The 57,671-nt window shown below is 43.3% G+C and carries 58 protein-coding genes and 3 pseudogenes (2 of these 61 only partly in view); 47 read left to right on the forward strand and 14 right to left on the reverse strand.

Features of this window, described 5'->3' with window-relative positions:
* From L1028_RS01050 to L1028_RS01120, 15 genes are all read left to right on the forward strand, one after another.
* On the forward strand, positions 1 to 224 hold the end of the coding sequence (locus L1028_RS01050) for a hypothetical protein (protein WP_234530113.1). Its footprint begins 250 nt before the window's first position; 224 of the gene's 474 nt are visible here — the last part of the coding sequence; its start codon lies off the left edge, out of view; its stop codon occupies positions 222 to 224.
* Between the two features lie 212 nt (positions 225 to 436).
* On the forward strand, positions 437 to 616 hold the full coding sequence (locus L1028_RS01055) for a hypothetical protein (RefSeq protein ID WP_234530115.1): 180 nt from the start codon (positions 437 to 439) through the stop codon (positions 614 to 616).
* Positions 617 to 620: 4 nt separating this feature from the next.
* Positions 621 to 998, forward strand: a complete 378-nt coding sequence (locus L1028_RS01060; RefSeq protein WP_234530117.1) for an ASCH domain-containing protein — start codon at positions 621 to 623, stop codon at positions 996 to 998.
* The gene (locus tag L1028_RS01065) at positions 995 to 1,423 is read left to right on the forward strand and encodes a hypothetical protein (protein ID WP_234530119.1); all 429 of its coding nucleotides are present in this window, start codon (positions 995 to 997) and stop codon (positions 1,421 to 1,423) included. The genes L1028_RS01060 and L1028_RS01065 overlap by 4 nt, the downstream gene beginning before the upstream one ends.
* A 342-nt stretch (positions 1,424 to 1,765) precedes the next feature.
* On the forward strand, positions 1,766 to 2,587 hold the full coding sequence (locus L1028_RS01070; protein WP_234530121.1) for a DNA adenine methylase: 822 nt from the start codon (positions 1,766 to 1,768) through the stop codon (positions 2,585 to 2,587).
* A gap of 129 nt (positions 2,588 to 2,716) precedes the next feature.
* The gene (locus L1028_RS01075) at positions 2,717 to 3,031 is read left to right on the forward strand and encodes a hypothetical protein (RefSeq protein ID WP_234530123.1); all 315 of its coding nucleotides are present in this window, start codon (positions 2,717 to 2,719) and stop codon (positions 3,029 to 3,031) included.
* Between the two features lie 62 nt (positions 3,032 to 3,093).
* On the forward strand, positions 3,094 to 3,294 hold the full coding sequence (locus L1028_RS01080; protein ID WP_234530125.1) for a hypothetical protein: 201 nt from the start codon (positions 3,094 to 3,096) through the stop codon (positions 3,292 to 3,294).
* On the forward strand, positions 3,291 to 3,563 hold the full coding sequence (locus L1028_RS01085; protein WP_234530127.1) for a hypothetical protein: 273 nt from the start codon (positions 3,291 to 3,293) through the stop codon (positions 3,561 to 3,563). Before L1028_RS01080 ends, L1028_RS01085 begins: the two co-directional genes overlap by 4 nt.
* A gap of 3 nt (positions 3,564 to 3,566) precedes the next feature.
* The gene (locus L1028_RS01090) at positions 3,567 to 3,863 is read left to right on the forward strand and encodes a hypothetical protein (protein ID WP_234530129.1); all 297 of its coding nucleotides are present in this window, start codon (positions 3,567 to 3,569) and stop codon (positions 3,861 to 3,863) included.
* Between the two features lie 21 nt (positions 3,864 to 3,884).
* A complete protein-coding gene (locus L1028_RS01095; RefSeq protein ID WP_234530132.1) occupies positions 3,885 to 4,244 on the forward strand; it encodes a BC1872 family protein in 360 nt (119 codons plus the stop codon).
* A gap of 14 nt (positions 4,245 to 4,258) precedes the next feature.
* A complete protein-coding gene (locus L1028_RS01100) occupies positions 4,259 to 4,426 on the forward strand; it encodes a hypothetical protein (protein ID WP_234530134.1) in 168 nt (55 codons plus the stop codon).
* 35 nt (positions 4,427 to 4,461) lie between these two features.
* A complete protein-coding gene (locus tag L1028_RS01105) occupies positions 4,462 to 4,698 on the forward strand; it encodes a hypothetical protein (protein WP_234530136.1) in 237 nt (78 codons plus the stop codon).
* A 141-nt stretch (positions 4,699 to 4,839) separates the two neighbouring features.
* Positions 4,840 to 5,361 (forward strand): hypothetical protein, encoded by a 522-nt coding sequence (locus tag L1028_RS01110; protein ID WP_234530138.1) that lies wholly within the window; start codon positions 4,840 to 4,842, stop codon positions 5,359 to 5,361.
* Positions 5,362 to 5,417: 56 nt separating this feature from the next.
* On the forward strand, positions 5,418 to 5,885 hold the full coding sequence (locus L1028_RS01115; RefSeq protein ID WP_234530140.1) for an ArpU family phage packaging/lysis transcriptional regulator: 468 nt from the start codon (positions 5,418 to 5,420) through the stop codon (positions 5,883 to 5,885).
* 290 nt (positions 5,886 to 6,175) lie between these two features.
* Positions 6,176 to 7,702 carry a recombinase family protein gene (locus L1028_RS01120; RefSeq protein WP_234530142.1) on the forward strand — a complete coding sequence of 509 codons (1,527 nt, stop codon included), beginning with the start codon at positions 6,176 to 6,178 and terminating at the stop codon, positions 7,700 to 7,702.
* 13 nt (positions 7,703 to 7,715) lie between these two features.
* Here the strand turns inward: L1028_RS01120 and L1028_RS01125 are convergent.
* From L1028_RS01125 to L1028_RS01140, 4 genes and pseudogenes are all read right to left on the reverse strand, one after another.
* A pseudogene (locus L1028_RS01125) lies at positions 7,716 to 8,387 on the reverse strand (DUF444 family protein); the annotation flags it as partial.
* 86 nt (positions 8,388 to 8,473) lie between these two features.
* On the reverse strand, positions 8,474 to 10,162 hold the full coding sequence (locus tag L1028_RS01130) for a hypothetical protein (protein WP_234530144.1): 1,689 nt from the start codon (positions 10,160 to 10,162) through the stop codon (positions 8,474 to 8,476).
* On the reverse strand, positions 10,159 to 16,896 hold the full coding sequence (locus tag L1028_RS01135; protein WP_234530146.1) for a DUF7507 domain-containing protein: 6,738 nt from the start codon (positions 16,894 to 16,896) through the stop codon (positions 10,159 to 10,161). The genes L1028_RS01130 and L1028_RS01135 overlap by 4 nt, the downstream gene beginning before the upstream one ends.
* A gap of 121 nt (positions 16,897 to 17,017) precedes the next feature.
* Positions 17,018 to 17,662 carry a methyltransferase domain-containing protein gene (locus L1028_RS01140; protein ID WP_234530148.1) on the reverse strand — a complete coding sequence of 215 codons (645 nt, stop codon included), beginning with the start codon at positions 17,660 to 17,662 and terminating at the stop codon, positions 17,018 to 17,020.
* Positions 17,663 to 17,867: 205 nt separating this feature from the next.
* Here L1028_RS01140 and L1028_RS01145 point away from each other — a divergent pair, with 205 nt between their 5' ends.
* The gene (locus tag L1028_RS01145) at positions 17,868 to 18,335 is read left to right on the forward strand and encodes a hypothetical protein (protein WP_234530151.1); all 468 of its coding nucleotides are present in this window, start codon (positions 17,868 to 17,870) and stop codon (positions 18,333 to 18,335) included.
* Between the two features lie 87 nt (positions 18,336 to 18,422).
* Here L1028_RS01145 and L1028_RS01150 read toward each other — a convergent pair whose 3' ends face one another.
* A complete protein-coding gene (locus L1028_RS01150; RefSeq protein WP_234530153.1) occupies positions 18,423 to 18,854 on the reverse strand; it encodes a hypothetical protein in 432 nt (143 codons plus the stop codon).
* A gap of 169 nt (positions 18,855 to 19,023) precedes the next feature.
* Here L1028_RS01150 and L1028_RS01155 point away from each other — a divergent pair, with 169 nt between their 5' ends.
* Positions 19,024 to 19,410: a DUF423 domain-containing protein gene (locus tag L1028_RS01155; RefSeq protein WP_234530154.1), complete on the forward strand. Its 387-nt coding sequence runs from the start codon at positions 19,024 to 19,026 to the stop codon at positions 19,408 to 19,410.
* Between the two features lie 79 nt (positions 19,411 to 19,489).
* Here the strand turns inward: L1028_RS01155 and L1028_RS01160 are convergent, their stop codons facing one another.
* Positions 19,490 to 20,017: a hypothetical protein gene (locus tag L1028_RS01160; RefSeq protein ID WP_234530156.1), complete on the reverse strand. Its 528-nt coding sequence runs from the start codon at positions 20,015 to 20,017 to the stop codon at positions 19,490 to 19,492.
* Between the two features lie 215 nt (positions 20,018 to 20,232).
* On the opposite strand from L1028_RS01160, the gene L1028_RS01165 reads away from it, so the two are divergent.
* From L1028_RS01165 to sufB, 7 genes are all read left to right on the forward strand, one after another.
* Positions 20,233 to 20,535 carry a YunC family protein gene (locus tag L1028_RS01165; protein ID WP_234530158.1) on the forward strand — a complete coding sequence of 101 codons (303 nt, stop codon included), beginning with the start codon at positions 20,233 to 20,235 and terminating at the stop codon, positions 20,533 to 20,535.
* A 245-nt stretch (positions 20,536 to 20,780) separates the two neighbouring features.
* A complete protein-coding gene (locus L1028_RS01170; protein ID WP_234530160.1) occupies positions 20,781 to 21,242 on the forward strand; it encodes a Dps family protein in 462 nt (153 codons plus the stop codon).
* Between the two features lie 285 nt (positions 21,243 to 21,527).
* Complete coding sequence (gene sufC, locus L1028_RS01175; RefSeq protein WP_042186351.1) at positions 21,528 to 22,310, forward strand: Fe-S cluster assembly ATPase SufC; 783 nt, start codon at positions 21,528 to 21,530, stop codon at positions 22,308 to 22,310.
* Between the two features lie 27 nt (positions 22,311 to 22,337).
* A complete protein-coding gene (sufD, locus tag L1028_RS01180; protein WP_042186353.1) occupies positions 22,338 to 23,639 on the forward strand; it encodes a Fe-S cluster assembly protein SufD in 1,302 nt (433 codons plus the stop codon).
* Entirely contained in the window at positions 23,636 to 24,862 is a 1,227-nt protein-coding gene (locus L1028_RS01185; RefSeq protein WP_234530162.1) for a cysteine desulfurase, read from the forward strand. Before sufD ends, L1028_RS01185 begins: the two co-directional genes overlap by 4 nt.
* On the forward strand, positions 24,849 to 25,280 hold the full coding sequence (gene sufU / locus L1028_RS01190) for a Fe-S cluster assembly sulfur transfer protein SufU (RefSeq protein ID WP_036684339.1): 432 nt from the start codon (positions 24,849 to 24,851) through the stop codon (positions 25,278 to 25,280). Before L1028_RS01185 ends, sufU begins: the two co-directional genes overlap by 14 nt.
* Before the next feature lie 27 nt (positions 25,281 to 25,307).
* Positions 25,308 to 26,705, forward strand: coding sequence for a Fe-S cluster assembly protein SufB (gene sufB / locus L1028_RS01195; RefSeq protein WP_042186357.1), 1,398 nt, complete (start codon positions 25,308 to 25,310; stop codon positions 26,703 to 26,705).
* A 305-nt stretch (positions 26,706 to 27,010) separates the two neighbouring features.
* Here sufB and L1028_RS01200 read toward each other — a convergent pair whose 3' ends face one another.
* Genes L1028_RS01200 through L1028_RS01210 form a run of 3 tightly spaced genes read right to left on the reverse strand, consistent with a single transcriptional unit; the run spans position 27,011 to position 28,754 of the window.
* Positions 27,011 to 27,220 (reverse strand): hypothetical protein, encoded by a 210-nt coding sequence (locus L1028_RS01200; protein WP_234530164.1) that lies wholly within the window; start codon positions 27,218 to 27,220, stop codon positions 27,011 to 27,013.
* Positions 27,221 to 28,201 (reverse strand): BtrH N-terminal domain-containing protein, encoded by a 981-nt coding sequence (locus L1028_RS01205; protein WP_234530166.1) that lies wholly within the window; start codon positions 28,199 to 28,201, stop codon positions 27,221 to 27,223.
* The gene (locus L1028_RS01210) at positions 28,185 to 28,754 is read right to left on the reverse strand and encodes a PadR family transcriptional regulator (protein WP_234530168.1); all 570 of its coding nucleotides are present in this window, start codon (positions 28,752 to 28,754) and stop codon (positions 28,185 to 28,187) included. Before L1028_RS01210 ends, L1028_RS01205 begins: the two co-directional genes overlap by 17 nt.
* Positions 28,755 to 29,134: 380 nt before the next feature.
* Here L1028_RS01210 and L1028_RS01215 point away from each other — a divergent pair, with 380 nt between their 5' ends.
* The 3 genes from L1028_RS01215 to L1028_RS01225 all read left to right on the forward strand — a co-directional run bounded on the left by L1028_RS01215 (position 29,135) and on the right by L1028_RS01225 (position 33,747).
* Positions 29,135 to 29,662, forward strand: coding sequence for an effector binding domain-containing protein (locus L1028_RS01215; RefSeq protein ID WP_234530170.1), 528 nt, complete (start codon positions 29,135 to 29,137; stop codon positions 29,660 to 29,662).
* A gap of 459 nt (positions 29,663 to 30,121) precedes the next feature.
* On the forward strand, positions 30,122 to 31,882 hold the full coding sequence (locus L1028_RS01220) for an ABC transporter ATP-binding protein (protein ID WP_234530171.1): 1,761 nt from the start codon (positions 30,122 to 30,124) through the stop codon (positions 31,880 to 31,882).
* A 5-nt stretch (positions 31,883 to 31,887) separates the two neighbouring features.
* Positions 31,888 to 33,747 carry an ABC transporter ATP-binding protein gene (locus L1028_RS01225; RefSeq protein ID WP_234530173.1) on the forward strand — a complete coding sequence of 620 codons (1,860 nt, stop codon included), beginning with the start codon at positions 31,888 to 31,890 and terminating at the stop codon, positions 33,745 to 33,747.
* Between the two features lie 69 nt (positions 33,748 to 33,816).
* Here L1028_RS01225 and L1028_RS31585 read toward each other — a convergent pair.
* The 3 genes and pseudogenes from L1028_RS31585 to L1028_RS01240 all read right to left on the reverse strand — a co-directional run bounded on the left by L1028_RS31585 (position 33,817) and on the right by L1028_RS01240 (position 36,076).
* Positions 33,817 to 34,065, reverse strand: a pseudogene (locus tag L1028_RS31585) (DUF7667 family protein).
* 179 nt (positions 34,066 to 34,244) lie between these two features.
* Positions 34,245 to 35,285, reverse strand: coding sequence for an HD-GYP domain-containing protein (locus tag L1028_RS01235; RefSeq protein ID WP_234530178.1), 1,041 nt, complete (start codon positions 35,283 to 35,285; stop codon positions 34,245 to 34,247).
* 77 nt (positions 35,286 to 35,362) lie between these two features.
* A complete protein-coding gene (locus L1028_RS01240) occupies positions 35,363 to 36,076 on the reverse strand; it encodes a molybdenum cofactor biosynthesis protein (protein WP_234530180.1) in 714 nt (237 codons plus the stop codon).
* Between the two features lie 136 nt (positions 36,077 to 36,212).
* Between L1028_RS01240 and L1028_RS01245 the strand changes: the two genes are divergently transcribed.
* The 16 genes and pseudogenes from L1028_RS01245 (at position 36,213) to L1028_RS01320 (ending at position 51,233) form a co-directional block, all read left to right on the forward strand.
* A complete protein-coding gene (locus L1028_RS01245; RefSeq protein ID WP_234530182.1) occupies positions 36,213 to 37,652 on the forward strand; it encodes a bifunctional metallophosphatase/5'-nucleotidase in 1,440 nt (479 codons plus the stop codon).
* A 72-nt stretch (positions 37,653 to 37,724) separates the two neighbouring features.
* The gene (locus L1028_RS01250; RefSeq protein ID WP_234530184.1) at positions 37,725 to 38,552 is read left to right on the forward strand and encodes an undecaprenyl-diphosphate phosphatase; all 828 of its coding nucleotides are present in this window, start codon (positions 37,725 to 37,727) and stop codon (positions 38,550 to 38,552) included.
* A gap of 145 nt (positions 38,553 to 38,697) precedes the next feature.
* Entirely contained in the window at positions 38,698 to 39,801 is a 1,104-nt protein-coding gene (locus tag L1028_RS01255; protein ID WP_234530185.1) for an HD-GYP domain-containing protein, read from the forward strand.
* A gap of 231 nt (positions 39,802 to 40,032) precedes the next feature.
* Positions 40,033 to 41,169: a radical SAM/CxCxxxxC motif protein YfkAB gene (yfkAB, locus tag L1028_RS01260; RefSeq protein WP_234530187.1), complete on the forward strand. Its 1,137-nt coding sequence runs from the start codon at positions 40,033 to 40,035 to the stop codon at positions 41,167 to 41,169.
* A gap of 51 nt (positions 41,170 to 41,220) precedes the next feature.
* Complete coding sequence (locus L1028_RS01265; RefSeq protein WP_234530298.1) at positions 41,221 to 42,549, forward strand: hemolysin family protein; 1,329 nt, start codon at positions 41,221 to 41,223, stop codon at positions 42,547 to 42,549.
* 164 nt (positions 42,550 to 42,713) lie between these two features.
* Positions 42,714 to 43,394, forward strand: coding sequence for a response regulator transcription factor (locus L1028_RS01270; RefSeq protein ID WP_234530190.1), 681 nt, complete (start codon positions 42,714 to 42,716; stop codon positions 43,392 to 43,394).
* Positions 43,391 to 45,145: a sensor histidine kinase gene (locus L1028_RS01275; protein WP_234530192.1), complete on the forward strand. Its 1,755-nt coding sequence runs from the start codon at positions 43,391 to 43,393 to the stop codon at positions 45,143 to 45,145. The genes L1028_RS01270 and L1028_RS01275 overlap by 4 nt, the downstream gene beginning before the upstream one ends.
* Before the next feature lie 42 nt (positions 45,146 to 45,187).
* Complete coding sequence (gene pssA / locus L1028_RS01280) at positions 45,188 to 45,712, forward strand: CDP-diacylglycerol--serine O-phosphatidyltransferase (protein ID WP_234530193.1); 525 nt, start codon at positions 45,188 to 45,190, stop codon at positions 45,710 to 45,712.
* Positions 45,713 to 45,719: 7 nt separating this feature from the next.
* A complete protein-coding gene (locus L1028_RS01285) occupies positions 45,720 to 46,214 on the forward strand; it encodes a DedA family protein (protein WP_234530195.1) in 495 nt (164 codons plus the stop codon).
* Between the two features lie 48 nt (positions 46,215 to 46,262).
* Positions 46,263 to 47,279, forward strand: a complete 1,017-nt coding sequence (locus tag L1028_RS01290) for an AI-2E family transporter (RefSeq protein ID WP_234530196.1) — start codon at positions 46,263 to 46,265, stop codon at positions 47,277 to 47,279.
* A 215-nt stretch (positions 47,280 to 47,494) separates the two neighbouring features.
* A complete protein-coding gene (locus L1028_RS01295) occupies positions 47,495 to 47,713 on the forward strand; it encodes a spore coat associated protein CotJA (RefSeq protein WP_036684070.1) in 219 nt (72 codons plus the stop codon).
* Positions 47,714 to 47,716: 3 nt separating this feature from the next.
* The gene (locus L1028_RS01300) at positions 47,717 to 47,983 is read left to right on the forward strand and encodes a spore coat protein CotJB (protein ID WP_060624601.1); all 267 of its coding nucleotides are present in this window, start codon (positions 47,717 to 47,719) and stop codon (positions 47,981 to 47,983) included.
* 50 nt (positions 47,984 to 48,033) lie between these two features.
* A complete protein-coding gene (locus L1028_RS01305; RefSeq protein ID WP_234530198.1) occupies positions 48,034 to 48,603 on the forward strand; it encodes a manganese catalase family protein in 570 nt (189 codons plus the stop codon).
* A 117-nt stretch (positions 48,604 to 48,720) separates the two neighbouring features.
* Positions 48,721 to 49,329, forward strand: coding sequence for a hypothetical protein (locus tag L1028_RS01310; RefSeq protein WP_234530200.1), 609 nt, complete (start codon positions 48,721 to 48,723; stop codon positions 49,327 to 49,329).
* Positions 49,330 to 49,436: 107 nt separating this feature from the next.
* Positions 49,437 to 49,691 (forward strand): annotated as a pseudogene (locus L1028_RS01315) (manganese catalase family protein); the annotation flags it as partial.
* Between the two features lie 102 nt (positions 49,692 to 49,793).
* Positions 49,794 to 51,233, forward strand: a complete 1,440-nt coding sequence (locus L1028_RS01320; RefSeq protein ID WP_234530203.1) for an amino acid permease — start codon at positions 49,794 to 49,796, stop codon at positions 51,231 to 51,233.
* Here the strand turns inward: L1028_RS01320 and L1028_RS01325 are convergent.
* Both L1028_RS01325 and L1028_RS01330 read right to left on the reverse strand, forming a co-directional pair.
* The gene (locus L1028_RS01325) at positions 51,230 to 51,862 is read right to left on the reverse strand and encodes a LysE family transporter (RefSeq protein WP_234530300.1); all 633 of its coding nucleotides are present in this window, start codon (positions 51,860 to 51,862) and stop codon (positions 51,230 to 51,232) included. The genes L1028_RS01320 and L1028_RS01325 overlap by 4 nt on opposite strands.
* A 204-nt stretch (positions 51,863 to 52,066) precedes the next feature.
* Positions 52,067 to 52,582 carry a DUF3231 family protein gene (locus L1028_RS01330; RefSeq protein ID WP_234530206.1) on the reverse strand — a complete coding sequence of 172 codons (516 nt, stop codon included), beginning with the start codon at positions 52,580 to 52,582 and terminating at the stop codon, positions 52,067 to 52,069.
* Between the two features lie 212 nt (positions 52,583 to 52,794).
* Here L1028_RS01330 and L1028_RS01335 point away from each other — a divergent pair, with 212 nt between their 5' ends.
* From L1028_RS01335 to L1028_RS01350, 4 genes are all read left to right on the forward strand, one after another.
* Positions 52,795 to 53,154, forward strand: a complete 360-nt coding sequence (locus L1028_RS01335; RefSeq protein WP_234530208.1) for an MmcQ/YjbR family DNA-binding protein — start codon at positions 52,795 to 52,797, stop codon at positions 53,152 to 53,154.
* A complete protein-coding gene (locus L1028_RS01340) occupies positions 53,155 to 54,534 on the forward strand; it encodes an MATE family efflux transporter (RefSeq protein WP_234530211.1) in 1,380 nt (459 codons plus the stop codon).
* Between the two features lie 229 nt (positions 54,535 to 54,763).
* Positions 54,764 to 56,566, forward strand: a complete 1,803-nt coding sequence (locus tag L1028_RS01345; protein ID WP_234530212.1) for an ABC transporter ATP-binding protein — start codon at positions 54,764 to 54,766, stop codon at positions 56,564 to 56,566.
* A gap of 96 nt (positions 56,567 to 56,662) precedes the next feature.
* On the forward strand, positions 56,663 to 57,671 hold the 5' portion of the coding sequence (locus L1028_RS01350; RefSeq protein ID WP_234530214.1) for an ABC transporter ATP-binding protein. Its footprint extends 683 nt past the window's final position; 1,009 of the gene's 1,692 nt are visible here — the first part of the coding sequence; its start codon is at positions 56,663 to 56,665; its stop codon lies off the right edge, out of view.

Below are 57,671 nucleotides of genomic sequence, written 5' to 3' on the forward strand. Positions count from 1 at the left end.
GACTTTTAGAGCTAATGGGTGACTTGAAAGTCGAGTTGTTTACTGCTCGAAAGAACTGGAAAAGCGGACCTAAATGTGAAAAATGCGACGAACGGAGAAAGATTAATTTTCTCTCCCCATCAGGAAAAAAACTTTCAGAAGACTGTGGCTGTAACAACAACATTTCCTTTTACAAACCGAATAACACATTTGCTCTGCGTTCGAAGTCAGAAACGGGAAGTTGATGGCTTGGTATAAACCCTACTCTGAAGCTGATGGCTTGGAATTGGAGTACCTTGGAGGTTCAAACGTACCAAGGTTCATTTATTCAGGGGAAAGTTTTGAATCCATCAAAGAAACATACTATGGCGTTTATTTCCGCACAGAAGAAGACTGTCAACGGTATTGCGACTGGTTGACCGAGCAGGAAGCTAACAAGCCAAAGGAGAGATAAACGATGGAAGAACTTTTGAAGAAGATAAAGGATTGCAACACAATGCCTGAACTGGACGCAATGAGGCTGGAACTGGTGAAAGCGGGAAAGGCGTTCCCTGAAAGCTTTCAGACAATGCAAGCAGCATTCATCAAGAAAAAGAACCAGCTTAACCGGATTCCGCTGTCCAAAAGGGAGTGGTAAGGGCATGAACGGTTTGATCATAAAAGAAAGATGGGCTGATCTAATCCTATCTGGAGAAAAGACTTGGGAGATCCGCAGTCGTGTTACACATCATCGCGGCACAATAGCCATCATCAAAAGTGGTAGTGGTCTGATCTATGGCACAGCGGAGTTGACAGACTGTATCAAGTTATCAAAGCCTAATTTCGAAGATACCCGCGATAAGCATTGTATCCCTGACGGTAAGGCATCTGAGGTAGTTAATGGCTACAAGGAACGGTTTGCATGGGTGTTGGAAAACGCTCGTAAGTTGCCAGAACCAATACCGTATTCTCACCCACAAGGCGCTATTATATGGGTCCGGCTGTCTGAAGACATTTTGGGAGGAATGAATCCATTATGAATATGACACCAGAACGGATAGAAGAGCATGCAGAGTTCGTAGAAAAATTCGGAAAGTTGCCGGGACATATGGCATTGGAGTTACTGGCTGCTCTAGAAGAGTCACAACAACAGAACGAGGAACTTCTAGTTATCGCGGAAAGAACGGTAATTCCATGCCATGTGTGCGGAGAACATGTTTGTGATTGTAACGAGACATACCTTTCTGATTATGCGACGGGAAAAATGGTCGTTGAATATTGGAGGGAGAAAGAACGAGTGAACCTAGAGTTAGTAGAGGCACAGCAGACCATAGCCCGGCAACGGGAGGCTCTAAAAGATGCTCTTTATCACTTAACACCAATTGATGGTAAGTACAGTCCAGATTCAGCGGAACGTGCAATCATAGCAGCTCTAGGAAATAAGGAAGGGAGCGACAAGGCGTGAAAAGCATCGAGGAAGTGTTTGAAAGGATCGCAGCCACGCAGGACTCGAACTGGAACGGTGAATGTTCCTGCACTGATTGTTACTGGAACATGTGGCATCCCGACCACACAGACTCCACAACTTGTGAATCTGAGAGTTTGGGAGATACCAAAATGCTACCAGATACCACAGATTGCCCGTCCTACTGGTCATATGAGGTAGCTTGTGGAGTTGGTAAAGGCAAATGGGCATCAGAACAGATCGGGGAGGGTAAGTCATGACACAGCTAAAGGATAAGACAAACATTTGCCCCCGAGAGAGGGCAGAGGCGGCATATATCACGCTCCAGGGGGCGGTTAACAAATGAGCACTCGCAGCCCGTTGATCTGGTTCGGAGGTAAAAGCAAAGTGGCGCAGCATATCATAAGCAAAATGCCGGACCATACCTGTTACGTGGAACCATTCGGCGGCGCGGCGCATGTCATTGCTCAGAAAGCGCCAGTTTACAGCGAAGTGTATAACGACATTGACGGTGAAGTGGTCAACTTTCTGATGATGGCCATAACGGAGCCAAAGCTATTGCAGCAGGAGTGTGACGCTCTTCCATATAGTCGAGCACTCTATGACAAATGGAAACGAGAGAAATCACCTGATGATGATTTCACTCGAGCTGTCCGATTCTTCTACGTAAACCGATCTGGGATAGCAAAAGGAAATTCTGCAGAAGATTTCAGCACCAATACCGGTTGGAGGCACAGTCGAGAGCACAACACAGCCCGGACGTATCGGTCAGCTTGTCAGGTCATACCTGATTTTTCTAAGCGCATGCAAAGCGTGATGATAGATAACCGAGATTTCCGGGACATCATTCGGGTATATGATGGGCCCGATACACTGTTCTACGTTGATCCTCCCTATATTGGTCGGGAGAAATATTATGCCGGAGGATTTAATGAACAAGACCACCGGGATCTAGCAGAATTACTCAACAGTATAAAGGGCAAAGCGCTTATCTCTTATTACGATGATAGATTACTTGATGATTTTTACCCAGCAGCTGAACAGGGTGGAAAGTGGCACAGAGAGGGATTCCAGGCGGCGCGGCAAGTAGTAAATGGTAACAATAACACAGCACAAGAACTGCTGCTGATGAACTACCACATTGGGCAGATACAACTATTCTGATGGATTAGGGACGGAGGCCCCCGTAACGACCGAATAGGCGCGAGCCGCAAGAGATCATTAAGGGAGTAGGAGTATCCCTCCTCTCCCAAAGGCAGAGTAGACGCATATAGCGAAGGAGATGGAATTTAAATGGAAAACGAAAAAATTATTGTGAACTATGTTACAAAAAGAGCCTATTGCCAATGTTGCAAGCAAAAGCTTCCTGAGATTGCAACCAGCAAAGAAAAACAATTTGCGATTCGAAAAGAAGATGTACTTGACTGGGCTGAGAAAGATATTTGGAGTGATATTTCTACTTCAACAGATGATTTGAGTGCTATGATTCACGAATTTATCCATGAAATTATTCACTTTAATGCTGCTGAAATTTCAGACGCTGTTGTTGTCGCAAAAAGTGAACTGTCAAGGGTAAGGGAGTTTATACTGCGAGAGATTGTTGAATAGTACGAAGATACAGGGACAGAGAGGGTTAATAGCCCTCCTTGTGGGAAAGGAGGATATAAGAGATGAAAGGCAAGTCTATATATCTAACCGCTAACGAAATAACAATTATAAATTCATTATTCGATTACGGAAACGCAAGTTTTGAAGGTTCTGGAGATGAGGAAGGAAAAGAACTGTTACGGGAGTCCATATTGAAAAAGACAGGCGGATCAATTATGTTTCGCGAGCAGAAATCAACAATGACCGGGGAGGAAGCCCAATGACACCAAGGGACTGGCAAAAGGATATGGCGCTGGTTGAACGTTACGGAAACAGCAATATGCCGTATTACGAAACTGAATTTTCAAAGGCTCTTCCTTACTGGCTCCAAGAAGCCAAAGAGCGCGGAGAACGGGAACAACGGCTGAAAGAGGCTATCGATTTAGCATTGAGCGAATGCAAAGGAGAACCGGATTACTTCCTTGCTAAGAAGGTCAGGTCCGCATTCTCCACCCTTTACCCAGATACCCCAGCACCCAAGGAGGGCGAATAGATCATGTATTACGAATTTAACGAACCTTACTACGCTTTGATTAAGGGTGAACTCATCAATCACAGTGATGTGCCTGTAGAGCTAACCGCTGTACCAGTGTATGAAAAAAATATTGCTGAGTTGGTAGGATTTACAGACTCCATGAAATTACGTGCTGCCAAAGGCAGACATGTGCACGAAGATGAAGCACTGTACCTTTTCGCCAAATGTTTAGAGGGCAAAAGCTTTAGCGAAGCCAAGACAATGTTCAAGGAAATACCAAATAATTCACTCGTGATAGTAGATCACGCATTAATTTGAGGTTGAGGAAGGAGATAACCAATGACACTCACAAGGGAAGAGATACTGGCGATGGAGATAGGTAACGAACTTGATATTGAAGTAGCAGTAACGGTTATGGGTCGCGAAAGAGACAAATTTAGAAGTGGATGGATCAGGCTAGGAGACCTATCAACTTATCCGAAACAATATAGCAAAGACATATCCGCAGCATGGGAAGTAGTAACACATTTGATGAATGATCACAAAGATGTGCTTGTGCAAGGTGTCTCCTTTGAAAAAAACAGATTATTCGATTGTGCGATATACGAACACGAAGATGAATTGGCGGTCACATCTATGCAATCAAGTGCACCGGAAGCAATTTGTAAATGTGCATTATTAGCAGTACTGAACTTATAAGGGGGCTGAGACACATGCAACAACACAAACCGTGGCAATGGCTCATCGACGATATCAATGCAGATATAGAATTCTATGAGAAACATGGAATGGATAAAGATAATCCGGAATTGTATGAAAGGTTCAAAATAATGCTTAAAAAGGCTGAATTAAAGCAGGCGAATGCAATGAAATCAATTTAGGGGTCTGAGACCCCAATCAAAGGAGACGATACACGATGGAAAACCTTGAAGGAATGGCATTTAAGTTTTCTATTTTTAAAAACGATGACGTTGAACAATTAACACACGAGGAAAAGGTTGCTCTTGGTCACATAGCAGAATCAATCGAAGATAACCGCCGAGCTGAGGGAAAGAATCCGCGGAATACGTACCTGGTCATCAATACAGACGAATCATATGTAGATGAAGTAATCGCCATTCTCAAGCGCAATGGACACTGGGGAGAGGTATAAGGGGGAGAAGAGGATATACATGTCCAATATCGGCAGCTTCATAGCAGGATTAACCGTAGGACAGATGATATTACTGGCAGCGCTCATCCTTTTTTATAAACAAGATAGATTATAACCCAAATTTGAGAGGAGCAATTATAAATGAAAATTCAAATAGCAGCACACTTCAACAAGCAAACCAAGGACTCCAAAAAGGAGCTTGTACAGTTCCATGTAAAGGGTGATGACGAGAAGAAGCCTGAGCTTAACGCAATGACGAGGTCGGTAGTTGTGTTGAGTATTGACGGCGTAGAACAGTCACTAACAACCGAATTCAGTAAGAGTACGAAGGATGCTAAGAAGACAGTACTGGAGTTCATCGTCAAGGGTGACACATCCTCTGAAAACTCCTATGAATTCTATCGGAAGGCTGGATCAGATGTAGTTTTGGAAATCGCTGAATCTCAAATGAGCATTGAAGAGTTCCGAGGTGATGACGATGAAGAGGATCATGAAGAGCCAAGAGAAGGAGTACGAGGCAAGGTTAATCCAGACGGTACGATTGAATTGGAAGACAAGGGTCAACTCACGATTGAACAGCTCGCTGAAGCAGAAGCTGCTGCTGAAAACGGTGATGGTGATGGTCCTAAAATCCCTGAGAGTGATGACGATCTGCCGTTCTAAGATGGTATACGCCCCGGCTTCGGTCGGGGGATTCTTTTACAGTGAGGTGATAGCAGGTGCAACAAAGCTTCCTGCCAGAGATAGATAGAGAACGGACGCAGGCTGCGGTTGAGGCAGCGCTATACAGATACCGAGAAAATAAATTTCTGACCTTCGATGATCGAGAGGCAACAACCACGGCAGCTTGGTCAGACTCCCCAAAAGGATTTACTGGAGTTACGACTGATCAGACCTCCAACATCGCAATCCATAATGTCGATGGTAAGGCAGCTCGCCGAGAGTATTGCGAACGAATTGAGCGTATTGTCCGCAGGCTCCCACGAATGGAGAAGTTCCTGATCGAAGAGAGGTATATGACCAACGAACATGATTACATCACCCATGAGAAAGTTTATGCCTTTTGTTTCAAGCCTCCAATCAGCGCAGGTACGTACAAGAAAATACGTTGGAAGGCGTTCTATAAGCTGGCACTTGATTTGAATTTAATCGTGGAAAAGGTGGACGATGAAATAAATCCTGAATAGGACAAGTGGTTGAATGAATACATTTTGCTATATAGCGAGGGGAGGAGAATGCTTTCAACATTAGGGAAATAAATGGAACAAAGCCTCTCAATGAATGGTTAGAACGTGGTATACAGGATTACGCTAAACGAGAATACGGGCTTAATATTACGGTAAAAGTGAAAAAAATAATAAAAAGCGATCAGTACATTAAAAAAGAAGCCTAGTACAGGGCTTCTTTTTTAGTTAATAATATTGTTGTAAAAACGAGACTATCAGTTTAGAATTAACTAAAAATAAGGAGGGACAACATGGATAAAATAGTGTGTGGGGTCTATGCTCGTGACAGTACTGATAAGCAAGGAGACACAGTAGAAAACCAAATTAGCCAAAGCAAAGAATTTATTAATAGATTGGGTCCTGAATTTGTTGTTGATGAAAATTGTATTTTCGTAGATAACGCCGTTTCTGGTTATTACACAAGTGTTTTTGACAGAGAAGCTATGAAATTGGCGATAGAATTGGCAAAAGAGAAAAAGTTTCAAGTATTAGTATTTAAAGAAGTTGCCCGTGTTGGGAGAGATAAGCAAGAAAATCCTGCAATTGTTGGTATGTTCGAACAATACGGAATACGGGTTATTGCCATTAACGATAATTACGATAGTTTGAACAAAGATAACATTACTTTTGGTATATTATCTGTTCTAGCGGAACAAGAAAGTAGGAAAACCTCGGTGCGGGTTAGCACTGGTAAAAAGGAAAAGGCTCGTAGAGGTCAATGGAACACTACAGCTCCGATTGGATATGTATTAAATAAAGTAACCAAGACACTTGATATCGATCCTGAAACTAGAGGCATTATTGAGGATGTTTTTGACCTTTATGTAAATAGCGATGTTGGCACATTCTTAATTGCGCAGCAGCTTAATAATAGAGGGAAAAGAACTAATAACGGTAATCTTTTTAGCAGAGAAACTGTAAAGAAGATATTAGTGAATCCTGTTTATATCGGACATACCGTTTATGGGAAGAAGAGGAATGAACTTGAACGAAAGTACGATGATTCAGGTAAAATGACAAAGAAAAAAATAACCATAAAAATTGACAAGGGTGACTGGCTAACCATCGAAAACACACATGAACCAATCATAAACAAAGAAACGTTTTATTCAGTGCAAGAAAAAATAAGTGACCGTGGGCACCACAGAACGCCCAGAAGGGCATACCACCCACTAACTGGAATTCTATACTGTAAAAAGTGCGGAGAAGGAATGGTCTGCCAAAAGAGGAGTACCAAGGATAAAGAGTATCGTTATTATATATGTAAGACATATCACAAATATGGTAGAGATGCTTGCTCACAAGCGAATGTTAATGCGGATAAACTTGAACCGAGTATTGTTCAAATAGTTCAAAACAGACTACTTCGACTATCTTCTACCGAAATTGAATCATCTTCTAATAGAAGTGATGATATTAAAAGGCTAGAAGAGGAAATCAGCAGACGGAGTAAAGAAAAAGATAGAATCAAGAAAGACCAAGTAGATATTTTTCAACAACGGGAGTTATTCTCTGAAGAAGCATATAAAGAGCAAATGCTCGACTTGAAGAGCAGGTCTGTTGCTATTAATGAAGAAATATCAATTCTTGAAAATAAGTTAAGTGCAGTGAAAGAATCGGAAAATAGGAGTGCTAATATCGTCCAATTGACCGAGAAATTTCTGAATTTAGACATCAGTAATATAGGAATGGTTAGAACATTGTTGCATGAACTTATTGAGACTATTACAATTTCAGAAGAAGATGTTGACATCAAATATCGCTATGATATTATTTAGTTATTAATGAAACACCCATCGAACCTGACGTATCCATCATCGCAATAATGACGGCATTGGAGTGAGGCGTTCGAATGTCATCCCATGTTTTGTAGCGAAGATCATCAGGACTTATGCTGTGAATTCCGGGATTCCCTCTGCTTGCATTACGCCGAAGGTTCTCCAGAAGTGTACGTTTCTTATCGATGTTGGACATCATGCCTTTTTTACGAATATCATTGAAGGTGATGGATTTAACCTCGATCTCTTCCTTATTCTTGGGCTTCAGATGTGGCAACTCCATATCCTGAAACAAGATATCCTCAAGATCCTCCAGATTGACCTCTGCTTCCACGGTGTCCTGACCGGGTTGATCGCCTGCTTTTTCCCCTTTGCCGGGCTGTGACTGTGAATCGCGCCCCAGTACATCGCCGACCTGACTGTCCCCGTCTCCCTGTCCTACATGCTTTTGCTTACGAAAGTTATAAATAATTCGATACTCATCCAGACTGCGAATCGGAACCTTCACAATCTGCTTACCACCTGACAAAATAATATTTTCTTCGGTCACGAGATCCGGCAAATTATCCTTGATAGCTTCTCTGACCTTTTGCTGATGACGTTCCTGATCCTGATGGCCTTTACGATGAAGGGACCAGTCTTCTTTTGAGACTACAAAGGAAAAGGGACCAGATGATTGCGACAGGATGACCACCTCCCATGAAATATAAATATTTAAGTTTTGGGGTTGTAACTAAAGTATATTCATGGGGATGGGGGATATGTGATTTCTTATTCACTGATCTCTTCAACGCTTAATATATAACTGTTTGACTGGCTCTCGCCAGTGTATTCAAGTCCATCCAGATTGAAGAAGTATTGAGCGGTTACTAAGCCTTTAAGGAAACGACCCAGTACATGTTCACTTACCCTGATAAAATAATGGATGTTTACAGTAGAACCAGCTTTGACTGCCCCTAGCGTCAGGATGCCGTTAAATGATGAAGATTGTGAATTTGGAATTCCATCAATCACTATGCTGCTAGGATCAATAAGACATCCCTCCGGTGTTAGCCGATCAAGGGATACTTCTGCTGGCCAATTCCCGCTATTCGTTAGGGAGATCCAGCATTGGACATGTTCTCCTTCTTCCACAAGGGTAGGCTTTGCATGAGTTTGGAGAGAAATGATAGGCATGACTATTAAGGTAGTAACGATATTGGAACGAGAGGTTTGTCTTACTGTCCGTCCGTCCGGGAGCACAAAAGTATACTGAACACTGCCATAGTTTTGGACAGCTGCGTGGGCATGAATGTTTATAGCTGCAGGTATACTCACTTGAAAGACCACGACCGCTGAAGTTCCGCCTCTTAATGTGCCTAGCTGAATGCCATCAGCAGGACGGGCGCCTTTTTGCATTACTCCGTTTAAGAGAACACTATCCCATATGAAAAGAGTGCCCGAAGGGATAGCATCAGTCAGAACCGCATTTACGGCCAAGTTCCCGCTGTTGGTTACTGTTAGTTCATATCTTAGGTTGTCACCTGGAGCTGCTGTAACATGATCTACTCTCTTGCTGATGGTGACGCCTGCCAGAACAAGTGAGACAACGACGGTGTTACTCTCGGTTGTATCGGGATCGTCGTCAACGGTATAAGTGACAGCTGCACGATTAGTCAGGTCCAAGGATGAAGGGATCTCAGTAACTCGGACGCGAAAGGTAATATCAATGCTTAGGTCTTTATCAAGTTGACCAATTAATATTCCTTGCGTAGGCTCTGATTCTGGATAATAGACGCCATCTGCCATGACACTCCCTGGAATGAACACAGATCCGTTAGGAATAGAAATCGTTGTGATGAGTTGGTTTAATAGGCTGTTACCTTCGTTCGTAAGCCGTAATGTATAGGTAATTACATCACCTATAAAAGAGGTCGGAGTGCTTGCGGATAACGAGGTAGAGAGCTGGTAGGAGCGTAAAGAAACTAGTACGGGATTTGAATATAAATCTCCGTTAACGATTCTTCCCTCGGGTGTGGCAAAAGAAAAACGGCCTAGTGCTTTATTTTGCAGCACTAGTGAAGAGGGAAGTGAAATGATAACGACTTGAAAGGCAATGCTCACTTGATTCTGCGGAGCAATAGAACCTAGCAGTATACCCGAAGACGGTGTAACCCCTGGGAGAGGCACACCGTCTCTAAGCACGCTGTTGGATATAAAGGATACACCCTCTGGAAGAATGTTATACACTGTTAGCAAAGCATCTACATTTCCATTATTAGAAGCTTTGATGGTATACACCAGAGTGTCACCTAAAGAGGCATGGAGTTTGTCTGTACTCTTCAGCAATGAAAGCACGGGGCCCACGACCGGGGTGTTAACGGTATTGGAATAGACAATACCGTCAACACCCGCTGCCGAGTTGAAGAGTACCATGGATTGATTGGTTACGACAGGCTGGGTACGTGAGCCGGGAATCATAACGCTACTACCTGAACCTGGAAGGTTATGGTTGAAGAAGCACCTGCAGCAATCGTTCCTATTGCAATGCCGGAAGCTGGGCTACCGTTAGGTCGCGGGGTTCCGTCTACAGTGATACTGCCGATTACAAACTGGCTGCCTGCTGGGATAGGGTCAACCATGATGACATTGTTGACTGGTGAAATTCCCAAGTTGGTAACAACAATGGTATAGGTGATGATATCACCGACCACGGCATCTATTGAGGTTGTGCTCTTAACGACACTCACTTCCGGAGAAGAGACAGGGATAATTAGCACGTTTGAAAGTGAAGTTCCGGTGAGCAGACGACCGTCCGGTGGTGTAAACGAGAAGGTTGCTGAAGCTTGATTGACTAACTGCTGTGGTGACGGGAGGGAGGCTACGGTAACTTGCAGGGTTATGGTAACTGTTACCGTGCTTCCCGGAGCCACTGCTCCAATACTTAATCCAGTAGACGGGTCAGAACCTGGTTGAGGCACTCCGTTAACGAGCACGCTGTTTGGAACAAAGATAGCTCCGTTAGGAACCGTGTCTGTGATGACTACATTTGCAATGAGATTACCGGTATTCGTTACATTCAGGGAATAAGTTATCGTATCTCCAACAGTTGCAGCAGTTCTATCCGCGCCTTTGACCACAACGATGATAGGCTGATACACCGGAATAACAAGTGTATTAGAGAATGAGGATCCCGAGAATGCTCCGGATGTGAAACTGACAGAAGCTTGATCTGTAAGAGTTGCAGGATTAGGCAGTACATTGACAATGGTGTTGAACGAGATATTGACCGAAACACCTGGTGCAATTGTGCCGAGCGAGATGCCATTCGCAGGATTGGCATTAAGATGTGGAATGCCATCAACGAGCACACTCCCAGCGACAAACGAAGAGCCGGCTGGTATTGGATCACTGATGTTTACATTGCTGATATTGGATATTCCACTATTGGTAACCGTCAAATTGTAGGTAATTGTATCGCCAACAACGGCATCTGTAGCTGGTGATGACTTAGTCACGATCACATTCGGTGAAGATACTGAAATCGTTGTTGTATTGGAATTGATCGAACTGTTAAATGTCCGCCCATCTGGCAAGGTGTAAGCAAATGCTACCGATGCTTGGTTAATCAGTTGCTGGCTTGCTGGCAGTGTAGAAATGAGTACGGAGAACATAACAGATAGTGTTGCACCTGCGGTTATGACACCGAGCGGAATGCCCGCCGCTGGATCTGCTCCCGGAGCTGGGGCACCTTGAATAAGCACACTGTTTGGCACAAATGTTGTTCCAGATGGGATAGTATCACTCAGAGTAGCCAAAGCCCCGTAATTTCCTGAATTGGTTACATGAATCGTGTAGGTAATCGTATCTCCGACGGTCGCTTGAATTGAATTCGAGCTTTTTGCTGCGACTAGAATCGGTAAGTAAATAGGCGTTGATACAATATTTGAAAAGGCTACATTTGAGAGTACCCCTGAGGTGAAGCTAACTGTAGACTGGTTATTTAGTAGGCCTAAAGGTGGCAATGAGACTGTATTCACTGTGAATGCTACAGTTACGGTAACACCTGGTGCAATACTGCCCAAGGTTACCCCGGTGGAAGGGCTACCCCCTGGACGAGGCACGCCATCTACTAATACACTGCCAGATACGAATGTAGTACCCGCAGGAAGTGCGTCTGTGAACACAGCGTTATTCACCGTTTCGATTCCGTTATTGGTAATTGTAACTGAATAGGTGATCGTGTCTCCAACTGTAGTTGATGTGGTAGGTGTAGATTTTACTACAGCCAGATTTGGTGAAGAGACAGGGATAGTAATTGTATTGGATAGGACGGAACCACCAAGTGTGCGGCCGTCAGGCAAAGTGAAGCTATATGCTACGGTACCCTGATTGACCAACTGCTGAGGATTGGGCAGTGAGGTGATATCAACAGTGAATATTACTGCAGTAGTAGCACCGGGTGCAATAACTCCAGCCTGAATCCCTGTAGATGGATCTGCTTGCGCTAAGGGGAGTCCATTAATAAGCACACTATTCGGAACGAAGGTAGTACCCGCAGGAATATTGTCCGTAATGATTAAGCTTGCCGGATAGTTGCCAGTGTTACTCACGGTCAGGGTATAGCTGACAGCGTCACCTGTTGTAGCGTTATTCATACTTGCTGTTTTGACAACCGAGATGTTCGGCTGGTATACAGGGATGGTAACGGTATTGGAGAAAGTCGAACCCGAAAAAACACCTGATGTAAAGGTTACGGATGCTTTATTGATAAGTGTAGCAGTAGGAGGAACAGAGGTCACGGTCACACTGTAAGCTACCAGCGTCGAAGCTCCGGGGGTTAGGGTGCCAATAGATATCCCGGAAGCAGGATTCAGGTTTGGAAAAGGAACCCCGTTCACGGATACGCTACCTGCTACGAAAGCAGCGCCTGCTGGCGTTGGGTCATTAAGTAACACGCTATTAACAGCGTCTAAACCGTTATTGGTAATATTTACGTTATAAGTAACTGTATCTCCGATCGCTACGGAAGTTGAGGTTGAGCTTTTGACTACTACGATATTAGGTGCCGAGACCTGTAGTGTGACAGTATTAGACACAGCAGTTCCGCTTAAGGGCCTACCGTCGGGTGGAGTAAAGGTGAAGCTTGCAGAAGCTTGATTGACGATTTGTTGCGGTGTGGGCAGGGAAACGATATTAACAGAGAAGCTAACAGAGATACTGTTACCCGGTGCGACATTTCCTACAGCGATGCCGGTATCTGGAGCTGCACCTGGTTGCGGCATGCCTCCAACAATAACACTGTTAGGATTGAAGGTGGTTCCGACTGGAATGTTATCGGTTAGGGTTACATTTGCAGCAAGATTACCAGTATTGCTTACGACAACTGTGTAGATGACCGTATCACCTACAACTAGGGCATCGAAATCACCGTCTCCATCTACGGCACTTTTTACTAAGGAGATCTGTGGTTGAATGACTGGTGTGCTAGTAATATTTGATGAAGAAGAACCGGAGAATACACCGGATGTAAAACTGACGGATGACTGATTATTAATCTGTGATGGTATCGGCATCGTTATCCTCACCTCGAATGTTACGGTAGCTGTGGCGCCTGGTCCTAGACTACCGATTAGAATGCCGGCGGACGGAACTGCTAGCGGCTGGGTAATGCCGTTTACAATTACGGTTCCGGGAATAAAAGCTGCATTCTCAGGCAGAGGATCGCTGAGAATGATATTGCTTACTGTAGCTATACTGTTGTTCGTCAAAACAGAGGTGAATGTAAGGATATCGCCTGTCACAGCGGTAGCAGCATTCACGCTTTTTACGACACTAACGTTAGGTGCAGAAACAGGGACAGAGAGCGTATTGGAAACTACATTTCCTCCGAGCTGACGCCCATCTGGAAGAGTGAAGCTATACGTTGCTGAAGCAGAGTTCAGTAACATTTGTGAAGGAGGTAACGCTGTTATCGTGACCAGAAAGCTCACAGATACGCTGTCACCTGGTGCCAACGGGCCTACTGGGATTCCGGTTACAGGGTTATATCCGGGTAAAGGTGTTCCGCCTATGATTACACTGTTCGCGTTAAATACAGCTTGAGGTGGAAGATTATCAGTTAATAGGAGTGTGGTTGCTATATTCCCGGTATTGCTGATGAGGATCGAGTAGGACAAAGATCCTCCTACGGATGCCTGAGCGGTATTCGCGCTTTTGACCATACTAATAATAGGCTGATACACAGGTGTTACTACCGTGTTCGAAAGTGAAGAACCAGTGAAGGCACCGGATGAAAAAGAAGCACTAGCTCTGTTTGAAAACTGCGCTGGGTTTGGTAAAGAAGAAACGTTCACATTAAACGAGAGCGTTGTAGAGCTGCCTGCCGCAATACTACTGATTGAAATTCCTGTACTTGGATTAGCGGCTGGTACCGATGAACCGCCAACAATAACGCTGCCTGCTACAAAAGTTCCTCCCGCAGGAATGGGGTCAGAGACTACAACGTTATTCACAGCTACGCTGCTTTTGTTGGATACTAGGACTGTGTAAGTCAGATTCTCCCCAACTGCGACATCAGCAAGGTTTGCGGTTTTGGTAAGCGTGATATTTGGAGCGGAAACTGGGATGGTTAAGATGTTGGAAAGACTAGCCCCGGATAATGATCTTCCGCTTGGTAGTTGATAGGTATAGCTGCTGCTGCCTTGATTGTTCAGAACAGGTGGTGAAGGCAAAGATTGCACAGAGACAAGAAAGGTTACAGGAACACTAGCCCCTGAAGCTAAAGTACCTAAGTTAATCCCTGTAAGTGGAGAGTCTGTGGGTCGTGCGACTCCATTGACGGTTACACTACCCGATACAAAGGCTGCCCCTGAGGGAATGTTGTCACTGAGGACTACAGATGCCCCGATATTTCCAGAATTCTGAACATTCAACGTGTAGAGAATATTGCCCCCTACAGTGGCACTGGAAACGTTCGAACTTTTGACAATCTGGATTACGGGTTGATATACAGAAGTTGTAGTCGTGTTGGAAAGTGAAATGCCAGTAAACGATCCTGAGCTGAAGGACGCAGAGGATCTGTTTAATAGTTGAGCGGGAGTTGGCAATGAGATCACGTTGACCTGAAAGGTGACCGCAACGGAACCTCCTGGCGTGATGGTTCCAATAGAAATTCCTGTACCGGGATTGGCAGATGGCTGTGCCGTTCCACCTACCGTAACACTACCTGAGACTAGTGAAGTCCCAGCAGGGATACTGTCCGAAAGCGATACGTTGCTAACTGCTGCAATTCCATTATTGCTGATGACGGAGGTGTAGAGCAGTGTATCTCCTACAGCGACATCAGCAAATCCAGCGCTTTTGACCACTGTTACGTTGGGAGTTGTAACTGGAATAGACAATGAAGTGGATAAGGCTGATCCAGCTACGGTTCGCCCATCTGGAACTTGAAAGGTATAAGTGGCGCTCGCTTGGTCGACCAGTTGTGGTGGTGAAGGGAGACTGTTCACCACTACGCGGAATTGAACGGTAGAGCTGCCTCCAGCAGCTATCGTTCCAATAGCAATACCTGTAGCAGGATTTCCAGCGACAGGTGTTCCATTGACTGTAAAGCTCCCCGCAATATATGAGCTGCCTGAAGGAATATTGTCGGTAAGGGTTGTAACAGCACCAATATTTCCAGTGTTGGTGATTTGAAGGGTATAGGTGATCTGATCTCCGACCGTCGCATTTGCAGTATTGGCAGTTTTTACAATGTTAAGGATAGGGGAATATACGGGTAAAGTTACTGTATTGGATGGAATGACCCCGGTCATGATAGGGCCCCCGGCTACACTTTGAAACGTAAAGGCAGCATTTGCGGTATTAGCTATATTTTGCGGACTTGGTGGTAATGAAGTGACTTTGGCTTGATATGTAACCGTTATTGAAGTACTTAAAGCTAATGACCCCAAAGAGATTCCTGCTGTAATATCAAAGGTTGGCCTTACGACGCCGGCCACTACAACACTTCCGGTGACAAAGGTTGAGCCTGCTGGCAGAGCATCTGATAAAACGACGCTAGCTGCACTCGCTGTACCAGTGTTACTGACAGTTACAGTATAAGTTACCGTATCCCCGACTATAGGGCCGGACACATTGGCACTTTTAGTAACGTTTATTTTGGGTGCATTGATATCAACTTGTATTGCATTTCCATTGAGAACATAAGCATCGCCAGAGGTAGTTAATTGTAAAACCGCTGAAGACTGGTTATTTACAAGTCTGGCCGACACATCAACATTGGTAATATCCCAACCTTGTCGACCTCCGATGATGTTGGTTCCTGGATTCCCGTTCGTCTGATTGCGTGTTCCAAATGTTCCAGTTGTATTGAGATTACCTGTATCATTGTTGATTTGTGATGCGAAAAAGTTGTTAGCAAAGTTATTGGGTCCAGATAACGCTACGAGTGTAGCAGCAGTTGGACCAAACAAGGCCTGGTCTCCCGAACGATTCGCATCACCCTCCTGTGCGCTAAATAGTGCCCTACCTCCAAGTGCACCTGTAATTGGAGTTGCAAAGCCTGTTATTGTAGTAGAGACTGGGGCTGAAGTTGCCTGTACAAGTATTGCACCTGCCCGTAAGGACATATTACGGAAGGGCAAGGATGTATTTTGATAGATTACACCGAGTGTCCAGCCCGCATGATTAGCTGTGGAATCACTAGGAATAACGATCGTGCCAACTACACCGCCAGTGGTGTAGGTCCCTGCGCCGCCTTGCGAAATAATGCTGGTGACATTGGCAGAACGAACATACGCCGATGCGCCATTTCCCAAATCAACAGTATTACTAGTCGCTGCATCGGGAGTTATGCTAAACGTACTTCCGGTAGGCGTAATTAAGGAGACTGGGTTGTTTATGGCCGCACTGAGATTCAAAGTTCCGTTAATATAAGTACCGCCCCATATCAGCTCTGCATATAGCACTGTGCTACCTGACGGAAGGACCAGTATGGCTGCTGAACTATTGCTTGTATAAAGATTAGTCGTTCCGTTAGGGTAGGTTCCAAAAATAGACGATGTATTGACAGTGGTGAAGCCACCGATGCTGTCCTGTGTCCCAGGTACTCCGACTGTATCAGAGCGACTAAGTCCAAGTGTGTTGCCCGTAAATGTGATAGCACCGGTCGCATTGATCGTTGCCCGTACGACTAGTGGAATGATTCTCACCTCCTTCGAGGTTAATTTGCTTTTAAAAAAGTGAACCGTCCCATATTTCAGGACGGCACATTTAATACCTGTATGTTAGCCTATGATGCAATTCGGTATAATTGTATGTCCCATTAATAAATTATAGGAAATTTTGTCTATCGTGTGATTTTAGCCTGCGTTTCATAAGAACACGGGGTTCAGCGTAGTGCCCTCTACTCATCAAATCCAGTTCATGATTGGAAATATCTTCTTTGATTACGGTGAAATGGTACATGATTTCATGCACAACATTAGCTTGAAGCATCTTTAGTATTTCTAGTTCTTCTGTTTCATAAAGAGGATCTTCATAAGGGTATTGATAGAATAGCTCCATACGCAGTAGCCGATAATCGAACGGCGGCACAGGGATGGGATAGTCAGGAATCGGTGGGCATACTGGACCGGACGGAGGCTGGAAAAAGGATCCTGTGAAATACCTCGGAGTATATTCATCAAACTTCTGCTTAAAGGAAGGATTGGATATATGGACAAAACTGTGGGCATACGGGGCCAGAATACAAACAATGGCTTTATGGATACTAATTCTGTGAATTTCCGACATAACCACGGATAAATCGTCGATATAGGGTAATACACGACTAGCCATTACAAACTCGGCGGTATTGTCCGGCAAAGGGATGCCTTGGCTAATGTCACAGACAATATCCACATCGGGACCCGCGATACGATCGATCCCGAGATAACCTGCTTCTTTACTGGATCCGCAGCCGATATCGATTCTCAAGGGGACCACTCCTTAGGGATAAATCAGGCTCATTACTATTGTATTAACCCTATTTCAGCCTGCATCGGCGGATGCCTATTAAAGAATGGAAGTTATTAAAAATAACGTATTATGAAACCTTAGCAAAGTTGATAACGTTATAGAAGTAGGCTTGTGGAAAATGACTTTGAAAATTACCGCTAAACACATAGAGGAGGCAGTCAACATGAAAAAACAACGTTCCTTACCCGCCATAGCTGCAATCGCAGCGTTAACACTAGCTTTAACCGCTTGCGGTGCTACTAATAACTCAGCACAGCCATCTGCAGAACCAAGTGCAACAGCTTCTCCAGTACCAACAGCTGAGAGCACAAGCACACCCGTACCTACAGAAGGTACGAGTACAACTGCACCAACAGAGAATCCAAGCACTCCCGCACCCCAACCTACTGCAAATCCAGAAGCCAAAATTCTTAAAGGAACAGGCGTTTACGTCGGACAAATAGATAGTCATTCTGTTGAGATTGAGACCAAAGAAGGTCCTACGGCTTTTGAGATTACAGCTGGTATGGAGAGCGTTCTTGAGAAGTTGAATACGGATGATTCCGTAGTTTTTGAATATGTTGAAAAAGCAGTGGAAGGCGATGCTACAGTTAAACAGCGTGTACTTTCGAAGCTGTCACTTGCAAAGTGAAGAAACTTTATCATTTATGAATAATAAAAGGGCTGTTCCTGATTGATTTCAGGAACAGCCCTTTTGTCTTGGAAATATGAATGAACATTATAGCGTCCCGGCATTGACTAAAAAAATAGTAGTAAGCAGCATGAAGAGTAGGATAATCACACCGTTGATGATAGTGCCTATAACGCCGAAAACCTTACGTCTCTTCCGGATGGAAAGTCCAATAATGCCGATGACAACGCCAATTACATTAAGAGCTGAAAGAATAATAACAGTCATTCCGAGAAGCATGATGGACTGCGATGATTCAGCTAGTAGATTAGAGTTCTCGTTAACCATGGAAGAAGCCTTCATAATAATGAAGATGAAGAGAGCAGCATAACCCATTATGGTCACGAGGCTGATGATGAAAGAAGCAATACCGGGTCCAGAGTGTTGCAGGTCATGATCTACTTTCTGGTACAGATCAGGTTGGGTATTTCCTACCTCTGCTGTAGTCGCGTCAGATTTTGAGAGAGAATTAAGGTTCATAGGTTGCACTCCTTGAGAGATAAGAATGAGATGTTGTTAATATCCACTTTTTCATATTGATGCTAAAAAAGCAACCCTTGATTGTGGCTAATTCGTAAATGGCTGCTGGAAAAAGCAATCGGTAATCGTTTATGATAGAAGAAGTCTAATATTAAGGAGTTGTAATCGTATGCAACGGAAACTTATGGCCTGGGGGGCTGTACTAGCGATGCTGGCAGTAGGAGTAGGCGCTTTTGGCGCTCATTTGTTAAAACCTGTTATTAGCGAAGAATATATGAAGGTATATGAGACGGGTGTACAGTATCACTTGGTACATGCGTTAGGGGTAATTCTGATAGCACTGGCTGTGGGGCAATGGGGTGAAAGCACCCGGTTACGTTGGGCAGGGCGGCTGTTAATAACAGGCACAGTTCTGTTCTCAGGTAGCTTGTATGTTCTGAGCATCTCCGGGATTAAGGTGCTTGGAGCGATTACACCTATTGGTGGTGTATGCTTCATAGCTGGCTGGTTATGTTTGGCTGTGGAAGCATTCTCACGCAGCAAAGAGGCATCCTAAGCAATCAAGTTACAGAAGTTGATAAATAAGCATCCGTTCCTTATAGGGGCGGATGCTTATTTATCTGTAACGTATACGTTTACAGAAATTCATCGATCTCATTTAAATTAAAGCTGTATACCTGTTTCTCATCCACGTGATAGACACTAATAGAGTTGGCTGCTTCATCAAAATTTAAAATACGACAGGGCATGGACACTTGTTTCCCGTACCGGTTCGCTCGTAAACGTACTAATTGATTGTTCTGAATGTACTGTCGAATTTTCCCGTATGCATCAGCTGGCGTCTCAATAGTTGACTGCTGTGCAGGCAATTCTGCCTGTGTATCAATCGGTTTATCGAGCTGCTTTTTAGTGGTCTTTGGTGGCAGCTTAAATGAAGTGGGAGGAGCAGAGCTTTGATTCAAGGCTAGTTTGGCAGAACGAAGCAAGCTGTCAATGGTTCTCCCTAATTCAAGACCGGAGTTAATGTTGAAATCTGTGATTTTGTCATTATTGTTCAACATTTCAAGCAGATATTGCAATGCAAGTGGGTTGGTACGGGCATTAATCAGGATGTCGACATTAAATAAATAGTTGCCGTCTGTATGTTGTAGTTTCTTGTCCATAGATCCCCCAGCTTTTCGTTTGAACATTTCTTTACAATTATAAGAATGTAAATAAACTATACCATTAAACAAGTAATAATCATATACCTGACACTAGAGAAAATGGGACCAAGGTACTGTGTTTTTTACGAAAAGCCTAGGGCTACCAACTGCACATCAGCAGGGAGTGAAGCATACATATACATCGTGGTTGGTGAATAAAGGAGGTACTGCTATTGGTTACTATGGAGCCCATTATCGTAGGTGAACATACGCTGATCGGGGTAGAAGTTAAGCTTCCGAAAACAACGCTGCTCTCAATCAGCACAAGCCGAGGGTATATTATGTGTGGTGCGCTGGATGTTGGTTTGCTCAATGAGAAGCTCAGTGATCGGCATATTATTGCAGCCCGGGCGGTTGGTGTACGTACGCTGTCACAGCTGTTAGTTGCCCCATTGGAGTCGGTAACCATAGAAGCGGAGCGGTTAGGTATTGTACCTGGCATGACGGGTGCGGATGCATTACTTCTCATGGTCTGACTGAACAATCTTACAAAATCCAAAACATAAGAGGCCAATGGCCTCTTATGTTTTTTTGCAAGAAGCTGAAATGTTGAACAGTATAGAGAGTGTCTCCAGTGTACATAATTTAAACAGAGATTTTATGGAAGGGTTCTCCTTGTTTCGTCTTACATGCTAAGGGGTAAATTAAGAATAGACAAGTTGCTGCCGGACGAAGGACTGAGTAGCCCGGTAAATATAAAGGATAAGGATGGGATCATCTCATGGCAAAAGCATCTAATAAAGTAAATACAACTTCACTGGAACAAATTATGAACCGTCAGGTTGCTAACTTGAATGTACTGTACGTTAAAATCCATAATTTTCATTGGTACGTAAAAGGAGAACAATTCTTCTCTCTTCACGTGAAATTTGAGGATCTATATAATGAAGTGACGCTGCAAATGGATGAAGTTGCAGAGCGTCTGCTAAGCATTAAGGGAAGTCCCGCTGCGACGATGAAAGAATATCTGGAATTGGCAACGATTCAAGAAGCTACGGGTAAAGAGGATACACGTGGTATGGTCCAGTCTCTGATTGAAGACTTCGCTACTATTTCTGAAGAGCTGACAGAAGGTATTGAGCTTGCTGAGGAAATTAAGGACCAGCCTACCTCTGACATGTTTATTAAAATTCGTGGTGATCTTGAGAAACATCAATGGATGCTGCGTTCCTACGTTAGCTAAACGATAACTCATATGAAATAAGGCTTCCTGCGGGAGGTCTTATTTTTTGCGTTAGGTGGTTACGGAAAATAGCGAAACATGCGGTGCATTAAAGGATAAATAAAAAGAGATATTTGTAAAAAAACAGGGTTTGTTATAAAATTGTTGATAATCATTGATAATCATTGTGATTCAATTTATAATAATTATAATGTGATATAGAATCTAATTGTGCTGGGAATCAGGATCATCCTGTTTCAATACAACTTTTGATTTCGCAAATCGATCAATGGAGGGAATAATATTATGGCAGCAGATTTTGTCATTGAGGGACTTAAAGCGACGATTGAGGGAAAAGAGATTTTGAAGGGGATTAACCTTCAAATGAAAGGTGGCGAAATTCACGCCATCATGGGACCAAACGGTACAGGTAAAAGTACCTTGGCGTCAGCTCTTATGGGTCACCCTAAATATGAAGTAACTGAAGGAACAGCAACACTTGAAGGTGAAGATCTTCTGGAGATGGCGGTTGATGAACGCGCACGTGCAGGTCTTTTCCTTGCTATGCAGTACCCAAGTGAAATTTCCGGAGTAACAAACTCCGATTTCTTGCGCTCTGCCATTAATGCCCGTCGTGAAGAGGGAAGCGAAATTTCTTTGATTCGTTTTATCCGTCTTATGGAAGCGAAGATGAAAGAACTGGACATGAACCCTGAGTTCCTACACCGTTACCTGAACGAAGGCTTCTCCGGTGGTGAGAAGAAACGTAACGAAATTCTACAAATGATGATGCTAGATCCAAAAATCGTGATTCTGGACGAAATTGACTCTGGTCTTGATATTGATGCTTTGAAAATTGTTGCCGAAGGCGTAAACTCTATGCGGAGTGAAGATCGCGGTTTCCTGGTTATTACCCACTATCAACGTCTCTTGAACTACATCAAACCTGATTTTGTACATGTTATGATGCAGGGCAGAATTGTGAAATCCGGTGGTCCTGAGCTTGCACAACGTCTGGAAGCAGAAGGCTACGAATGGATTAAAGAAGAACTTGGAATTGAAGACGAAACAGTAGGGCAAGACGCGTAAGAAACGCCAGGAAGGAGGAGAACACTTATGACGACACAGACCATTCTTCCGGTGGATGCCGAGCGCTTGAGCGAATTATCGCATAGTAGCGGCGAACCGGGTTGGCTGAAAGAAAGCCGCTTGAAAGCACTTGAACTGGCAGCTACTCTGACACTGCCTAAATTAGAGAAGACACGGATTGATCGTTGGAATGTGAACAATTACGGTAGCTACAAAGCAAGCGAAACCATTGCTTCACTGAAGGATGCACCTGCTTCCATTTCCTCCTTGATCAAGGATCAGGAAGAAGGCAGTCTGATTATTCAACGTAACTCTGGTGCAGTATATACACGACTAGCTCCTGAACTTGCAGCACAAGGTGTTATATTTACCGATCTGCAAACGGCTGTTAAAGAGCACGGAGATTTGGTACAACGTTATCTTCATAAGGCGATTCAGCCTGACGAGCATTCTATCGCTGCGCTTCATGCAGCACTTTGGAACGGGGGAGTATTCCTCTATGTTCCTAAGAATGTAGTGGTTGAAACTCCACTTCAGGCGGTGCTGTTAACAGATGATGCGGAAGCTTCATTTGTTCCTCACATTCTGATTGTAGCGGATACTAACAGCTCCCTGACATACGTAGACAACTACGTGTCGGATAAAGAGGAAGCTGGCTTGCACAATGGTGCTGTAGAAGTATTCGTGGGTGCAGGTGCTAAAGTACGTTATGCTACAGTGCATCAGCTGGGCGTGGATACAACAGATGTGACTTACCGCCGCGCTGTTGTTGAGAATGACGGAACGATCGAGTGGATTGTTGGTGAGATGAACTATGGTGATACAGCAAGTGATACCAAGTCTGTGCTCAAAGGCAATGGCTCTAGCTCGGATGCTAAAGTAATTGCTGTAGGTACGGGATCACAGAAATTGAATTACACTACTCAAGCTCAGCATTTCGGCAAAAATACCCCAAGTGACATGATCACTCGTGCGGTTATGCGTGATAATGCTACTTCTATCATCAACGGAATTACCAAGATCGAGAAAGGTGCTACAAGAGCCGACGGTCAGCAAACGGAGAAAGTATTGATGCTGAGTCCAAAAGCCCGTGGTGACGCCAATCCGATCCTACTGATTGATGAAGATGATGTTACAGCAGGCCATGCCGCTTCCGTAGGACAGGTCAATCACGAGCAAGTCTTTTACCTGATGTCCCGCGGAATTACACGGCATGATGCAGAAACTCTGATCATCTATGGCTTCTTGGCTCCTGTTGTGTCGCAAATTCCACTAGAGGGACTGCGCAATCAGCTCCAATCTCTTGTGGAAAGGAAGTTAGGTCAATGATAGGGAGCGTCATCCGGGAGCAATTTCCCATACTGAACCAGAATGTGAACGGACATCCACTGGTCTATCTGGACAGTGCTGCTACTTCACAGAAGCCTCGTCAAGTGATTGAGGCGGTCAAGTCGTATTATGAGTGGGATAACGCCAACGTACACCGTGGCGTCCATACTCTAGGCAGCCGTGCAACAGATGCCTACGAGGGAGCCCGGGAGAAGCTAGCTAAGTTTATTAACGCCCGCAGCACTAAAGAAATCATCTTTACGCGCGGCACAACCACTGCCCTAAATCTTGTTGCCTCTTCTTACGGGCCATCTGCAGTGGGTGAAGGCGATGAAATTGTCATCACCCTGATGGAGCATCATAGCAATTTGATCCCCTGGCAGCAGCTAGCTAAGAAGACAGGTGCTACTTTAAAATATATACCGTTGCAACCTGACGGAACGATTACGCTTGAAGATGCTGAAAAGACGATTACGGATAAAACCAAGATCGTTGCTATCGCTTATGTATCTAATGTTATGGGAGTAACTCATCCGATTAAAGAGCTTGCGGCGATTGCTCATCGTAACGGTGCGGTAATTGTCGTAGACGGTGCACAGAGCACACCTCATATGAAGGTCGATATGCAAGATCTGGATTGTGATTTCTATGCACTTTCCGGACATAAAATGCTAGCACCGACTGGAATTGGGGCTTTGTACGGCAAAAGAGCACTCCTTGAAGCCATGGAACCTATTGAGTTCGGTGGCGAAATGATTGATGATGTGGGTCTCTATGAATCGACATGGAAAGAACTTCCTTGGAAGTTTGAGGGCGGTACGCCGATCATTGCAGGAGCTGTTGGCTTAGGTGCAGCCGTAGATTTCTTACAAGAAATCGGCATGGATGAGATTCACAGCCATGAGAAGAAGCTTGCCGCATACGCAGAACAGCGTTTATCTGAAATTGATGGCTTGACCATTTATGGTCCGCGCAATCGTGAAGTTGGCGTTGTGACTTTTAATCTGGGTGACGTTCACCCGCATGATGTCGCTACAGTACTAGATGCGGAGGGAATTGCTATCCGTGCTGGTCATCACTGCTGTCAGCCGCTGATGCGCTGGCTGGAAGCCAGCTCAACAGCACGTGCGAGCTTTTACCTGTATAACACCGAGCAGGATGTAGATCGACTGGTGGACGCTTTAATCAAGACAAAGGAGTACTTCGGCTATGAACTTGGATGACTTGTACAGACGCGTAATTATGGATCATTATAAAAGTCCCCGGAATCGTGGTTCATTTGAAGATGATGCTCTGAAAATTGAACTAAATAACCCAACTTGTGGTGACCGTATTACACTTCAGCTTAAGGTAGAGGATGGAATCGTCAAAGATGCCCGTTATAACGGTGAAGGTTGCTCGATCAGTATGTCATCGGCTTCGATGATGACTGAGGCGATCAAAGGTCAAACGGTTGAACGAGCACTTGAACTAGCTGATAACTTCTCCTTACTGATGAAGGGTGAAGACGTGGATTTTGGAGATTATGAAGATATTGAAGCCCTATCGGGTGTGAATAAATTCCCTGCACGGATCAAATGTGCAACACTGGCTTGGAATGCGCTTCGTAAAGGAATTGACGAAGAAGAGCAACATAAATAACAGTAGAAGAACAAGGAGGCTGACACCATGGCTAAGAAAGCGCCTGATATGGAAGAATACCAATATGGGTTCCGTGATGAGCATAAGTCGATATTCCAGTCTGGTAAAGGTTTGACGGCCGAAATTGTTAAAGAAATTTCAGCAATCAAAAATGAACCACAGTGGATGCTTGATTTCCGCTTAAAATCCCTTGAACAGTTCCGTAAAATGCCGATGCCTACATGGGGCGGCAATATGGACGATTTAGATTTTGAGGATATTCAATATTATGTAAGACCTTCAGAGAAACAAGGGAAGACTTGGGAAGAAGTTCCTTCCGAAATCAAGGAAACCTTTGATAAGCTGGGTATCCCTGAAGCGGAACAGAAGTTCCTCGCCGGCGTATCGGCACAATATGAATCTGAGGTTGTATACCACAGCATGCAGAAGAGCCTTGAAGATCAAGGGGTTATTTTTACAGATACCGATACTGCACTGCGTGAACATCCAGAGCTTCTTAAGAAGTTCTTCGGGACGATCATCCCTCCAACCGATAATAAATTTGCAGCACTTAACAGTGCAGTTTGGTCAGGCGGAAGCTTCATCTACGTTCCTAAAGGTGTGAAATGTGAAGTTCCTTTGCAGGCTTACTTCCGTATTAACTCTGAGAATATGGGACAATTTGAGCGTACCTTGATCCTCGCTGACGAAGATAGCTTCGTGCATTATGTAGAAGGCTGTACAGCGCCAATCTACAGCACGAATTCTCTGCACAGTGCGGTTGTTGAAATCTTGTGTATGAAGAACTCACGCGTTCGTTATACTACGATTCAGAACTGGGCTCCTAACATCTACAACCTCGTTACTAAACGTGCGGTTGCAGAAGAGAATGCTACGATGGAATGGGTCGATGGCAACATCGGTTCCAAGCTGACTATGAAGTACCCTGCGGTGGTTCTTAAAGGCCGTGGAGCTAAAGGTTCAGTACTGTCCATCGCGGTAGCGGGTAAAGGCCAGCACCAGGATGCGGGTGCCAAGATGATCCATTTGGCTCCAGACACAACATCCACCATTGTATCGAAATCGATCAGTAAGCACGGCGGTAAAGTAACTTATCGTGGTCTTGCTTCCTTCGGCCGTCAGGCAGAAGGTGCGAAATCGAACATCAAATGTGATACACTCATTTTGGATAACGAATCCACTTCGGATACGATTCCTTACAATGAAATCATGAACGATAACATCGTGCTTGAGCATGAAGCAACGGTGTCCAAAGTTTCTGAGGAGCAGCTGTTCTATCTGATGAGCCGTGGCCTCACAGAAGCTGAAGCGACTCAAATGATCGTCATGGGCTTCATCGAACCATTCACCAAAGAACTGCCGATGGAATATGCGGTCGAAATGAATCGTCTGATCAAGTTCGAAATGGAAGGTTCTATCGGTTAATTTCTGTTGCTGATGTTTACTGCATGATAAGTGAATAAGAAATACCCCGTCACCATAGTTATTGGTTGACGGGGTATTTTTTTGTTTTCGTGAGATGTTTTCTGACTGGAACAGTGTTCATATACACAATAATGCCTTTGATTAGGCTTTGCATTCTGTACCAATGTTTACATTTATCCTTTAGAATTAAGCGGAATTTTATTAAGGGTTTAACTTCTAAAAAATATGGACACTCCGAAGGAATTGATAGAAGAAATATCCTCCAAAACCGATTAACAAAAAAAACCGCGCTAATGGTAACCCATTTAATAGCATTCCGGTTCATCGTTTTTCGTGTGGTGGTTAGGAAAAGGTCGATAGTCATTCCACCAAGGCCAACAATGCAACCATGCATAAAGCCATTTTTCAGGCCAGGATGCTTCTTTTGAGTTGATGCCTATAATACAAGGTAAGGCTGCATTGATCGTGAACAAGAATTCCTCTTTGCGGTTTTTAAACACCGTAAATGCTTGCATTCACAATAAAAGCTCCATGGCTGCGCGTTCTTTATCCGCAATCTCGAGCAACAGTTTGGACACCTGCTGCAGCTCCCGGTGGCTGCCCGTTTTTCCGGCATGGTTGATCGAAGCAGATACGCTGACCCACATTGGAGCGATTTCCGCAAACAAGTGGTAAGCTTGCTCTATTTTCGGGTCTGCCAACTGATCTGCGCATTCTTTCAGGAAATCCCGATACAGATTCCGAAACAAAGCACCGCCGGTTCCACCACGTTCCATTAGCAATGCGGTCAGGCATAAATCATGTTCAATATTGTTGCTGCGGGAAGGCCACTTCATGATTTCATCGCTCATTTTTACAATGCCTTTATTTCCGATATTGCGAATGGGCGGGTTCAAATAGTCATGCGCATTTTTGGCCAAGGATACGCGTATAGCTTGAACGAGAGGCGGGAGAGTATCAAATGGCTCGAGTGTGAAAGAACGATTACGGGAACTCATGGGTCCTTTTGCATTTCTGGCTGCGGCCAAGCTTGTTAAACTCGTCTTCAGCAGTCCGCCCTGTTGTGCGGTGTCCGCCATGTAGGCATTAGCGTCGTCCATGCCGTAAAGAACCGCATAGTGACCGGCAAAGTGCACTTTGCTCGTGAAATAGTCTAAGTAATAGGAATCCAACTTTAGTCCGACCGGAATTCCGCGATCGATGTAACTCCGTACGTTCTGCCATGCCTTGTCGACGGACGATGTTTCTTGAATATTGACGATTAAACCCAGCCGGGCGGCGAGGTTGGCCGTCAATTCATCCGGTTTCACCCTTCCGCCGATGAACGGAAAGTCTATTTTTTTCGAATCCCAGTAAATAAATCCGAGCCCTTGCCCGAGTCCGAACAGCAGCGGCTCCGACAAGTGAACTCCCGCAAATTGCAGCAAATTGCCCATGGCAGTCGTTTCGCAATGTTCGCCTTGGTAAGGATGGAATCCTTCAATGATTTTGGCCATATTCACCTGTCTCCTCCAATAATTCATTAATTAGACTGGCAACGAACGCTCTTTCACTCTTGATGAGGCTTATAGGATGCAAGAACAGTGCTCTTACGTTCAGCGGTAATTGAACTCCGCCTTGCGATTCGTATTTTTGCCTTATTTTTATTGAAGCCTTTTGAAGAAAATCTAACCGTTTCCGCAAAGCTTCCACGGCCTCGTCTTTCCCGATATAAGGTAAAGCGGCAAGGCCGAGATCGAAGCGGATGTCGCGCTCCCGCGCTGATGACAGGCTGCCCAGGATTTCGTTTCTTAGCGCGATCATACCGGCTTCGGTGAGGGAGAAACGGTGTGGCAAAGGTCCCTTGCCTGATTTTTCTTCGGATTCCTCGGATGTAACCCATCCTTTATCTTTAAGCTTCTTCAGTCCTAAGTAGATCGAAGTCGTGCCGATATTCGCCCAATCCCGATAGCCACGCCGATCGACTAGCTTCTTGATATCGTATCCGGAAGCTTGGCGGCATTCCGCGATCATTTGCAGCAGCATGAATTCGACATTCGAAAGTAGCATAGAGGAACCTCCAATTTTTAATATTTCACATATGGAATATAACATGTATGTAATATAAGATCAATAACCAGCTGGGCGTATGGCTGGCCGGATTTAAAGGTTGTAATTGTATTAGGCAAAAAGGTGAAATAAATAAGACACAGTTCATTTTTTTGAAGGTCGCAGCATCCGAAACAAGGAATATTGGTCTATTAATGAATTAAGAGATTCCTGCAATCGTTAGATACAGTAGATTCTTCTTTCTTGTTTGTACGATTTTTAGAGAGTGTTCTTAGAAACAGCAAGAAGTGTCCTATCCTGAGTGGAAGCAAAGCTTATAATACAGTTAATCGTTGCAACGAGGAAGTGAAGCATTTGGGTTGATGTCACCCTAATGGAATATGTCCGTAGGAGACGATGATCAAATAAACCAATTACGCGGAGGAATTAAAGTGGACTATTTAAGTGAATTTACAATAGGCAGCTTGGGCGCGATGAAGGTAGTGAGTGGTGTAAGGGTCAGTGATAATCCTGAAGATGAGGTAATTAGCTTTGTCACAGAATGGGCTAAGCGGGCTGGGATTAGGACCGATGCTAGACAATTTGGTTTTGATGTTCCGGTTAGCGATGAGGATCAAGAGAAAGGGCTCCGGGGCTACGAATATTGGGTAGTTGTAGAGGAAGAGCCTTCTTTCCTTGAATCGGGGCTTGAATATAAACATGTTGGGGACTGCAAATATGCAATCCAACGGGTTACCGAACCGATGGTTGATCCTTTTGAGCGTATTCCGCTAGGATGGAAAAAGCTTGCCGGATGGGTAAACAGCAGAGGTTACAAAACCTCTTGTGATCAGGATCGCTTCTGGCTGGAAGAGAAATTGGAGATCGACGGTTCGGTCTACATGGATCTTTATTTTCCCATAGAATAGATGTAAGACCTACAAGATAAACACTTTGAAAAAGAGTGTCCTTCTTGTAGGCCTTTTTTGGCTTAAACCGAACAACTTGGACAATGGATTTTCATTAGGAAACCGATGATAATTCTCCTGATCTGAGGAAAAGTGCTAATAATTATGTAAATATCCTGATAAAGGTCTTCTTTTGAGTGGCCGATCATATTAAGGATCATGAAGTTTCTTAATTCAACAGCATTAAGGAGGAAAATCGAGTATTTTAAGACAATGATGGTCGTTTGTCACCTATATATGGGGCTTTTTTCCGAAATAACAGGATAAACGCTCAATTCTACCCTTTGCCGCTTTAAATTAGGGATGATACACTGCTTAAAGTCACTAAAATTGTAAGCGCTAAAAAATAGCTTTATTTTGTAAAGCTAAGTCTATGCTTACGAAGCAGCTTTACTTCGTAAAGCTTTAAGGAGGAGAGATATGGATGTTCTCAGGCAACTGCGAGGCTATTACCGAGAGAAGCTGCATTATTTGATTCTTTCGATTGTATGCTTGGCCGCCGCAACTGCAGTGGGGCTAATTACCCCCAATTTGTTAAGGAAGCTGATCGATGAAGTAATTGTTCCACTTAAGTTTAAAGAGGTGCCTGTGTTGGCTCTCAGTGTGTTAGCTGTAGTAATCGTAAAAGCATGCCTGCAATTTGCACATGGTTTTTTTGGAGGGCGGTTAGGTAATTTTCTGGCATATCGGCTACGTAACGCTTGTTATGAGAAATTGCAATTTCTATCTTTCCGTTATTATGATACCGCGAAAACAGGAGATCTGATGTCCCGGCTGACCGGGGATTTGGAAGCGATTCGGAACTTTATCGGTTTTGGTTTTGCTCAGTTGTTAAATGTGTTTTTTATGGTGCTCTTTGGTTCTATCATGATGTTCACCATTAATTGGCAGCTAACATTGGTTACTTTGATTACTATGCCATTTCTGGCAGCAGTAGCTTTAAGATTTGAGTCCAAGATTCATCCGGCCTTCCAAGAGATGCGCCTTGCGCTGAGTTCTCTGACAACGGCTGTACAGGAGAATATCACGGGTGTGCGAACTGTCAAATCGTTTGCTAGAGAGGCTCACGAAGTTGAGAAATTCTCACACCGTAATGAACGTTATAAGAATAATCAGATTTTTGCCGCTGAACTCTGGAGTAAGTTTTTTCCTATCATGGAGCTTTTAGCATCGGTAAGTATAGCTATCCTGTTAGGTGTAGGTGGTACACTCGTCATTAACGGGAAAATGTCACTAGGTGAATTGGTGGCCTTCTTCAGTTTGATTTGGTACATCATTGGACCGGTATGGGGGCTAGGCTTTCATATTAATAACTATACACAGTCCAAAGCTTCGGGAGAACGTGTACTTGAAGTACTTAATCAAAAAATTGATGTGAAGGATAAAGAAGATGCCCGTGAACTGGTACCTTCCGAGGTTAAGGGGGATGTTGCCTTTAATCATGTCACCTTTGCGTACGGGAACAAAATGCCTGCTGTTACTGACATCCATTTTGAAGCTAAATCAGGTGAAATTATCGGATTTCTTGGAGGCACAGGTTCAGGGAAATCCACTATTACCCAACTGATGATGCGTGCTTATGATGTCAATGAAGGGAGTATTACGCTGGATGGCATTGATATTAGAGAATACAGTGTGCGCAGCCTGCGTTCACAGATTGCCACCGTATTCCAGGAAACATTTCTGTTCTCCTCATCCATCCGCAACAACATTTCATATGGCTTGAAAAATGTAAGCATGGAGGAGATTATCCGTGCTGCACAGCTGGCCAAGGCGCATGATTTCATTATGGAGATGGCAGATGGTTATGACACTGTAGTGGGTGAACGCGGGATGGGTCTCTCTGGCGGACAAAAGCAGCGGATTGCCATCGCAAGAGCCCTGCTTAAGAATCCGCGTATCCTTATCCTCGATGATGCGACCAGCGCTGTGGATATGGAAACGGAACATGAGATTCAAGCGGGCTTCCAGGAGGTCATGAATGGGCGTACAACACTTATAATTGCCCATCGGATATCCTCCTTGCGTCATGCGGATCAGATCATTGTCATGAACGAAGGTCATGTTCAGCAGCGTGGTACTCATCAGGAGCTAATTGAGGTTCCGGGTCCATACCAAGATGTATACCGGATACAATATGCTGACTATCTGGCCAGAGCTACCGGAAGAGGGGAGGAGTGAGGCATATGAAACTTGAAGCCAAACAGAACACCGCTACGGGAGCAAAGCGTAAAGCAGCCGAGCAGAAGACACTTGATGAACGTTTCGTGTACAAAGACGATGACGTTATCGACAAAGCGTTTGACTGGAAGCAGTTCACCAGATTATTCAGCTATATGAAGCCTTACGCCAAACAGATGCTTCCACTGGTTTCTATCATGATGATTCTGGGAACCATTACGAAGCTGACCGTTCCTTTCTTGACAAGTTTAGCTATCGACCGTGCCATAGCACCTAAGGTTGGGAATCCCAGCTTAACACTTCTTTATTCGCTTACGGCAGGTGTGATTGTCTTATATCTCATTCAATGGATTGCAGGTGTGTACCGGATTAAGTACACGAACATCATTGGACAAAGAGTTATTTATGACTTGCGTTCTGACTTGTTCAAACATATTCAGAAGCTCTCTTTTAACTTCTTCGATAAACGCCCGGCAGGTTCGGTATTAGTACGTGTGACGAATGATATCAACTCTCTGCAGGATTTGTTCACGAACGGGGTAGTCAATTTGATGATTGACTGTGTACAGCTTTTGGGGATTACCATTATTCTGTTATTGATCAACTGGAAACTTGGTCTTGCAGTAATGGTTACGGTTCCGATCATGTTCTTTATTTCTACTAAGCTGCGCCAGAAGATTCGGATCGCTTGGCAGGATGTGCGGATGAAGAACTCTAGAATTAATTCTCACTTGAATGAATCGATTCAGGGGATCAGAGTCACACAGGCTTATACACAAGAACGTGAAAATATGAATTATTTCGATTTTATGAATACAGATAGCAAAAAGTCCTGGAATAAAGCATCTGCGATGAACCAGGCTTTCGGGCCGATGATCGAGATCACTGGTGGTTTTGGAACGATGATCCTCTTTTGGCTAGGGGCATATCTCATCCAATCTGGCGAGCTTACAGTCGGTTTGCTGGTAGCGTTCAGCTCTTATGTCAGTAACTTCTGGGACCCGATCAACCGTCTGGGACAGATGTATAACCAGCTGCTGGTAGCGATGGCTTCCTCAGAACGCATCTTTGAATATTTGGATGAGCAGCCTTCGGTTCAAGATAATCCAGGGGCTAAACCACTAGGAACGATTCGTGGAGATATTAACTTTAATAAGGTTGTTTTTGAATATGAAAAGGGTCGGGCGGCTTTAAAAGGCATCGATCTGGATGTAAAAGCTGGGCAATCGATCGCGCTGGTGGGTCATACTGGCTCGGGGAAAAGTACGATTATTAACCTGATTGGCCGGTTCTATGATATTAAGAGCGGAAGAATTACGATTGACGGTGAAGATATCCGTGAAGTTACATTGGATAGTCTGAGAAGGCAGATCGGAATCGTGCTGCAGGACACCTTCATTTTCTCAGGAACGATTCGCGATAATATCCGGTTTGGCCGACTGGATGCTACCGATGAAGAAGTGGAAAAAGTTGCGAAAGCAGTAGATGCCCATGACTTTATTATGAAGCTTCCTGGAGGATATGAGACAGAGGTAGAAGAGCGCGGTAGCGCCTTGTCCATGGGACAGCGTCAGCTGCTCTCCTTTGCCCGCGCACTATTGGCGAATCCACGGATTCTGATCCTTGATGAAGCTACGGCCAGTATTGATACAGAGACGGAGCTGAAGATTCAAGAGGCACTCAAAATCTTACTTCAGGGCCGGACCTCCTTTATCGTCGCTCATAGACTATCTACCATCCGCCATGCGGATAAAATAGTCGTTCTGGATCATGGTGAGATTAAAGAAGAAGGAACCCACCGAGAACTGACGTCACGTGATGGTGTGTATAACGGTTTAATAGAAGCGCAGTTCCGCTTTCTATAGCAAAGAACAACAGCCCATTCCCCTTGCGAAAGCAAATGAGGAGTGGGCTGTTTTATATTGTACGTCCAATTATTTCGGGCGTTTGGGCAATCTACCCGTTATACGTAGCTCAAACATTTGGGCACAAATATCCTGATGCCACTGTGTATCCGTTGTCTGTTCCGCTAACAGTATTTCATTCTATAGTCGTGCCATCTCCCAACAGTAAGTGGCATTCACCTGAAGGCATTGCTGTTGTTCTGTTTCTTCGGAGGCTGTAAGCTGGCGTAGACGACTTAGAGTGAATAGCTCGGCAAGACGTTCATGGACTGGAAGCATACTTTTTACCTCCTAGAAATATTTAAACCACATATTAGTCTCGCCAAGAAATTAGTAATTCAATCATCCATTGCTGTATCTACAGTAGAAAACACTTTTCCCGCTCACCAGAAAAAATCCCCCGAAAAAATGGGGGATCATGGAATACAAAAGATAGCTTTGAGGAAGATTGAAACGCCCTAGTCCATGTAAATTTCTACAATGGCAACGTTCCGTTCGCGGGAAAGATCCACGAACATTCCGTCAACCTTTACCAGTGGACGGAAAATATCCACCAGATTGTTCATAATAATTACGCCAATATCACCTGTGTTCAGCAACACACGCTTGCCGATGAAGTTGGGCATTAAATGCTGGATAAAGGCTTGAACTGTTTTAGCGTTCAGTTTACCGAAACTTAGATTGTTTATTTCACGCAGGACGGAAATAAGCTCTTGCTTCGACTGATAGACTCGTTTAGAAGTCATCGCACTATAGATGTCAGCTACAGCTGCAATTTGTGCATAAGGATGAATATCGACTTTGCTTAGACCACTGGGATAGCCAGAGCCATCCTCACGTTCATGATGCTGGAGAGCAGCCAAAGCTGTGTAAGAATCGTCCATGGAATTACGTATAATTTCGTAGCCGTACTTAGTATGTAGTTTGATTTCCTCGAACTCATCTGGCGTTAGCTTCCCTGGTTTATTCAAGAGGGAGGGTGAAATCCGGCATTTTCCAATATCGATCAAATATCCTGCACGACCAATTTCATAGCATTCTTGTTTGGAATAACCAAGCCATATCGCAATATAATAAGAGAGCATGCCTACCTGAAGGGAGTGATTGTAGGTATAGTTATCTTCCCGATCTAGCAAAAGCAGGAGGGACACTACATCTTTATGCTTGTCCAAAGTTTGAAGCGAAGGCTGAAGAATGTCGTTTACCACGGATTGGTTGAAGCTTCCTTTTAATAACGCTTCCATATAAAGAGACTCGAAGCCGTCAATCATGGTATCAAAACTAGTGGTCACCGTCTGAATGATTGAAGGTCTGCTGAGGGGTGATACCTCTTCCTCTAGCGTCTCGATATCAACATAATCAACTCCAAGCTGCATCAGCTTGGCGATATCATTTATTTGCAGCAGTGATCCTTTCGGTAATACATGTAAACCCCTAGAACTATACGCATCCGCGTTAAGGTGATTACCAGGTTTTAGATCCGAGACGTGTACTCTCAATGCCTATGCCACCTTTTATCCGATTTTATCCAGAATATCAACAAAGTTCAGATTTTTCAATCAAAAAGGAGAAAAGATTATTTGTGGATTGTATCACTAGCTTTTTGATCAGAGTTCACCCAATGTTGGCCCGATTCGTTAATGTCTTTTTTCCAAACGGGAACCGTCTGTTTCAATCGTTCAATGGCAAAACGACTGGCTTCGTAGCAGGTATCGCGATGAGGTGTGGAGATGGCAATGATAACACTTGCTTCTTTTAAACCTACAAGCCCAATGCGGTGAGATATGGCGCAGTTTGCGTTCCAGCGGTTCTTGACCTCTTTTCCAATCTCCTCTAGTTTACTTAAGGCCATAGGAATATAAGCTTCATAATGAAGTGCGGTTGTACGTTGTTCTCCAGTCATTTCACGTGTAGTGCCGATAAATAATAAGGATGCTCCGTGATTGATGTCAAGAACGGTATCTAGAAGCTTCTCTGCATTTAAAGGCTGGTCCGTTATGCTATAAAGACCATCACTAGTAGTTTCATATATAGTGCCATTCTCTCCCCCGGAAACTGGAGGAATAAGTGCAACTTCGGAAGACGCTGTGATGATAGAATCATCAGGAGCATATTCCTGGTCAATGGCAATTAAAGAAGCCCCAATTTGGGGTGCTGCATTCGGATAAGAGGCAGATAGAAGCTCCTTCAGCTTGCCAGCTGTTAAGGGAATCTCAGTCGCTTGGAAGGACAGAGAAGAAGAGCCGATTGTCTCAGCCAGACCCGCGAATAGTCGGATAGTAATATGCATTTTTATTCTCCTCTGAAGTATGATCTGATGTCTTCAATATACCATAATGTTTCTGAAAATGTTATGCTAGGCTCTATAAGATCACGCACCGACTGCTTCATTAAAGAGCAGCTCTAGGGTAGGAGGAATGTTGCTTATGGGGCATGTGCCGCAAAGATTGACCATACTTCATACCAATGATATACATAGCCATTTTGAGATGGTAAGTCCGGTGGCAGCGGAAATATTCGCACAAAGGGCTGCAGCGGGAGAAGAGCCTGTACTGCTGCTGGATATTGGTGATCATATGGATCGTGCAGCTGTTGAGACAGAAGGCACTATGGGTCTGGCTAACATCGACGTATTAAATTTAACAGGATATGATGCTGTAACCATTGGCAATAATGAGGGGCTCACGTTCTCTCAGGAGATGTTGTCATCTATTTTTTCCGGGTTACAGTGTCCAGTAGTATGCTGTAATTTTGTAGAGTCTTCGACAGGAGAGCCGCCAAGCTGGATGAAGCGTTATGCGATCTTGGAGAAGGATGGAATTAGAATTGGAGTGACCGGAGCAACAGCGGCATTTACTTCGTTCTATTCCCTTTTGGGCTGGGATGCTTTAGATCCTGAGACTGCGCTCCGGGAACAATGCCTATTTTTAGCGCCACAGGTGGATATTTTAATCGTTCTATCTCATCTTGGACTTCCTACGGATAAAATTCTGGCAGAGCGGTTAGAGGGCGTTCATGCGATTCTTGGTGGACATACGCACCATCTGTTGGAAGAGCCTATTATGATTAATGGTACTGCCGTATGCGGTGCTGGGAAATTCGGCCGGTATCTCGGGCGCCTTCAATTTGAGCGACTAGATCCTCAGTCTGATTTCAGCTTAGTAACGGGTGGATGTATTCCTATTGACCCCCTTCTGAAGGAGGAGGTTATAGGTCCTGCAGCCGCTATTCATTTGAAGCATGGCCAAGAATCTCTTCAGACGATCGTTGCGATTACTGACCGTGAGCTTCCTTTGAACTTGCGGGGAGAGTCCCCCTTTGGCAATCTTTTGGCACAAGCAGTACGTAGATTTACAGGAACTAGTATGTCATTAGTGAACACGGGTCAGCTGCTAGGACCATTGCCGGAAGGCGAGGTTACGACAGGGATGCTACACGCACTTTGTCCTTCTCCCATCAATACTTGCATCATTAAGCTGAAGGGTAGAGACATTCGTACAGCTTTGGAACAGAGCCTTACAGAGGAATTTTATAGTAAGGTCATTTACGGGTACGGTTTCCGCGGGAATCATCTGGGCAGCTTGGCAGTAGATGGATTAAAAATCTTGTACGACCCACTGATGATACCGTATGATAAGAGTGTTGCAGTTTTTGTCGAAGGAAACCCACTGGAGGATGAAAGAGAGTATAATGTTGGTACGCTGGACATGTTTACTTTCAGGGCAGGCTATGAGACGATCGCGAATGGGAAGGATGCTTTGTTTCTGCTGCCACATTTTTTGCGCGATCTCTTGCGGATGGAGTTACAGCGTCCAAACAGCCTCGATGAATGCATGCTCACTCGCTGGGAGGCTAAGTCTGAATAAGGCCGACAGCTCATAATCTACACTTATAGACTCCATTTAACAGTGCTAGATTCCCAAAAATAGGAGGACATTATGGACACGATTACAGCTATTATTTTAGCAATTGTCGAAGGGATCACTGAATTTATTCCTGTATCTTCGACCGGACACATGATCTTGACCACGAAGCTTTTAGGTTTCGCTGAGCAAGATTCGATTATGAAGACTTATGAAATTGTAATTCAACTAGGGGCGATTTTGGCGATTGCACTTGTTTACCGCAAGCGAGTGCTCAATTTGCTAGGGATTGGACGTAGTAGTTCAGGAAGAGGGGGCGTTATGCCGGCATCCCGCCTGAACTTAATTCATGTGATACTTGGGATTGCCCCAGCACTTGCTGTGGCATTTTTTGCCCGCGACTTTATCAAAAGTCTTTTTGGAGCTTCGACTGTACTCTGGGCACTTGTGGCCGGAGGGATTCTAATGATTGTTGCAGAATGGGTGAACAGACGCAAAATACGAATTACTGCCCATGAACTGGATGATTTGTCTTACGGACAGGCGCTGGCGATTGGATTGTATCAGATTATTTCGGTACTCTGGCCGGGCTTCTCCCGCTCCGGGTCTACAATTTCTGGGGGGATGTTAAGCGGAGTCAGTTATAAGGCTTCTGCGGATTTTTCCTTCCTCATAGCTATTCCAATTATGTGTGCGGCTTCCGGGTATGAACTGCTGGATTCGTATAAAAACTTCACAAGTGAGACGATTGGTTATTTTGTAATTGGCTTTCTGATTTCTTTTGTAGTGGCATATTTAGTGGTCATTTTGTTTATGAAATGGATTCAAAAGATTCGATTAACGCATTTCGCGATCTATCGATTTATTCTTGCTGCTATATTCTGGTTGTTTATTATGCGTTAATGCCCGTTGGCATAGACCTGGACACATCTGATTTTCTTTAAGGTACACCTGTCTGAATTTCCATAGAAACGGTATAGACAAAGCGTGTGACCCAAGGATTTCAATACAGAATAGCATTTTACCGTTAAAGGCAGGAGTGAGTTTAGTGCGTTTAGTATCCGTGAATCAGCTTCAAGCAGGCATGAAATTAGGTAAAAAAATATATAATGATGAAGGTCTAACTCTACTCGCTGATGGGGTGGAGCTTACGGATGCATTGATCAAGCGTCTTGCTAGAATTGATATCGGCTATATCTACATAGAGGATTCTGTCACGGACGATATTGTGATAACTGGTATTCTTCAGGATGAGACGCGCAATAAGGCCCTAAAGGTGATTCGTAATCAATTTCAGCAAATGTCTGGGGCTTCAGGTATTACCAAGGGTCTGTATCATCTGGACAAAAAATTTTCTAAGATCATGGATAACATTTTAGACGATATGTCTCTACAAGAAGATCCGATGATCATGCTGATGGATATGCACACTGCTGATAACTATTTATATGTCCATTCCCTGAATGTCTGCTTGTATACTTTAGTGCTTGGTATTGCTCACGGGTATAGCAAAGAGGAACTTCGAGTGATTGGGCTAGGCGCGCTGCTGCATGATATTGGGAAGACACAAATCCCGATAAAAATCGTACAGAAACCCGGCAGGCTCAGTGATGAAGAATTCCGCCACATGCAGGCTCATACCGAGATAGGGTTTCAGATTCTAAAGGAGGAGCCCAATATCCCGCTGCTCGCAGCACATTGTGCCTTGCAGCATCATGAACGCATTGACGGTTCAGGATATCCTCGCGGATTAACAGGATCCCAAATCCATGAATATGCCAAGTGGCTGGGTGTAGCGGATTCCTACGATGCCATGACCTCCAATAGAGTCTACAAAAAGGCTATGCTGCCACATCAAGCCGTTGAAGCGCTCTATGTTGGTTCCGGTACTTTGTATGAGCAGAAGCATTTAGAGTTATTTAGAGATCGTGTAGCTATCTATCCGCTGGGTCTAACGGTGAATCTCAGTACGGGGGAGAGCGGGGTTGTGGTCAAAATAGATCCAAGTGCGCCTCACAGACCCACTGTACGTGTGCTTACGGGTCCTGAAGGAGAGAAAATCATACCGTTTGAACGAGATCTTAGTAAAGCCCTCTCTGTTGTTATTATTGACGTCTCAGAACAAGGTAGTTCTCAGGAAACGCCAAATTGATTATTTATAGCAGCGTGGAGAGAAGATTAGGCTTGTCCGAAGATATTTCGGAAGCCTATTTTTCGTCTCGCTGCTTTTATTTTTTTGAAATGTAAGGCAAGTAAAGACGGTCAGAAAGACATCATAAGTGCAGTTTTTTTGACTAACGTGGTATGATATAGGGTAAGTCATCGTTCTTTCTTCATGATTTTGGGTTAATAATAGGAATAAGATTTAAAGGAGCTAGTACAAATGAATGTTTTAAAACCATTAACATCTTCACCGAGGGAGCTGTCGCCAAGTTACGATCCATGGGATCCAATCACTTCTCTACGTAAGCATGGCCGCCATGTGCTAACGAGTGTGGAATTCACCGTAACCAATTTATGCAATATGCGGTGTGAGCACTGTGCTGTTGGTGATAGTCTAACCTCCAAAGAAGGAGATATGCTACCGCTTAAGAATATGCTGGACCGTTTAGAGGAAGTTGAGCATCTAGAAACCATTAGTATTACGGGCGGAGAGCCCATGTTTCGCGCCGGAACGGTGGATAATATCATTGTGCCATTGTTGAAATACGCCAAGGAGCGGGGAATCAGATCACAAATTAATTCTAATCTGACGATGCCGTATTCCCGTTATGAGAAGCTGCTTCCATATCTGGACGTTATGCATATTTCATTTAATTATGTGAACGGTGACGATTTTCATGAAGTCGGTTTTGCGAACAGTGGACATGCGGTTGCCAAGGATGCCGCTTATCGGCTATATAATACAATGATTGAGAACTCTCGAAGGCTAAGTGAGGATGGTATGTTAATTTCTGCGGAAACTATGATTAATTACCGTACCCACACTAAGCTGCCTGAAATTCATAAGCTGATTCTCGACATGGGAGCAAAACGCCATGAGGTTCATCCGATGTACAATTCGAGCTTTGCTTCCGCTCTGCCAGTGTTATCTTTAAATGAAATGCGGACAGCGATCCATGCTTTACTCGACAAGCGTGATCCGGACGTTTGGATGCTATTCGGCACGCTTCCGTTTTTCGCTTGCAGCTTCCTGGAGGAAGATCAGAAATTGCTAAGTAGAATGCGTGCAGAGAAGAATGTTACATTGCGTAACGATCCGGATGGTCGGAACCGTGTGAATGTAAATATGTTCACTGGAGATGTTTTCGTTACAGATTTCGCTGATATCGCAGCCTTTGGTAACATAGACAACCAAAAACTGGATGATATATTTATCGATTGGCAGACGAAGCATCCGCTGAACCAGAAGGTGAATTGTTACTGCGATGCAGCAGGTTGTTGCGGACCTAACCTGTTAGTAGCGGATATGTATTATCCGGAAGTTGATTTCAAAACTAGAAAAGCGATCAATCTGTAGAAATGAGGCGTTGATAAAGTGGCGCATACGGAATTTGAAGTAGGGAGATTAATGCTTAATCTTTTGCTTGTTCTGGTGCTCGTATTATTGAACGGTATTTTTGTAGCAGCGGAGTTCTCATTAGTTAAGGTCAGGCAGTCTCGTCTGACCCAACTGGTCAGTGAAGGTAATAAAATGGCTGGATATGCGCTCAAGGTAAATAAGAGACTGGATTCGTACTTATCTGCCACCCAGTTTGGGATTACACTCGCGTCACTGGGATTAGGTTGGGTCGGTGAGCCGGCCATTTCAGAGCTGTTGGTTGAGCCGTTAATGTATAAAATAGGGATTACCGACGGTACTCTGATATCTACTGTTTCTGTTGTTATCGGATTTTCGATTATTACATTTTTACATATTGTACTTGGGGAGCTTGCGCCGAAATCTCTTGCGATTCAAAGAACAGAAGGATCTGCGCTACTGCTCTCGGCACCGCTGATGTTCTTCTATAATCTGTTTATGCCTTTTATCTGGATATTGAATGCATCGGCGAATGCATTGCTTCGTTTGGTGGGTGTTGAGCCTGCGAATGAGAGTGAGGCTGCCCACTCGGAAGAGGAAATTCGTATCCTGATGAATCAGAGTGCTAAGAGTGGTGTCATTGATAAAGATGAGATGAAGCTGATGGATAACATCTTTGAATTCTCAGATTTACTCGCTCGTGAAGTCATGCTGCCTCGGACGGATATGGATGTGTTGTACAGCAATCTTTCGCTCGAAGAAAATATGAAGATCATTACCGAAACGAGACATTCACGTTATCCGGTAGCTTTTGAAGACAAGGACCGTATTATTGGTTTTATTCATATTACCGACCTGCTGTTTGCTCCACCTGAGCAGCAGAATGATCTTACGACGTTGGTTCGACCGATTCTTAACGTGCCGGAATCGATGGAGATCAGCCATACGCTTCGTTTTATGCAGAAGAATAAAGCACAGCTAACACTAGTTGTCGATGAATACGGCGGTACAGCTGGGCTACTGACAGCAGAAGAAATTCTGGAAGAAATCGTAGGCGATCTGCATGACGAATTCGAAGATGAGCGTCCTAGTGTGGAACGCAATGGAGAGTATATTTCTGTTGAAGGCCGGATGTTGATTGAAGATGTCAACGATCTTACGGGTGTTGTGATCGAAGATGATGAAGTGGATTCTATTGGCGGCTGGTTGTTTAAGGAGCTGGAAGGGAATCCAAACAAGGGAAAACGAGTGAAAGTTGAAGATGTTGTTTTTGAAGTAGAGGAATCGACAAGACTGCGGATTACCAGAATTAATATTTATCGTGAACCGCGTGTCGAGAATGAAGAAACCTCTTCAGAACAAGACGAAGATAAAGAATAACCTATTATAAATTGTTACGTATTGTTCCGGATGTTCAGGGATATAATGAGCTCCTCCTGCAAGAGCTGTATGGCTCATGACAGGGGGAGTTTTTTGTGGACACATAAAGGACATAACGATCGACTATGCTAATGTTTATAAATGGTTTGAAAGCGGGGTCTAGATTGAAAAAGAAGCTTCTTCTCGTTGAGGATGAAATTCGTATTCGTGAACTGGTGTCTGATTATTTCATACAGAATGAATGGGAAGTACTCGAAGCAGATAATGGAAGAGATGCATTGGTTTGGTTTGACTCACTGCTGCCGGATCTGCTGATTTTGGATATCATGATGCCTGCTATGAACGGCTTTGAAGTATGCCGTGAAGTTCGTGAAAAATCAGCGGTACCTATCATTTTGTTAACCGCTAAGTCTACAGATGACGACAAAATCTATGGATTTGAATTAGGCGCGGATGATTATGTTACAAAGCCATTTAGTCCAAAGGTGCTGGTAGCCCGGGCAAATGCACTTATGAAGCGGGTTGAAGGCACCCATCAGCCTGAATCTAGCATAATAAAATTTGGTTCTGCGATGTTTAACACTTTAGCTCATCGGTTAGAGGTAGAAGATGCGGAAGTGGAGCTTACCCCTAAGGAATACGATCTTTTATGGCTCTTGATACGAAATAAAGGGATTGTCATTTCAAGGGATACGATCCTCAGTCGGATCTGGGGAATTGAATTTGAAGGAGATTCCAGAGTAGTGGACAGTCATATCAAAAAGCTGCGAAGTAAATTGGGTTATGAATCACGTTTTATTCGTACGGTGATTGGCACAGGGTACATGTTCGAGGAAGAGGCATGAGAAGACGGGGGATTACTTTTAAACTGTTTGTGATGACCGTTATCTTTTTCCTTTGTTTCTATGGCATGGTGATTCTAAGCCAGTTGCTGCTGTTTGACAATTTCTATCAGAAGCAAAAAGAGCACCGCGTGGAGAAACACCTTAAGAGCTTTGCTGCTAGATATATAAGCGAGCCATGGGGAAGCACTCGAACCTCCCAGGAGCTCGTCCGGTTTATGCTGCGGAATAAAACACAAATGGTTATTTTGAAGCTGGATGGAAAGATGCATTCGGAAGATCCATTTCATATAAAGTTAATCGATGATGATGGAAAGAGTATGATTGTCTCTTTATCCCTATTCATGAATCAGTACGGAGATGCGCTTAGAGCAGCAAATATTAAAGTAGATGATCAGTTGAGCGTTGAAGGCGAACTTCTGGAAGAAGCCAGTTCTTCACCCTTTATACTCTACCCCATTAGTATTACAAAAAAAGGGAGCGGAACAATAGGGGAAACCGAAGAGACTGGGACAATTCATGCATCTGGTACTGTTGCAGAAATTGTACTGCCTGATATGAAAATATGGAATCCACGCCAAGGAATACTGTTTGAAGCGCTAGAGGAATGGTTTCCTTTGACGCCGGCGCAGATAGACGACTTCAAAAATTTGAAAATGCAGAAGCAAGACTGGATTGCTCCCTGGAGTGGGAGTCGTAATTCTGTGATTATTATGCCCCTTAAGCAAAGTTCCGGAGAAATTGAACTACTATTCACAGTCACCTCATTACAGGAAGTTAAGGATTCGAACGAGGCGTTGCGTTGGTTCTTTTTATATCTGGGAATAGGCGGCATTGTTCTGATTTTGGTTCTTTCTCTCTTTTTTTCGAAAATGGTAACGCGTCCGCTAATTAAGTTAAATAACATAGCCAAACGGATGGTTTCTCTAGACTTTACTGGGGACACATCGATTCGGCAGAAGGATGAGTTAGGCAGTCTTTCTAATAGCATGTTCACCTTATCACTAAGTTTGGATTCTGCTTTACGAGAGTTAAGAGAGGCCAATCAGCAGCTAGTTGAGGATATGGAGCAGAAACAAAGAATGGAGATCATGCAGCAGGACTTTTTTGCCAATGCCTCCCATGAATTGAAGACACCGCTCAGTATTATCAAAGGTTTTGCCGAGGGATTAGAAGACGGCGTTAGCGCCGGCAAGCAGGATCATTACATTAAGGTGATTATTGAGGAAGCGGATAAAATGGAGTTTCTTGTTAAAAATATGTTAGATCTAGCGCGGTTGGAGTCGGGCACGATAAAACTTCGGAAATCTTCCTTTATGTTAAGTGAACTGACGGAAAAGGTGACGGACAAGCTGGTTCACTTGTTAAGTGAAAAACATCTGGAGGTCATCATTATTCCTGCAAACGAATTACCGATATATGCGGATGCGAACTGGATCGAACAAGTTATGCTGAATTTTATGACTAATGCTATCAGGCATGCGGAAGAAAGAAGTTCTATCACTGTCAATATTGAGAGTCATGCCCAGACTATTGTATTCACTATACAAAATATAGGAGAATCAATCCCTGAAGATCAGCTGGAGCAAATTTGGGAACGGTTCTATCGGTCTGAGCCATCCCGCAGTCGAATGACAGGCGGTACGGGTCTGGGGCTTTCCATTGCGAAGCGAATACTAGATATGCATGCTTGTCTTTATAAAGTGAAAAATACGGAGAACGGTGTTAGCTTTACTGTGACCTTTGAAGGTTAAACCGGATCAACAAAAATAATGCTATGAAAGGAGTGGAATTGTATGAAATTGAACTGGTTGCCTTCAATGTGCACTCTCGGAAACTTGGGACTAGGATCAATATCATTGTATTTTACGATTCAAGAACGATATAGTCTGGCTTTATTAATGATATTGCTCGCAGCAATATGCGATGTACTGGATGGATTACTGGCAAGAATATTGCAATGTACTAGTGAATTCGGTAAGCAATTGGACTCATTGGCGGATATTATATCATTTGGTTTAGCGCCTACCTTCCTTATCTTGTTGTATAGGTTAGAAGATGTCCACTGGATTGGGCCTGCAGCTGCGGTTTTCTTTTTGATCTGTGGCGCACTTCGTTTGGCCAGATTTAATCTGTCGGCGCCTTCCAAAGGGTTCGTGGGGATGCCCATTACTGCTGCTGGAGTCATTCTGTCGATGATTTCTTTACTAGATGAACGTATGAAACCAGAACTGGTCATCGTATTAATGGCAATACTGTCCGTAATGATGGTCAGTCGTATCCCATTTCCGTCACTTAAAAAATCCTTCAACAGGAAGTGATACACCCATGCCTTGGATTATTGAGATCATTTCACAGTACGGATATTTTGCCATATTTGCCCTTATGGCACTTGGGATTATCGGACTTCCTGTACCTGATGAGGTGTTAATGCTGTTTGTAGGTTATTTATCCTCCCTTATGATTTTGGACTTTTCACTTTCGGTATTGGTTTGTTTCATGGGATCTGTCACAGGAATGCTTATCAGCTATACCATTGGTTTTAGACTAGGGCAACCTGTGGTAGAAAAATTCGGCAAGTGGGTTGGCCTTACACCCAAGCGTTTTGCCAGTATGAAAAGATGGTTTTTGCGGTTCGGCAACTGGGCCATTTTCATTGCCTATTTTATTCCCGGTCTGAGGCATGTATCAAGCTATATCTCTGGAATCAGTGCTATGTCTTTCAAAAAATATCTACTCATAACGACTGCAGGAGCGCTAACTTGGTCACTCCTTTTTGTTTCCATCGGCTTTTTTGTGGGGGCTAAGTTTTCCTTTTTATAGCTAATGGGTGATAGGCATTATTAAACGCAATCGAATGGGGCAAGATCAATGAAGGTATTCAAGCGATTCTATGCGAATATAACCACCAGACGCTTTTTTATTCTCGCACTTATCGGGCTGCTGCTGTACAGTATTCGAGGGATGCTTAATCTTGTGTTGCTGACGTTTTTGATTGCTTTTGTCATGAACAGCGTTCAGACATTGCTTAGTAAACGAATTGGTAAATTTATTAAGGTTAACAGTAAGGTGATTATTGTTATTTTATACCTCGCTTTTATTGCAGTGATTGTACTGGCCCTTGCTAAATTTCTCCCTAAATTATTGGAACAGATTAAGCAATTAACCATCTTCCTTACCAATCTCAAATCAGAAGATCTCCCGCAGAACAAGATTACATTGTATTTGTATGATATGCTCAGAGACCTTAACTATCAGTCCTACATCAAAAGAGGCATCGATTATATGCTGAAGGTTAGCAACTGGAGTGCGACTTTTATAGTATCAACCATTCTAAGTTTTGTATTAATTCTGGAGAAAAACCGGGTCGTCAGTTTCACTTCTAGAATGAGGGAGAGCAGGCTTGCCTGGTTTTATATAGAACTGGAGTATTTCAGCCAAAAATTCATCGTTTCCTTTGGGAAAGTCATTGAAGCGCAAATTCTCATTGCCATGTTCAACACTTGTCTTACTGTTATTGGTTTGTGGCTGCTTAACTTCCCATATTTATTTGCCCTGTCGATCTTGATTTTTCTGCTCAGTCTCATTCCAGTCGTTGGTTTTTTGATTTCGCTCATTCCGCTCTTAATCATCGGCTACAACATCGGCGGTCTGACAACAGTCACTTATGTGCTGGCGATTATTGCGGTAATGCATTTTATCGAAGGCTATTTCTTGAATCCCAAGTTGATGTCCACAAAAATGAATTTGCCGATGTTCTACACCTTCATCGTGTTGTTGTTCTCTGAGCATTATATAGGTGTCTGGGGACTTATTCTTGGTATTCCTATTTTTGTATTTATGTTGGATATCCTTGAGGTTACTTACGAAGATTCGTCAAAAAAGTGAAGTCTTGATCTTAATACTCAATAAGATCCAAGTTATAAGCTGTTTTCGGTACTTTTCCGAAGGCAGCTTATTTGTCGTGCAATTGCATGAAAATCTTTCTTCAGTGCTTTTTTTATAAATAACGTTTTATATTGTGTCCTTCTGTCATAAGTTAGCTAAGGAAGTAATGTTCAGAGTTTTTAAAGAAGGAACAGGAACAAAGGAGGTACAAAAAGATGGAATCACAGTTACGGAGGTACACCCCTTTTAGGGGCCCGTTTGATCCATGCCCACCGGTGCCGTTCAAGACGTATGTAGTTCCACCCAATCAATTTATCACCTTTCAGCCACCCGATTTACCGCAGTTTAGTTTGCAGGAGGCTCTGAAGTATGGAACGCTCTGGCCAGCACTGTTCAGCCCGTATGAATCTAAGTGCAAAGGAGGAGGAAAGTAGATTATGGAGGCAAACCCTTGCGATCAACGATATTATGAAATGCTTGAACAGTTGCAGACTCTTGATTTTGCGTTGGTGGAGTTGAACTTATATCTGAATACTCATCCCGATGATCTAAGAAGTATTGAACAATTTAATCAGCTGACTCAGGAACGTACCAAGCTCGCGAATCAATTTCAGGAATTATACGGTCCGCTTCAGAACTTTGGTCGCGCTTATTCGAAATGTCCGTGGGAATGGAACCAGACTCCTTGGCCTTGGCAAGTATAAGAAGTGTGGACTGTAAGGAACTAAGTTTCTAGAGGAGGGGAAGTTCCCGAATGTGGATATATGAGAAGAAGCTGCAATATCCGGTACGGGTCGGTAAATGTGATATCCGGATGGCGCGTTATTTAAGTGAGCAATACGGAGGAGCGGATGGTGAGCTCGCTGCAGCCCTGCGCTATATGAATCAAAGATACACGATTCCGGATAAAGTTATTGGTGTTTTGAATGATATTTCTACAGAAGAATTCGCCCACCTCGAGATGATTGCCACGATGATCTATAAGCTGACAAAGGACGCATCGGTATGCGAATTAGAGGAAGCTGGATTAGGCCCTCATTTTGCAGCGCATGACCATGCTTTGTTCTACAATAATGCCTCAGGCGTACCTTTTACAGCAGCCTACATTCAAGCTAAGGGTGACCCACTTGCAGACCTTTATGAGGATATTGCGGCTGAAGAAAAGGCTCGGGCTACATACCAGTGGCTGATTGATATGACGGATGATGTGGATCTACAGGATAGCCTCAAGTTCCTGCGGGAGCGTGAGATTATCCATGCGATTCGGTTTAAGGAAGCGGTGCAGATTATTATTGATGATCGGAATCAGAAGCGGGTGTTCTAACTCCAAAGAAGAAGTCGCCATTTTGGCGGCTTTTTTTATTTTTCTATTAGATAGTTACTTGGTTGGTTAAAATTTACTGTGTTAATATTAGCGAATATAACTAGAGGAGGGAAATTATTGAAAAGTAAAAGAATTTATACCTTATTAATATTAATACCTGTCCTTCTTGTACTTGCAGTTTGCAGCAGTGGTAATGCTCAGGTCTATAAGATGGAGCCGGATACTTTCTCCAAACGGGATATGGCCATTTACAAGGTAGATAACAGCAAGGAAAGAGTCAGCTATGGCATGAGTCGTAAGAATGCGGAGAAGGTTCTGGGGACTGGAAATGAAGGGATTTCCAATTGGTATACATATGATTCAGGAGTGAGTGTACTCTACAGGCATGATAAGGCTGTAGTCATAACATTGGAAAGAGTATCTCAGGGGGCATATAAAACTGCCCGAGGAGCTGAAGTCGGTACGAACAAAGAGAGAATTAAAGAGTTATATGGAGAGAAATATGCGATAGAGAATGCTTCGGAAACTATGAAATCTTTGAAATATTTGGAGTATTATTACGATACAGAAACAAAGGAACTAGTAAAAGAATATCAGTCAGATTTTAAATCGCTCTCCAAGAAAGAGCTCAGAGCCAAACATCTGCTTTCAACAACCTATGATGAGGACGGAAAGATCGTGTTGATCATACTGATGGATGGGCAGGCATCTAACACTTTTGAATGACATGGAGATTTATTAATATCTCAGAGCATATGAAAAAAAATGGCTGGTCTTCCAAAAGTGAAGATCTCCCGGGTTATTGAGCTTCATATCGAAGGTTAAAGCGTTGATTAGGTCCACATTTTGTAGCGCATGATCATGCATTGTTCTACAATAATGCCTCAGGCGTACCGTATACAACGGCTTATATTCAAGCTAAGGGTGACCCACTTGCTGATCTATATGAGGACATTGCGGCTGAGGAAAAGGCCCGGGCTACATACCAGTGGCTGATTGATATGACGGATGATGGGTTTAAGGAAGCGGTACAGATTATTATTGATGATCGGAATCAGAACTCAATCCCTTGGCATTATATTGAATAAAAAAAGCCTGCATGTAGTTAAGAATATAAGGACAGCCTATTGGAGTGTGAGTAAAATTCAGAAGGTGATCTTATATCTTCTTTACAAAAAGGACTGAATTCTTTGAACCAAGCTTCTGATAATTCGAAAAATGAAAAGAAATTAAAGTGGTGGCAGTTAAGCTTATTAGGCGTTGCAGGTACAATTGGAACCGGGTATTTCTTAGGTTCGGGTTTAGCGATTTCTATAGGCGGGCCTGCAGTACTGATCGCTTACATCTTGGCTGCTATTGGAACGTATATAGTATTTGATGCTCTTTCATGTATGACAGCAGAACAACCAGAGCAAGGATCTTTTCGTTCCTATGCAAAAAAAGCGTTTGGTAGCTGGGCGGGTTTCTGCAGTGGCTGGGTTTATTGGTTCTCAGAGTTGTTAATCATGGGTAGTCAACTAACTGCTTTATCTATTTTTTCGCGATTTTGGTTCCCAGCGGTACCTATGTGGATTTTTGCTGCTGGGTTTGCTTTATTGGGCCTTGTCATTGTCTTTTTTGGGAATAAGGGGTTTGACCGGGTTGAGAATGTGTTGGCTGTAATAAAAATAGCTGCTATTCTCATGTTCTTAATCATTGCGGCTTCTCTATTGGCTGGTTGGATAGGCGGAGGGAAGTATACACCGAAGGTTCCATTAAACTACTCCGCGCTATTTCCTAAAGGAGGGGTGGGGTTGTGGTCTGCCTTTCTGTTCGCTTTTTATGCTTACGGAGGGATTGAGGTACTCGGAATTATGTCCAATAGACTTCAAAAGCCGGAGGATGCACCAAAGGCAGGAAAGGTTATGCTGATCGCCTTGGTTATTGTATACATCTTGTCTATTGGTCTAGCTGTAATCATGGTGCCGTTTAGTGCGTTTAACTCGAAAGAAAGTCCGTTTGTTCTAGCGCTAAGTAGTGATCATTTGGCTTTCGTGCCTCATCTATTTAACGGAGTGTTGATTGTCGCTGGCTTCTCTACAATGACTGCTTCACTCTACGCTGTAACTTCAATGATGATTACCCTGGCTCAAGAGGGAGATGCGCCGAAGTTATTTTCTCGGAAGTGGAAGGATAAATATCCTTTTTATGCCCTTACTTTGATCACCGTAGGGATTACGGCGGCAGTTGTGATGTCATTATTGTTACCGGGAAAAGTGTATGAGTATATCACTACTGCGGCCGGGTTAATGTTGCTGTATAATTGGTCGTTTATCCTGCTGTCTTCTGGAAAACTCTTAAAAGGAAGTCGGTTTAGCACGGTTAAGCGTTGGCTAGGATTGCTACTCATTGGGCTCGCGGTCACAGGTACTCTTTTTCATTCACTCAGCCGCCCAGGGTTATATATTAGTCTGTTGCTTGTCACTCTGATCGCCGTTTCTGATTGGATCGTGACACGTGTTCGTAAGAAACGTACCGTTGTTACGGATAAGGAACCGAGTAAAGGGAATTTATTGTTAGAAATTCAGGGAATAATAGATTATTCAAAGGATCCGATAAAAATCATTCGGCCGAAAAAAAACAAAACTTAATGAAAAAACAATAACTGAGCGGCTTGTACACCAAAATAAAGCCCAAAGCCAACAAGCGAAAGGCCTGACAGCACGGAGATTGATTTTAAAACACCGGTTGTCAGGACTTTTCGAAACATGCTTGAAGCGGCCGCCATAGATACATCCCAGAGCAAAATTCCAAGTACAATAGCTCCGCTATAAATCAACAACTGCTGCATTGGATACTCCATGGCCGCTTTGGCCAAAATGGACCCGTATATCCCTAGCCAAAATAATATGGAAAGCGGATTGAATAAAGACATCAGTAAACCGGACCAATAAGACTTCGTTAAGGATGAATCACTGCTTCTCATCCCGGGTTCTGAAAGCACTCCAGCATTTTTTATGCTCTCTATACCCGTATACACCAGTACAAAGAAACCAAATAACCACAAGAATGCTTTAATAAAAGGGGATTCTAATAGATGAATTACCCCAAAGTAAACTAATAACATGAAAATGATATCTGCACTTATGGCTCCAAGCCCCACCATCCAAGCATGCCAGAAGCCCTTGCGGATTCCTTTGTCCAATTGAGCAGCATTAATGGGACCAATAGGTGCGGACAGCGAAAGACCAAGAAAAATATATCCAATAAAAGTATTGATAGCATTCCCTCCTCTCTAATATTTGTGTGTAATACTAGCCTATTCAAAAGAAACAATTTGTAGGACAACCAAAAAGGCCTCCGATTTATCGAAGGCCTTTTCAGGGTACAATCAAATAATTAGAAATGGCTTTATTCGCTGTTACAACATCATTAGAGAGAAGCTCCGCACCAGCAACGGAACGGAGCTAAACACATTTAAGACTTATTCAGACTCTGGTCTTTTTACCTGAAGTGGTGGAGGAATTAACCACCCTTTTTTCTTGCTCAAATTGAGAATTTTAACGCCTATCGCTGCTTTAGTTAGGTGATATTTTGCAAATAATGCACCGATATCTTCTCTGATAGAAAGACCCATAACCTGGCTACAAGCTACCAATCCTGTAGCAGTGTCAGCAGCAATTTTAGCAGCAATCTCGGGATCTGTGAATCGTGCACCTACAGGAATATCTTCAAGCTTGGCTTCGGGTCTATTTGGCATCGCTGGTAAGGAAGCAATCCCGTTATCTCCCAGTAGCGTATCACACTCACTAACTTCAAGCTCGGCTTGATCAATTAATGCGCCTAATACTTTTTTGAGGTCATTATCGCCGGCATGATACAAGTAAGCTCGGTAGCACGAAAGGGCACCCTTTGCTACCATCGAAGCTTGCCATACACTAAAGATCTCTCCATAATGCATCGGTTCATCCTTGGGGTTGCCACCTAAAATTCCTGTCATAAGAAAGCTCCTTTATATTTAAATTTTAACGTATGTAGTATGCCCATAAAGGTTCAAATGTTGCAGTTTTCGTCTTTTTCAAAAAATGGAGCTCTCCCAAAGCTATGAAAAAATTAAGCAGAAACCTGCTCAGCTGAATAAAATGATATAATTAAGAAACGTGTTTAATGGCAGAAATGATCAGATTGTTGATCAGCGAAGGAGAGAGAGATTTGAAGAATAACATTATCGAATACTGTTTGAAGAAGAAAGGAGCGACTCAGGAGTACCCTTTTGGACCCACTCCATTGGTCGTCAAAGTTGCTGATAAAATGTTCGCACTTATTTTTGAAGAAAATGGGATGGCTCTTCGCTTAAACTTAAAATGTGACCCTATTATTGCTGAAAACCTAAGAGAGCAGCATGATTGCGTTCGACCAGGCTTTCATATGAATAAAAAGCACTGGAATTCAATTATGATCGATGGTTCCTTGCCAGAGTCGGATGTCTTTGACATGATAGACCATTCCTACGATATGGTTGTCAAAAAGCTTCCTAAAAGCCTCCGGGAAGCTATTGTGGAAATGAACTAAATGAATAATCAAATGAAGGATCGTTTTGCCAACCAAAGTATACCCAAGCTTATTTTCTTATTGGCTATTCCTGCCGTTATAGCTCAGCTAATCAATGCCATGTACAGTGTAGTTGACCGGATGTTCCTCGGAAGAATGGAGGAGGGGGGAACGCTAGCCTTATCCGCTATAGGGATATCTTTTCCGATTATTATGTTGATTTCAGCTTTTGCAGCTCTAATCGGAGCTGGTGGGGCACCCCTAGCTTCTATTAAGATAGGCCAAGGAGAACATAAAAAAGCAGAACAATTACTGGGAAGTTGTTTTACTATGCTACTGATGGCATCCGTAATCCTAACCGCTTTGTTTCTTATCTTTAAGTCGCCATTCTTAACGTTATTCGGGGCGAGTCACGATACATTGCCGCTGGCCAACGATTTTTTAAGCATATACCTTCTAGGAACTGTGGCGGTGCTCATTTCTTTAGGATTGAATCCATTCATTGCAGCACAAGGATACGCCAAAACAGCCATGCTCACGGTATGCATTGGAGCAGTTGTGAATATCATCCTTGACGCCATTTTTATTTTTGAGATGAATATGGGAATTAAGGGTGCAGCGTTGGCAACTGTAATTGCCCAATTTATTTCGGCTATTTGGGTATTGGGGTTCTTAATCTCTAAACGCGCTCCTCTGCGCTTGCGTCTATCGAATATGCGCATTAAACCTAAAGAAGCTGCAAGTGTACTTGCATTGGGGCTTTCCCCGTTTATTATGATGTCGACCGAAAGTTTAATTCAAATCGTATTTAACACGTCCTTAGCTAAATTTGGAGGCGATATGTACGTTGCTGCCATGGGGATTATGGGCACGCTGATGCAAATCTTTGGGACGTTGTTATCTGGTTTTGCGCAAGGGGCACAGCCTATTATTAGCTATAATTATGGAGCTCGCGATCTCGCACGTGTAAAATCCACCATTTTATATTGCAGTGTTTTTTGCGCAGCTTTCGGATTGTCGATGTGGGGCGTGGCCATTTTTGTTCCGAAGCTGCCCATAATCATTTTTACCAATAATCCTGAGCTTGTGGCTCTGACGGCTAGATTAATGAAGATATTTTTCCTTGGCACTTGTATTTTTGGTATTCAATTGGCTTTTCAACAAGTATTTATTGCTTTGGGACAAGCACGGGTTTCTATTTTTATCGCGATCTTGCGTAAGATTATTTTGCTTATTCCATTGGTCCTTTTGCTCCCGACATTTATTAGCCCGAAAACAGATGCAGTGATTATTGCTGAACCTATTGCTGATTTTTGTGCGGCACTGACTTGCTGTGTTTTATTTGGACTCACGATAAAGAAGCTTTTTAAAGATAGATCTGATAAAGCTGGAATGCTGTGAGGATGCCCGCAATGGTGAATAGAAGTCGGTGTTCTGAGGATGAAACTAAAGATTAAGGTTCTTGCTAGCTTCGGCTATCAAGAATCTTTTTATTTGTGATGCATGAAGTCACCAGTTAATCCACCTAAAATAATACTGTTTATACTAATTTATTCATACTGTTTCCAAATAATAGTATTGATAAAATGTAATCAAGAAACATTTTAAATACTAAGGGGAACTTTCCGTAATGAGAACAAAATCCTTAACCTCCACTTGGACCAGCATTGGCTATGTCCTCTACACATCCTGGACTAACAGTAGACGTTCCATTATGTATTATTCTACTGTAACGCTTCTTTCGGCTATACAGCCCTTCCTTTTGATCCTATTTCCAAAATTTATTATAGATGAATTGACCGGACAGCAAAGACCTCAGCAGTTTATCTTCCTAATTTCACTGATGTTTTTATTACTGACTATCATTAGCTATTTTACAGGATATCTACAAAATTTGGGTTTAACTCAATTAATGAAAGTTCTATTTACACAGATCCACGCTCACACTGCGCAAAATATGAATGTTGATTTCAAAAATACAGAAGATGCCATCTATCTTAATCAGATGGAGCAGGCCAAGCGTTCCCTAAAAAGTGTGCAGAATGGATTTCAGGGACTATTTCATACATTTTTTGCATGTCTGGCTGGATTTCTTGCTTTTGCGGGTTATATAACTGTAATTGGAGGATTAAGTTTTGGTGTTATTGTTTTTCTAATTGTAAGTATTGGGTGTTCTTATGTGTTTTCCCTTCGTGCTAAACGTTATGAGTATGAACATGAAGAACAGCTTTCGGAATTGGAGAGGAAGAGAAAGTATTATTCGGATATCATGCAAGATTTTACTTTTGGTAAGGAAATTCGGATTAATTCCTTTAACAATACATTGGTGTCCCTATACCATTCAAGTGTTCAAAATAGACAGAAAATTCAGTCCTCTATCAGTAGCTTTTATTTTCAGAGTGAAATAATAGATATTTTGATCCGGTTGTTCCGTGAGGGAATTGTATATGGTTATTTGGCGTATCTTTACCTTCATCAGAGGATAACTATAGGTGATTTTGTGATGTACACAACTGCTGTCGCTGGATTTTCTGGCGTTCTTCAGGGATTTATGAAAGATTTAGCCCATCTGCGCACACAGAATTTATACATAGAGGAACTCCGTAACTTTTTAGAGATACCGCAAGATAAGCAGGGGGAAGGAGCTATGCTTGCACTCCCAACAGGTCCTTATTCGATAGAATTTAAAGAAGTTTCCTTTACTTATCCTGGTAATAGCCAGCCTGTGTTTAATAAAATATCCTTCATCATACCTCCGCATCAACGACTTGCTATTGTGGGTCATAATGGTGCTGGTAAGACAACGCTTATCAAATTGTTATGCAGGTTGTATGAACCCGATAGTGGAGAGATTACGCTGAATGGAATCAATATCAAACAGTATGCTAAAACGGATTATTGGAGATTATTTTCTACGATATTTCAAGAAATTCGCGTACTCGCCTTCTCACTAGCAGAGAATATTTCTCTAAAAGAGCATAGAGAGTCTGATGCTTTAAGAATTCATGACAGTCTTGAAAAAGCGGGACTAAGCGAAAAAGTCGCCTCTTTGAAATCAGGCATTCTCACCCCAATGCAAAAGTTTTTGGATGATCAAGGTGTTGAGTTCTCTGGAGGGGAAAACCAAAGAATGATGTTGGCAAGGGCGCTATATAAGAATGGAGAATTGATTATTTTGGATGAGCCGACTGCAGCAGTTGATGCAATTGCCGAATTCAACCTGTATACAAGATTTAATGAAATGATCGGTGAGAGAACAGCATTATATATTTCTCATCGATTGTCTAGCACACGGTTCTGTGACCAGATATTGTATATGGAGCAAGGAGAAATTTCCGAAGCCGGTTCTCACAGCGAATTGATGGAACGCAGAGGAAAATACAATCAAATGTATCAGATTCAAGCACAATATTATAAGGGGAGTGAAGCCTAGCTTATGAATCCATTCCCTGCACTGAAAAAGGATTGGCATGTGACCCTTTACTTTTGGAAGCTGGTACATTCCATGTCTAAATCGTACATCCCGCTAATGGTAGGTTCATCATTATGCAGCGCAATTTTCCCGTTTATAAACATCATCCTTCCCAAATATTTGATTGATGAATTGATGGGAGCAGGCCGCGAAATGAATATTATCCTCTGGATAGGAATTTTGGTGGCAGGTAATGCTGTCTTGGGGTTACTTCAGAGTTACCTGAATAAACAAATTGAACTGTCCAATGTATTGGTCATGGATAGTTTAGAGTTACATGTTGGAAATCATATTATGAATCTGGATTATGAGAGTTTAGAGAATTCCAAAGTGCTAGATCTTAAAGAACAAGCGCTTACTCCCATTCGTCAGCAGGATGTTATACGTAAAATGCTAGATAGTATGAAGATTTTGCTGCAAACAATGCTCTCCCTATTGGGACTAACGGCCTTAATCTCTACGTTAAACATTGGAATCATCGTGCTGATTATTGGGATGATTGTACTTAATACCTTTATCTTTAAAAAGTCGCAACAAGCTCAATTCAATTTTCATAAATTATTAGCTCCTCTAAATCGGAAATTTGGCTATTATTCCAAACTAGCCGTTGATTTTTCCATGGCTAAAGATGTCCGTTTGTTTGGGATGGCTCCTTATTTGCTGAATAAAGTGGATGCATATCATAATGAAAGCGTTCGTGGTTTTGGAGGGCTTTACGAAAAAGTGGGGAGATATAAGGGACTGACCAGTGTTAATCTTCAATTGCAAATGGTCATTATCTACGCCTACATGGTTGTGAAAGTAGTTACGGGGAAAATTCAAATGGGTGGTTTTGTTATGTATATTTCTGCTGCCAATAGCTTTTCTGCACAAGTTTCGTTAGCAATGAATGCCTATGTAGAATTTCGACAAATGTGTAAATACATTGAGGTGTTTAGAGAATTTGAGAGTCTAAGACCAACAATGAAAAGCGGAGAAGAGCGTCTTGAGAAACTCATAAATATTGAGATTGAATTTTGTAATGTGTCTTTTAAATATACGGGAAATGAGAGCTATTCCATAAAAA

Source organism: Paenibacillus pseudetheri (genome assembly GCF_924513355.1).
GTDB lineage: Bacteria > Bacillota > Bacilli > Paenibacillales > Paenibacillaceae > Paenibacillus_AQ > Paenibacillus_AQ pseudetheri.

Coding starts and splice junctions, on each gene's coding strand:
- L1028_RS01055 (WP_234530115.1), top strand. CDS start 437: ATGGAAGAACTTTTGAAGAAGATAAAGGATTGCAACACAATGCCTGAA.
- L1028_RS01060 (WP_234530117.1), top strand. CDS start 621: ATGAACGGTTTGATCATAAAAGAAAGATGGGCTGATCTAATCCTATCT.
- L1028_RS01065 (WP_234530119.1), top strand. CDS start 995: ATGAATATGACACCAGAACGGATAGAAGAGCATGCAGAGTTCGTAGAA.
- L1028_RS01070 (WP_234530121.1), top strand. CDS start 1,766: ATGAGCACTCGCAGCCCGTTGATCTGGTTCGGAGGTAAAAGCAAAGTG.
- L1028_RS01075 (WP_234530123.1), top strand. CDS start 2,717: ATGGAAAACGAAAAAATTATTGTGAACTATGTTACAAAAAGAGCCTAT.
- L1028_RS01080 (WP_234530125.1), top strand. CDS start 3,094: ATGAAAGGCAAGTCTATATATCTAACCGCTAACGAAATAACAATTATA.
- L1028_RS01085 (WP_234530127.1), top strand. CDS start 3,291: ATGACACCAAGGGACTGGCAAAAGGATATGGCGCTGGTTGAACGTTAC.
- L1028_RS01090 (WP_234530129.1), top strand. CDS start 3,567: ATGTATTACGAATTTAACGAACCTTACTACGCTTTGATTAAGGGTGAA.
- L1028_RS01095 (WP_234530132.1), top strand. CDS start 3,885: ATGACACTCACAAGGGAAGAGATACTGGCGATGGAGATAGGTAACGAA.
- L1028_RS01100 (WP_234530134.1), top strand. CDS start 4,259: ATGCAACAACACAAACCGTGGCAATGGCTCATCGACGATATCAATGCA.
- L1028_RS01105 (WP_234530136.1), top strand. CDS start 4,462: ATGGAAAACCTTGAAGGAATGGCATTTAAGTTTTCTATTTTTAAAAAC.
- L1028_RS01110 (WP_234530138.1), top strand. CDS start 4,840: ATGAAAATTCAAATAGCAGCACACTTCAACAAGCAAACCAAGGACTCC.
- L1028_RS01120 (WP_234530142.1), top strand. CDS start 6,176: ATGGATAAAATAGTGTGTGGGGTCTATGCTCGTGACAGTACTGATAAG.
- L1028_RS01130 (WP_234530144.1), bottom strand. CDS start 10,162: ATGATTCCCGGCTCACGTACCCAGCCTGTCGTAACCAATCAATCCATG.
- L1028_RS01145 (WP_234530151.1), top strand. CDS start 17,868: ATGAAAAAACAACGTTCCTTACCCGCCATAGCTGCAATCGCAGCGTTA.
- L1028_RS01150 (WP_234530153.1), bottom strand. CDS start 18,854: ATGAACCTTAATTCTCTCTCAAAATCTGACGCGACTACAGCAGAGGTA.
- L1028_RS01155 (WP_234530154.1), top strand. CDS start 19,024: ATGCAACGGAAACTTATGGCCTGGGGGGCTGTACTAGCGATGCTGGCA.
- L1028_RS01160 (WP_234530156.1), bottom strand. CDS start 20,017: ATGGACAAGAAACTACAACATACAGACGGCAACTATTTATTTAATGTC.
- L1028_RS01170 (WP_234530160.1), top strand. CDS start 20,781: ATGGCAAAAGCATCTAATAAAGTAAATACAACTTCACTGGAACAAATT.
- sufC (WP_042186351.1), top strand. CDS start 21,528: ATGGCAGCAGATTTTGTCATTGAGGGACTTAAAGCGACGATTGAGGGA.
- sufD (WP_042186353.1), top strand. CDS start 22,338: ATGACGACACAGACCATTCTTCCGGTGGATGCCGAGCGCTTGAGCGAA.
- L1028_RS01185 (WP_234530162.1), top strand. CDS start 23,636: ATGATAGGGAGCGTCATCCGGGAGCAATTTCCCATACTGAACCAGAAT.
- sufU (WP_036684339.1), top strand. CDS start 24,849: ATGAACTTGGATGACTTGTACAGACGCGTAATTATGGATCATTATAAA.
- sufB (WP_042186357.1), top strand. CDS start 25,308: ATGGCTAAGAAAGCGCCTGATATGGAAGAATACCAATATGGGTTCCGT.
- L1028_RS01200 (WP_234530164.1), bottom strand. CDS start 27,220: ATGCAAGCATTTACGGTGTTTAAAAACCGCAAAGAGGAATTCTTGTTC.
- L1028_RS01205 (WP_234530166.1), bottom strand. CDS start 28,201: ATGGCCAAAATCATTGAAGGATTCCATCCTTACCAAGGCGAACATTGC.
- L1028_RS01210 (WP_234530168.1), bottom strand. CDS start 28,754: ATGCTACTTTCGAATGTCGAATTCATGCTGCTGCAAATGATCGCGGAA.
- L1028_RS01215 (WP_234530170.1), top strand. CDS start 29,135: ATGTCCGTAGGAGACGATGATCAAATAAACCAATTACGCGGAGGAATT.
- L1028_RS01220 (WP_234530171.1), top strand. CDS start 30,122: ATGGATGTTCTCAGGCAACTGCGAGGCTATTACCGAGAGAAGCTGCAT.
- L1028_RS01225 (WP_234530173.1), top strand. CDS start 31,888: ATGAAACTTGAAGCCAAACAGAACACCGCTACGGGAGCAAAGCGTAAA.
- L1028_RS01240 (WP_234530180.1), bottom strand. CDS start 36,076: ATGCATATTACTATCCGACTATTCGCGGGTCTGGCTGAGACAATCGGC.
- L1028_RS01245 (WP_234530182.1), top strand. CDS start 36,213: ATGGGGCATGTGCCGCAAAGATTGACCATACTTCATACCAATGATATA.
- L1028_RS01250 (WP_234530184.1), top strand. CDS start 37,725: ATGGACACGATTACAGCTATTATTTTAGCAATTGTCGAAGGGATCACT.
- yfkAB (WP_234530187.1), top strand. CDS start 40,033: ATGAATGTTTTAAAACCATTAACATCTTCACCGAGGGAGCTGTCGCCA.
- L1028_RS01265 (WP_234530298.1), top strand. CDS start 41,221: ATGCTTAATCTTTTGCTTGTTCTGGTGCTCGTATTATTGAACGGTATT.
- L1028_RS01275 (WP_234530192.1), top strand. CDS start 43,391: ATGAGAAGACGGGGGATTACTTTTAAACTGTTTGTGATGACCGTTATC.
- pssA (WP_234530193.1), top strand. CDS start 45,188: ATGAAATTGAACTGGTTGCCTTCAATGTGCACTCTCGGAAACTTGGGA.
- L1028_RS01285 (WP_234530195.1), top strand. CDS start 45,720: ATGCCTTGGATTATTGAGATCATTTCACAGTACGGATATTTTGCCATA.
- L1028_RS01290 (WP_234530196.1), top strand. CDS start 46,263: ATGAAGGTATTCAAGCGATTCTATGCGAATATAACCACCAGACGCTTT.
- L1028_RS01295 (WP_036684070.1), top strand. CDS start 47,495: ATGGAATCACAGTTACGGAGGTACACCCCTTTTAGGGGCCCGTTTGAT.
- L1028_RS01300 (WP_060624601.1), top strand. CDS start 47,717: ATGGAGGCAAACCCTTGCGATCAACGATATTATGAAATGCTTGAACAG.
- L1028_RS01305 (WP_234530198.1), top strand. CDS start 48,034: ATGTGGATATATGAGAAGAAGCTGCAATATCCGGTACGGGTCGGTAAA.
- L1028_RS01330 (WP_234530206.1), bottom strand. CDS start 52,582: ATGACAGGAATTTTAGGTGGCAACCCCAAGGATGAACCGATGCATTAT.
- L1028_RS01340 (WP_234530211.1), top strand. CDS start 53,155: ATGAATAATCAAATGAAGGATCGTTTTGCCAACCAAAGTATACCCAAG.
- L1028_RS01345 (WP_234530212.1), top strand. CDS start 54,764: ATGAGAACAAAATCCTTAACCTCCACTTGGACCAGCATTGGCTATGTC.